The following is a 44,356-nucleotide window of genomic DNA, read 5'->3' on the forward strand; positions in this document are numbered from 1 at the left end:
AGCTGCGTTAGGGACTTGCACCCGTTAGACTATGCCCATGTCGGGCGAACACGAGAAAGCCCCCGCAGATATTCAATAATATTTGCGGGGGCTTCTTGATTTAAAGATAAAATTATTTTTTCTTTCTAAGTACTACAGCGGTACGGGCAGGAATATAGAGTTTCAGCCACTCTTTCTTTTCCTTCTTGTACAGCGGATCGGTAATAGTGAAGTGCACGACAGAATCGTCTGCCAAACCATTTCCTCCAAATGCTACATCGTCGGTGTTCAGTATCACTTCATAAGCTCCCGGAGTTACCAGGAATCCATAATCAGTGAATGACTGCTTCGGATTAAAGTTAAAGACAAATATAAGGTCTTTCCGTTCGTATGCCAATACCTGATCGCCATCATTATGCCATATTTCCTGAACAGGTGTTGCCTGGAAATCTTTCACACTCTTGAGAACTTTCAGCATTTCTTTATCAAAATCACCCATATAGTGATAGGTCAGATTTTTGTTGTCCACCAAATCCCATTGGCGGCGGGCATATTTGCACGACCATCCGTTACCTTCACGCGGGAAGTCAATCCATTCGGGATGCCCGAATTCATTTCCCATAAAGTTCAGATAACCTCCGTTGATAGTCGAAGAGGTCAGCAGGCGGATCATTTTATGCAAAGCAATACCACGGTTGACAACATAATTTTCGTCTCCCTTCTGCATGTGCCAGTACATATCGGCATCAATCAGGCGGAAGATAATCGTCTTATCTCCTACTAATGCCTGGTCATGACTTTCTGCATACGAAATGGTCTTTTCATCCTGGCGACGGTTGGTTACTTCCCAGAACATGCTGGAAGGTTTCCAGTCTTCATCGATCTTTTCTTTGATTGTCTTGATCCAATAGTCCGGAATATTCATGGCCATACGATAATCGAAGCCGTAACCGCCATCTTCTACTTTGGCAGCCAGTCCCGGCATACCGGAAACTTCTTCGGCAATGGTTATCGCCTTCGGATTTACCTGATGAATCACTTCATTAGCCAGTGTCAGGTAACAAATCGCATTATCATCCTGATGACCGTTGAAATAATCTCCGTAGTTACAGAAAGCTTCACCCAGTCCATGGCTGTAATATAACATAGAAGTCACTCCATCAAAACGGAATCCGTCAAATTTATATTCTTCCAGCCAGTACTTGCAGTTTGATAACAGGAAGTGGATCACTTCATTCTTGCCATAATCAAAGCAGAGAGAGTCCCAAGCCGGATGTTCGCGACGAGCGCCCGGATAAAAATACTGATTCGGATCACCGGCAAAGTTTCCTAGTCCTTCTACTTCATTCTTCACTGCATGTGAATGAACGATGTCCATAATCACAGCAATACCCATCTCATGAGCAGCATCAATCAATGCTTTTAGTTCATCGGGGGTACCAAAACGCGAAGAGGCAGCAAAGAAACTGGATACATGATAGCCGAAGCTTCCATAATATGGATGTTCCTGAATAGCCATAATCTGGATACAATTATATCCTTCTTCAGCAATACGAGGAAGTATTTTCTCGCGGAATTCGTTATATGTGCCCACTTTTTCCTCCTGCTGTGCCATTCCGATATGACATTCATAAATCAACAGCGGATTCGTGTCGGGCTTAAATGTTTTCTTCTTGAATTTATAGGGGTTCTCCGGAGCCCAGACTTGTGCACTGAATATTTTTGTCTGTTCATCCTGTACCACACGTGTAGCCCACGCAGGAATACGTTCGCCTTGTCCGCCTTCCCAATATACATTCAGTTTGTAGAGATCGCCATGATGAATGGCATCCGCCGGCAGGTTGATTTCCCAAATCCCATTCTTTTGTTTTTTCAGCTTGTAGGCAGCTTTTTCCTCCCAATTATTAAATGTACCCACCATATAAATATGAGTAGCATTAGGAGCCCATTCACGGAAAGTCCACCCCTTATCGGTGCGATGCAATCCAAAATAAAGATACCCCGATGCAAAATCTGAAAGGGTTTGTTTTCCCTTATTCGTCAATTCAGCTTCTTTGTCTAATACATGCTGATGGCGTCCGGTGATAGCACCGGCAAAAGGCTCCAGCCAGGGATCGTTTTTTACGAGATTAAGTGTCTTTTCCATATCAGAATTGAATTAGGATTATGCTTTTACTTTTACGATTACTTTCTTCACACCATCCGGAGTGATACCGGGAGCATGACCGTCTTGCGGGAAAAAGATAGCAAACATTCCCGGTTTTACGGCAACGTATGTTTCTGCTAATCCTTCGAAGAAAGTAATATCTTTTTCTGCGTTATAAGGTGCATCTGCCGGAACACAGTCTTTAGCAGCAGTATACCCCATTATTTCTGTTCCCGACAATGGGATTTGAATATCAATAAATTCGTTATGAGTTTCCAGTTTGGCTTCCTCTTTTGTTTTAGGTTTGGTTTGTGCAATATTCACCAACAGATCTTTTCCTTTCAGTTCTGTTTTACCAACTTCCATGGCTTGGAGGTCATGAGACTTCAAGAATTCAATAGCTTGTGCAAACAGAGGGTTTAAAGACGCATATTTCTCCAGATTTTCTAAAGTATCTACTACCATATAAGTTAAATTTTAAAGTTTATATTCTAGGCATTATTTATTCAAAATCATCAATCGTATAATTTATAAAATCGGCAAACCGTTTGAATTGCCGGAACACTTTGTCTATCTGTTCCAACATATCCGGTCGGGTAAAGAAGTCATCGGGAACATTATAAGAGCAAACATATTCTTTACATTTCAAATAATCAATGTACTTGAAATCTTTCGGAAAACCTTTCGGAGCTGTTTTCAGAAAATCCTCTCCTATCACCGGGAAGTATTTCTTAAACTCCGGATCTTCTACGATCGCAACAAACTCTTCTATATTATCATAGATAGATTGTCGCACTGCTTTCAGGATATTGGTAGGCAGACACAAGCTTCCTCCGGCAAGCATTGAACCATCCGGCTGCAAGTGTACATAATATCCACAATGATCGGACTTCTTTCCTTTGGCATTGATATAACCTCCGAAATGTATTTTATAAGGTGTTTTATCCGCAGAGAAGCGGGTATCCCGGTAAATACGATAAGTACAGTCTTTGGGCTGAATCCCCCGGATAGTTTCATCAAACAGGGAAATACGGGCGATCACTGTTGCCAAAAAGTTGTCGAACTCGGCACGAGCTGTTTCATATTCTGCCTTATGCTCATTAAACCACTCACGATTATTATTCGCGGAAAGATCTTTTAAAAACTGAAAGATAACGGGTATGTTCATCTTTATCATTTTCTATTATTACTCTACAAACGTACAAATTTTATTTCATATAAACTACAAAAGGGGGTAAAAGGACATAAAAAAAGCATCGGCCTGGTAAAACCGATGCTCTAACACATTTATCAAAAAAACAGACTCTTCTGTCTCTGACGTACTTTAGCTTTCACAAGTGAAGTACAATCTCTTTAATTAATCTTATATCTAATACTATGAAAAACACATAAATATAACAGTACAAAAGAGACTTTTGTTCAGCAGTTCTATGTATATTTCAGTTAATTATAGTTTATAGAATTAAATGTTTCTCATTTATAGGCAATATAATGCGTTTCCAGTCAATCATTGCGTTGAATAACATGATATGGGAATAATCTTTCAAACATATTTGCGGAATGTCTTTCTCAACAATGAGCTGTCTGTCCAGAAATTCGCTTCGTTTCGTCCCTCGGAGTAACGGATGAGCCGGTGTGAACCAGGTATCTCCGTCATAGAGAGCAACATTAGCTATAGAGGTATCTGTCAGATAGCCATTTCTCACAATTAAAATATCATCCGCCATTCCTCTTTGAGCATACAAGGCATTCAGTTCTTCCCGATGCGCACTTTTATAAGTATAATCAATGGTATCGGACACAACCAAATGCAAAGAAGATACCTGTCGCATCTGATAGGGCGCATACGTAACTTCTTCCACTTCTTTTCCATATACAATCCGGCATTTATGAATTCCATTTAAAGTTGGCGGAGATATAAATTCCCGTAAATCCAGCGGAGTGCTGTCTTTCCAAAAAGCTGCACGGGTTTCATTAAAGCGCTCTGTGTGATAATCAAGATTATAAATCTGTCCATCCTCTATCCGGATAGTCTCAATAAATGGGTACATATACTTTTTGTTTCATTTCATTATACTCGCTTTCCACATCACTCTGGCAGGTGATCCCACCTCCACTTTTAAAATACATCTTCTCTCCTTCCTGTTCTACAAAACGTATCATAACGGCACTATCTAAATCAATGCCATCAGAATATCCCATAACTCCTGTATAAAATCCTCTGTCATAGGTTTCAGCTTCCTGGATAATCTGCATCGTCTTTTTCTTTGGAGCACCGGTAATAGAACCGGCTGGCAGTAATCTGAAAATAATATCTCCCAAATGCTCCTGATAATTTTCGGGCAATATACCCTGAATTTCAGAACTCGTCTGAAAAATAGCTCCCCGATTAGTCTGTAACCTATCCATATACCGATACCGGGAAACTGACACTCGGTTGGCAACCATACTTAAATCATTACGAATCAGATCTACAATGGTAGCATGTTCGGCAGTCTCTTTTGGATCATTCATCAATAATTGAGCAGCAAAGGGAATTGAAGCATCAATGGTTCCCTTCATCGGATATGAGCTAATTTTTCCCTGATGAATTCTAACAAATATTTCAGGAGAGAAAACCGTAAAACGATCTTTAATCCATAGCTTATAAATCGCTTTTGAATGAAAATAAATATCATTCAGAGTGAGATTGGTTTCTACCGGAGTGCGACACGTCAAATTAGTAAGGAAACTATTTCCTGCCAGGATGTTCTGTCGCACGATATTAAACGAGCGTTGATAGGAAGAGAAAGATTCTGCGAAAGGTTGCCAATGTAGTGAAGGCATTGTTTTTGCAGAGTAAGTGGCTATATTATCTTCTGCTGATATAATCTGATTGGTAAATCCATTCAGATTATATAAAACTTCAGTAGAATCAACAGCAGCGACCTCCTCTATATAAGATACATCTTGTAGATAATTTATAATGAAAATGAAAGGACGATGGAGTTGTCCCAACTGATTCATTCGTTTGATAGCCTGTTCCTTATTATATAAGTGCATAAAATACTTCTACGTTTAGGGAAGGCAAATGTACGCAAAAAGTATAGATTAGAAAAAGATAGCAATAAAAAAAGGGTTGCCCGATGTGTCATATCGGCAACCCTTTATCATTTATAAGATTGGTCAAATTACTTCATTACAGCTTTTACTTGAGGAAGCATCTTCTTTACATTTTCATTTTCCGGAGAGATCTTAGCAGCTTCTTCCAGATAGTCTAATGCTTCTTTAAATCTACCATCGGCTTTTTCTTTTTCTGCAGCATATTTATCTGCATCAGAATTTGCCAAAGGAGCAGCTTTCTTCAGGATATTAGCACCATCATTATAGCACAGAACTCCTAAACTGTACAATGCATTTGTCTTATACTGCTTGTGATCCAAAGGAATTACTTTCTTGAAACAGTCTTCTGCTTCTTCTGCTTTTCCGGCTTTCTGTGCAGCAAGTCCTGCTTTCAGATAGTGAAGGCTATAATTCTTCACCATTGTTGTATTCTTAGGATCTACTTTCAATCCTTCTTCCAATGTAGCTACATATTCAGCAGTCTTCTTTTGCGCATCTAAAGCCAAAGCTTTGCGAGCATAGGCATTTCCGATATTGAACTTCTTTTGAATTGCTATATCAAAAAAAGTCACAGCTTCCGGATATTTCTTCACAGCATCGGCAGCTATACCACAATAATAAGCGGTTGCAGAATCTTGATTATTCGTTTGTTTCAAATATTCACTGAATTTCGCATACGCTACAGGATAATTTTTAGCATTAAATGCATCATTTCCTTCTTTTTTCAATTGCTCTGGGTCGGTTTGTGCAAAAACATTAGTCACTACAATACAAAATGCAAATAAAAAAATCAATTTCTTCATAACTTTATGTGTTTTTTAGTTGTTTATCGCTCAAAAGTAAAAGTTATAATAGAAAAACACAACCCTATTTTATTTTTTTGAGCTTTTTGAAACCTATATAACGTTCGTTATTCTTCGTAAAAATGGCGTTTTTCTATTCATTCTTCCCAAACCATATAAATAAACAAAATTCTATCTCTATTATAAACTACTGATTCATAGTCACAAAGAAATATATGAATAAAAAAATGCCAGAAAGTTTTTGAGTTTTCATAAAAAGCACTACCTTTGCATCCGCAAATAAGGCTGGTTCCGTAGCTCAGCTGGATAGAGCAACGCCCTTCTAAGGCGTGGGTCAAGCGTTCGAATCGCTTCGGAATCACTTAAATAAAACGCTGATTATCAACAGATAATTAGCGTTTTGCTTTTCTAAAAAAGTTCATTTCTGAATTAAAAAAACAATCTGCATAGACTCCCCATTCTAATCTGTATTTCACAAAAAAGATCGTTCTTACATCAAAACAGAACTATCTTATGACATAAGTATACTGCTGATTAATGTAAAATAGCCACTCAAAAAAAGAAGGGAGAGATTCTTTTTCACATAAAATTCATTTTAACTTGGTGCATTAAATTATAAAGTATATATGAAATATTCCTTTGATAATTTGGAGAAGGTTCTGAAAATGAAAAAGGAATAATTCCTGAAAATACAGTTCTAAGCTCAATTTGTTGGCGTAAAATTTGCTAATACGTGGTTTTGTGTGTTCCTTTGTACTATAATCAATAAATTAGACATGAAAAAACTTCTATTTTTAATTATGACTGCACTGATAGTAGTTGGATGTAGTAAAAGTGATGAAGAAAAAAGTGACATTCAGGAAATTTGGCTAAATGGATACAAAGCTCTTACTCCAGAGTCTGATTACGAAAATATTTCCACCACATTTTTATTATTTAAGGCTGACAACAATGAGGAATTTGATGTGAAAAAGCAAACTTTTTCAGGGAATATACTTGATTATCAAAAAATACAAGATGAAACTTGGAATTTGCTGTCAAAATCAAAAATTAAAAAGAAAGATGGTAGCATAGTTGATGCTACTTATTCTATATTTGCCTCGTCAATAAAAGAAACATATACTTCCGCTAAAGTAAAGATTGGTAAATATTTTATGGTAGCAATATATAGCGACTCTAAAACAGGATATCATTGGCTATATTCAAATAAATATGCTTGTCAATATGTTGACATACCATATCGATATAATCCATGGGACTATTCTGTAGTTTTCCCATGTGATTTGCATAATTATGGAAAGATAGAATGGGTTTCATGGAATCAAACTCCTTATCCATATGAGTTTGAATTTTCAAAATAGGTCCATCTGCCGAAAACATTTAAAATCAGCAATACTCATTTCAAATCGGACTCTCTATAAAATAGAGCAATTTCTCAAGCTCTGAAAATAAAATATAGATACCTCTAACACTTTACTGTATCTGTTTCAAATTGCTAATAATAAAGCGATGAATTCAAATTCATCGCTTTATTATTAGCCCTAGATGGAAATATTTCCTTTACTCTTTTGTATTCTCATCCCCCACTATACCTGATGAAGAATTATCAGGAGCCTGATCTATCAAATCCATAAACTGATCCAGTTTAGGAGTTATAATAATCTCGGTCCGGCGGTTACGAGCTTTTCCTTCTGCCGTATCATTACCGGCTACCGGATTAAATTCACCTCGACCGGCAGCAGTCAGGCGTTTGGGATTTATACCATAAATATTCTGTAATGCCTGAACAACAGATGAAGCACGCAACGCACTCAAATCCCAATTATTACGTATATTCGTACGAGATATCGGATCGGTATCTGTATTTCCTTCTACCAAAACATCATAATCTTTGTAGTCCTGAATGATTTTGGCTATTTTACTAAGCACAGCCTCTGCTTTATTGCTAATTTCATAACTTCCTGATTTATAAAGCATGTTATCTGCTAAGGAAATATATACAACACCTTTCAATACCTTAATATCCAAGTCACGCATCTCTTCACGGGTAAGCGAACGGGTAAGTTTATTGACCATTACGAGATTCAAAGAGTCTGATCTATTCTTTTCTTTAACCAAATGCTGGATGAAACGGTTTGAAGCATTGATCTCATCTATCAACTTACCCATATTCATATTCCCTTGAGAGCTCTGTGTAAGACTCTTATTCAAGATGCTTTGCATATCGGACAAGCTCTTGCGTAACTCACTATTATTCCGCTGCGCTTCGGCAAGTCTCTCCTCAAGACTTGTTGAACGTGCCTGATTTTCTCTTAGCTGCAATTGACTTTCCTGATATTCTGTTTGCAACTTTGTATAATCAGTTTTTAAACCTTTAAATTGCTTCTGACTTACACAACTCGCCAATACTATACATCCTGTCAGTACTAACAACGGTCGAAAAAGATTCTTCATAACTCTATTATTTTAATTACTAACTTTTTAAGTGACCAACTGCAGCCGTTTCCACAACAATTGCGTAAATCGGTTGGTTATGAACACATTTATCGAGATAAAGCTCGAACGACCTTATAACATTTCAAAAGAACGAAAGGTTTAGTATGTAAATAAAATCTGTTTTTATCAGAGTTTGATCCATCCTGCCAAGTTATCCAACTTAATTTTATAAATTTGCACCATACTAAAACATTACTGCGTGAAAAACAAACGTTGGATTTATTTTGCAATTACTTTCGCAATTATAGTGTTAGGATTGGCTTCCCGAAAACATGGTGATATATTGCCCGAATTTATCGCAAAGTATTCAGGCGATACGCTTTGGGCAGCCATGGTATATTGTGGAATACGCTTTCTTTTCCCGTCATTATCTATACTCAAGACCATTGTTATTTCCTTATTATTTTCTTATTGTATAGAAGTTAGCCAACTATACCAAGCAGACTGGGCAAATACTGTACGAAACACCACACTTGGAGCATTAATCTTTGGACATGGTTTTCTATGGTCAGATATGATCTGTTATACTGTTGGAGTATCATTATCCGCTGTTATAGATTTAGGAAGGATTATTATCTCTCAAAAGAGAAACCCCTAGAAAAAAAGCACTGCAAACCTACTTTGTTTACAGTGCTCTTTCCGATTATCATTTAAACTACCTATCACAATCTACAATGAAAACTATCGCTCAAAGGTAACTTCTTATTAGTGGAAACAACCTTTATTTCATTTTCACCAGGTTCTAGTTCCACATTTTTCCATTCCAGAATAGCATACGAATCCAGTATTGCTTTACCATAACTCTTACCGTTTACAAACAATTCGGCTCCTGACAGATTCGTGAAAGCAGTAATTGTTTGCAAACGTTGTGTACGCACTGTGTTACGTTTGCCTGTTAAATAAAGCATTGGTTCTTCCCTATTCCAGTTGGCCTTATAGAAGTAGAAAGCATCTTTACAAACTTTCCGGTCGAAGGTAACCAAACCTTTATCATTAATTCCGGGACGGTCTCCTTCAGTGCGATGTGCAGCGCCAAAATCAAACATATTCCAGACAAAGCTCCCCCATACATAAGGACGGGAAGAGATTGTTTTCCAGTTTTCAATGTGATAATACGTCTGCCAGTTTTCAGGATGCCACCAACTGGTTGGTACAGTTTTAACCAACGAATCTTGTTGATGGTAAATACTTGCACCGGCACCATATTCACTGATAGCGATACATATTTCCGGATGATCCTTATGCATTCGATCCAACCATTTCCCCAAATCAGCGGGAGTGCCACCATACCATCCATCATAACGGTTCCAAGCAATAGCATCCGTTATGAAATTCAAATCTCCCATTTGATTACTTGCGGAGGTCGTAGGCCGGGTAGGATCTTCCTGATGTGCCAACACATTTAATTCTTTGATGTACTCAACCGGATTATCTCCCAACTCCGTCAACTCATTAAACACTCCCCATACACAAATAGAAGGATGATTATAATGTTGACGAATCAGTTCTTTGAGCTGTTCCTTTCCGTTGGCACGGAAAGCTGGTAAATCCACAAAACCCTTATCATTATATCCACCAGGCCCCACAAAAGGTATTTCAGCCCATACAATAATACCATTCTTATCCATCAGATCATAGAAATAAGTAGCCTGCGGATAATGCGCCAGACGAACAGCATTCACTCCCATCTCCAACATCAATGCCGCATCTTCCTCATGGTGTTGCGGACGCAGCGCATTGCCCACCTCACTCCTATCCTGATGACGGCAAACGCCTTGAAGAGGCAAGTGTTTTCCATTCAGGAAAAAACCTTTATCAGGGTCAATCCGGTAAAAACGAAGTCCCAACGGTTGTATGACACGATCTACCATCTGACCATTCCGGGAAAGAATCACTTCCGCCTGATAAAGGAAAGGATCTTGGCGACCATTCCACAAATGAGGTTGATCGATTTCAAATGTAAATTCCTGCTGCATTGCTGCGTTTCCAGAAAGATTCACTTTCTTTGTTCCTTCTTTCACCACCCTTTGACCATCTAACAGGCGTACATTAAGCTCTACTTCCCGATTACCACTACCTCCGTTTGATAAATCAACAACAGCACGCACCTTAGCATACTTATGGCTCACACTATCCTGTATCAGACGTACTCCGGGAGAAGCATAATTCAAAGGAGAAATACACGTCTCATCAATAATCAGTAAATGTACATCCCGATAAATACCTCCATAAAAATTAAAGTCACCGACCAAAGGCATAATATCCAACTGTTCACCATTATTCACTCGTACCAATATAGAATTTTCTTTTCCATATTCCACCTTTCCAGTGATCTCAAAGATAAAAGCCCCATATCCCCCACGATGCTCACCTATATGACGACGATTGACAAACACATCCGCAATGTTATTCACTCCTTCGAAACGAATAAAAAGACGTTTTCCTTTCCATTCGGAACGAATAAATAAATTCTTCTCATAATTGCCAATTCCCCGTTTATAGTCTATCTTACCGGACAAAGCATCCTGCGCATTCCAAGTATGAGGCAAATCAACTCTTACCTCTGTTCCCTTCTGTACCTGATGCGAAAACCGGAAATTCCAATCATTATTTAGCAAGATATCCTGTCGCTGGGCAAACATCGACATACCGCAAAGCATGAATAAAACAACCGATACCAAACGGCTGGACTGTAAAAAAACTGTTCTCATATTATTTCTTTAATGATGACTTCTTTATTCTGATAAAAGAAGATAATGATTCGACCTTATTCTTATATTTTTTCTCATCTACCCGATTCTTGTTTTCCTTCTTATCAATCTGATGATCAAACAACATACTGGCTTTCTTCACGTCGCCTTTCATCCATTCCGCATAACTATAACGCCGGTCAACAGCATTATCTCCTCCTTCCCACTGAATATAGACTTCACCTTTCGTCTTAGCTTTCAAATTCTTGAAAACCCCGGCAAAGCTTTGCCCGCTTAACTGTTCAGCGGGAACAGGAAGTTTACAAAGTTCACATAAAGTCGGGTACAAATCAACAAATTCCACCATCGATTTTGTTTTTCCCTTTTTCATTCCCGGCACACGGACAATCAACGGTACATGAGTAGAAGTATCCATCAGATTATGTTTACCTATAAAATCATGTTCTCCCAGATTCCAGCCATGATCCCCCAACAAAACCACAATTGTATTATCCGATAATCCCAGTTCATCCAATGCATCCAATACCTTGCCGATCTGTGCATCCACATAACTCAAACAAGCATAATATCCATGTTTTACCTCCCGTTGGAAGTCAATATCACTCGTATCCGTAACCCGTGCATACGCATATATCTCGCTCGAATTACGAACCTGCTCCGGTAATCCTTCAGGCCGGAAACGATTGGTAGCCAAAGGTATTTCCTCCCGTTTATATAAATCCCAATATTTCTTTGGAGCATTGAACGGCAAATGAGGTTTCCAGAAACCACAAGCCAAGAAAAAAGGTTTGCCGGTTTCCTTCATCCTTTTCAAGTCACGAATAGCCCGGTTTGCAAGTTTCCCATCATCATAGGCAGTATCAGGAACATCAGCAGATTCACAGAAAGGTCCCCTCATCGTTTTCGGATTAATCGTTTTTCCCGATTCCGAATTCATCCAAAGTTCCCATTTATTATATTCCGCCCAATATACATCATATCCATCCGGATGATTCCGGTAAGGAGGCTCGCTCCACGAATCCGCATGATCGCTGATATGATGAAACACCTTACCGTCCGAAATTGTATGATAACCATTCCGGGTGAACCATCCCGAAATAGGTATTGCTTCGGGACAATCTTTGCTGGCATAGGCGGAAAAACTAATAAAGCGATCGGGATAATGAGGATATACCCCCGTCAATAAACTAGCCCGGGATGCCCCACTCACAGGAATATTACAATACGCATTCTGAAACAAGACACCACTTGCCGCCAAACGGTCCATATTAGGAGTTTTCACTACATCCACCCCGTAACACCCCAGTTCGGGACGCATATCATCAGCCATTATAAAAAGGACATTCATTTGGGATGCATCCTGTTGTGCACGTAGTATAGATGAGATGCAGCAAGCTGTTCCACAAAAAAACGCATATTTTATTGATATTCTATTTTTCATTTTCTACCTTAAATTTTCAAGACCTGCAATATACTAAAATATTACAGGTCTTATGCATCATTTCAATTTAAAATTACTTTGTCCATACCGGATTTTGTTCCAGATTCGTATTTAAAGCCAATTGCTTCAAAGGCAACGGATACAGATAATAATGTTCCTGCCATCCAAGCGGGGTATCAAAGAAATAAACATATCCTTCATCAGCACCTGCACCACCCGTTACTTTCAGATTCTTGGCCGAAGCCCCTGTCACATAAGCACCCAGCGGTTGTTTGTTAACATAGTCTCCTTTCTTCCATCTGCGCAAATCATCCAGACGGAAACCTTCACCCATCAACTCAACTCGTCTCTCCCTACGCACTTCCCACAAGAGAGCAGGAACGGAAGGATCACGCTTCGGATCAAAAGCATCATTAATATCATTCACCACCATTTTCGCCACATTAGCTCTTGCCCGAAGTTTGTTAATAGACTTATCCGCAGCAGCCTGGTCTAGCTTATTCAATTCGCACATCGCTTCGGCATAATTTACCATTACCTCACCTATACGGAACAGCGGGGCATCTGTTGTATTCACCCCATTCGCGTTGGTAGCTACAGTATGTGTATTATAATATTTCCATACCCAGAATCCCATTTGGGAAGCATTCCAGCCCTGTCCCCAGTTCATATTCTTAAAGTGAGGTTGTCCTTGCACAGTGAATCCTTTAAAGTTGGAAGACGGCAAACGATGATAAGTTTCACCGGAAATCGTAGCCATTAAATCTATAAATTCTCTGTCCTGCGCATTATCCGTATATTTCCAATCAGCCGTACTGGGTCCGTTTTCTTTCTTCACCATATATGGAGGACAGATCGTCAAATACAACCGGTAATCACGATCACGGAATTGTCCATACATATTCTTATCACCCCCATAATGACTAGTCGTCGTGCTAACCGGTCGTCCATCCGTACAAAGATAACTGTCTACCGCGTCTTTCGTTGCCTCAATATAAGATTCACCTGTACGCACCATACGAGTCAAACCATGCATTAACTGTCCGGTTTCATAAGCCTTATACAGAAGAACACCTGCCACCCCATCCAGTGTTTCCGAATTAAACAACTCATCATATTTAGGATGCACATTCGGATATTGCTTAATCACCTCTTCAGAAGCACGGGCACATTCTTCCAGATAAGTATCTGCCCCCGACAAACCATGATATTTTCTCCAAGTTCCTTCAAATAAAGCAAAACGGGAAATAAGAGCTTTCACCACATACATATTAATTGTATTTTTCCCATCCGCTTCGATATTACTGCCAATATGTGTTTCCGCATATTTCAAATTAGACAGAATATTGGAAGCCACCAAGTCACGACTATCACGTTTTCCATAAAGCTCGGGACTTTCCTCTGTCAAAGCATGTTCTACCCAGGGAATATCACCAAATTTGGAAAGCATCTGAAAGTATTTATAAGAACGGAAGAAATATCCCACACTTCTCCAATGCTCCCTCTCGGTCTCACTCATTTCCGAATGATCGATATTATCGAGCATCAGATTGACACGACGGATATAATCATAATCCCAATCTTTAGACTCATCTGTAGCCTTTGCTTTGCGATATGCCCACTGGCCTTCATATCCATCCAATCCTTTTATCATGTTATCCGATTCAAAATCACCACGGAAAATCTCATCCGTTTGCCCTGTATCATACGTATATCCGAAGAACACGTTATACAATCCCCATGTATACGTTTTAAAGTTGTCATAGGTAGTAAAGACCGATGCTTCTGTTTGCTGTCCTTTGGGATAAACCTCCAGAAATTCGTCATTCAGACAAGACGACATCAACAAACAAAGACTAACGCTTACACATAGTATATATTTATTCATAATAATTACTCTTTAAGTTGTGAAACAATCAGAATGAAAGGTTTATACCGAACGAATACTGTCTCATATACGGATAGGTAAAACCACGTTGTCCTAAATCATCCGTGACAGAACGTTCCGGATCAAGTCCCTTCGGCAAGTGGTCGAACGTATAAAGATTCTCACCACTGAAGAACACAGCCAGATTATTAACTCCAATCTTACTCATCCACTTAGACGGGAAATTATAAGAAAGCGTTATATTACGAATACTTAAATACGATCCATCCTGTAGATAACGAGTTTGTACACGTGTATTGGCATCTGTATTTCCGGCCGCTTTCTCATAAATACGGGGGAAATAACTATTCGTATTTTCCGGAGTCCAGTAATTCAACTGTGAATCATAAACGGTAGTCCAAGCATCATAATGCGGATAAAACAGATCGTTCATCACCCACAAATCCCGTTTACCAACTCCTTGCAGCAAGAATGACAGAGAAAAACCGTTCCAACTTGCACTACCATGAATACCATACTGATAACGCCGGGTATTATTACCGATGATTTTACGGTCTCCCGGATCTTTCGTTGTACTGGTACCGCTGTTGATTATATTATTACCATCCAAATCCTTATATAATATATCTCCCGGATTCGGATTATATCCTTCCACTTTAGCAATACCCGGTTTCAATTTACCGTCCGCATCAAAATCATCCACTGTATACAAACGATCGGTTACATATCCCCAGATTTCACCCAGCTCCATTCCTACACGATATGTTTCATTATTATTCTTATCCTTACCAAATAATCCCGTTTCATTATTGTATTTGGTAATCTTAGTTTTCGCATCGTAAAGATTGAAACCTATACTATATTTCACTTTTCCGATCTGATCGTTCCAGTCAACCGAGATTTCCCAACCTTTAGAACGAAGGTCAGCCGTATTCTGTAAAGGAGCACTTGCACCTAATACACCCGGAAGTTCAGAGCCCGGAGCAAGCATGCCCTTGGTATCTCTGCGATACCAGTCGAACACCATATTCAATCTGTTATCCAATAGTCCAAGATCGAATCCGACATCAATTGTCGTTACTTTTTCCCAAGTAAAGCTATTGCTAACCAAAGCAGCTGGTTTCAAAGTAGTAACTTTAATACCTGAAACAGTCCAATAAGCTTGCTCTGCATCCATGCCAGGGATATATGCATAAGGACTAATACTCTGATTCCCGATATTACCCCAAGAACCACGCAATTTCAAGTTAGAAAGAACAGAATTTAAAGGTTTCATAAATGCTTCCTCGCTGATACGCCATCCGGCGGAAACCGAAGGGAAGAAACCGAAACGGCTATTCTTCGGGAATTTGGAAGAACCGTCATAACGTCCGTTCGTTTCAAGCAAATACTTGCCGGCAAACGAATAGTTAATGCGATAGAACAACCCTCTTACCGTATAACGTTCAAATTTGTCTTTAGCAAAATAATCACCTGTCGACTGCGAAATAGACGGCAGATCTTCATTAATCATATTCATACGCGACATCTCAGCATAACGATAGTCACTACTCTCCTGATTGAAACCTCCCATCACTGTTACATCATGTTTGCCCCATGAATTGTTATAGTTAGCATAGAAGTTCAATGCATTATAATCCGTAATACCATTGGAATATTCATACTTGGAATTGGCAGTGGAAACCTCTTTCACAAAGTTACCTCCATGTGCATAATAGAACTTCTTCTCAAATTTCGTTTTCTCGTTACTTAGATGATTGAATGTATACTCACCAATCAACTTCACATTCTTCAAAGGACTGATTGTAACCTTTCCGAAAATACGAAGATTATTCTTTTGAATAGTTGTCGGATATGCCAGGTCAATCAAGTTACGAGGAGTATTGATCGGTAATTCTTCACCATCGATATTCATTGTTCCAGTAGGGAAATAAGAAGGGAATGCGACTGCTGCTCCCCATATACCATATCCTCCGGAAGTTTCCGGCAGAGAAGAGTTAGAGTTCGTATATTTAATATCCAATTCCGGAGTAATCCATGAAAACACATCTGAACGGAGATAAGAAGACACATTGTAACGCTTGTACGTATCTTTATCCGAAGCCAGTACCCCATTTTCATTCACCATACCGAAGGAGAAACGATAAGAAATATCTTTCGTACCGCCACCTACCGAGATATTATGAGTTTGCTGGAAACCAGTCTCCATCATATCATCGAAAAGATCAGTTTCTGCCAAGCTATAACGCAGCCCGTCCACCATTGCATAACCATCCGGATATGCAGACGGATTAGCATTATATTCCTTCAAAAGTCCCAACCAGGTATCTACGTTCTGACCACTTTGATAATTGATTGTCCCCATGTCCTTATAAGCCTGTACCGTTTGGAGCGGAGTAGCCTTATGAGGCATATTGGCAGGTCTGCTAAAAGAAAAGTTATTTGAATAATTAATAGAGAGTTTAGTTGCATCCGAGCCTTTCTTTGTAGTAATCAAAATCACACCGAAAGCTGCCCGTGCTCCGTAAATAGCAGAAGATGCCGCATCCTTCAAAACAGTCACCGATTCAATATCGTTCGGATCGAGCATATTAATATCCATCTCCACGTTATCCACCAGCACCAGCGGTTTCCCATTCTTATCCAGACTGTTGACACCACGAATGTTGAAACTCATTTCTTCACCGGGTCTTCCTGAATTACCTGTAATCTGCAAGCCGGGCATTGCCCCTTTCAAAGCGTCACTCACAGACACCACCGGACGGTCACCTAAAACATCATCCATCTTCACACTGCTCACCGCACCTGTCAGGTTCGCTTTCTTTTGTACGCCGTAACCAACAACTACTACTTCGTCTATTAACCGGGTATCTTCTTTCAAAGTTACATTGAGAGGACGTTGATCTTTCACCACCACTTCCTGTGTGGCATAGCCGATATACGATATGGATAAACGGGCATTCGGAGTAACCATCAAGGAGAAATTGCCATCCATATCCGTAATGGTACCTTCCGTAGAATCTACCACTTTCACATTTGCCCCAATCACCCCTTCACCTGTAGGATCAGTGATTCTGCCTTTTAAGACAAACGCTTTTTCCTGTTCTTTCTGCGGTGTCACTGCATGGAACATAATCACCCGGGGTCCGTTCACTTCATAACTGACGTCCGTACCGGCCAGCAATTGTCCCATCACATCATTAATAGTACCGTTATTTATATTCACAGAGACTTTCCTATTCAAATCAATGTCATTATTACGAATCAGGAAAGAGTAATTGCCTTGCTTCTTTATTACTTCAATGGCTTCTTTTAAAGTAATATTATCTACTTTCACACTGAATCGCTTACTTTGTTCCTGTGCCGATAGCTGGAAACCACCAGTCAAAACGTTTCCTACAGACAAAAGCAGAAGCATTAATAATATTCTTTTTACTATTAATCTCATATTTTTCACTATTAAAGGTTAACATAATATCTTTCTATACAACGCTGAACCGCCGATATATCTATCGACTAAGTTCCCAATCATACTTTACTTTTTCTTATTTTACCTCCTTTTTCTTGTCAGTTATAAAGATAGTGTCTCCACTAACTTTCCATGTATATTGCTTCTCAACGTTGATTTCTCCCAATATATCATTGATACTTTGATTACTATTAAAACATCCGGAAAAGCGTTCCGCCTTCAGACGTTCACTCTCTAAACTGATCTTCACCTGGAATTTGCGCTCCAGACGGTGTGCGATGTCGGCAAACGGAGCATCCTCAAATGTCAGGCCACCATCCAACCAGTCACAGGCAGAACTAGCATTTGATTTCATTTTCTCCATGCGGCCCGTATTCTTATCGTAAAAAGCCTGTTCGCTAGGGAATAGTTTCATTACCGAACCGGACAAAGTGGCTAAATTGACACGACCTTCCAACAAAGATACCATTACATAATTATCGTCATCATAAGCGCGTACATTAAAAACAGTCCCTACCACCTTTATCTGTACACCATTCGTATTTACAAAGAAAGGAATCTTCTCATTTTTCGCCACCTTGAAATATCCTTCACCATCAAGCGTAACATCACGTTCACGAATACCGAACCCACGGCAATAACGTAACACAGAACCCGCATTCAATGAAACCTCTGTTCCATCCGGAAGCACAATATTCGTCCGCGAACCAGCTGGCACTTTAATTTCATAAGGAGAATCCGCATTCGTATATACTTCCGTAAGATTTTCAGTATAAGTGTACCAGAAGTAATTACAGCCCAACAACAAAATAATTGCAGCAGCTACCTTCAGCCACACAGGAACTATCTTCCGCGAACGGACAGGTTTCATCTCAGCAGCGGCTATTTTTTCTTTTATCTGTGATAAATTAGCATCCTCTACTTTGGCAAATGCAGGCACAGAAGAAACAGCCCATACTGCGGACATCTCCCGGAAAATTTTAGCTGCATCTTCATTGGAAGCCAGATAAGCGAACAGAGCTTCTTTCTCCTCTTCGGTGCAGTTACCGGACAGATAGTTGCTTATCCGGATTTCCAATTCTTCTATATGATAAGAGTCATTCATAAACGTACTTTTTCTATGGGTGTATATAACTAGATACGCAATAAAAAAAGAAACGTTTAAAAGAAAAGCGATTTTTTTTAGAGAAACATCAAAATAGCTATCATATAAGGAGTACCCAGTGATTCGCGTAGCTTAGTCAATGCTATTTTCATCTGTACTCTTACAGTGGTCACATTAATATTCTGCTCCTCGGCAATTTCACTGTATGTCTTACCCTCATACAAACTTGCTTTAAATATGGCACGGCATTTGGCTGGCAATTCCTCCACCTTCTTCATGATGATGGTATTCATTTCGCTATGCTCCAATGCCTGCAAAGGATTATCGGAAGAAAGAATATGATTTTCGAGAAAAGCCCAGATTTCTTCCATCTGTTCCGTCATCTGTTTTTCGTTGAAGTAGGAAGAACGCAGATAACTAATACTTGCGTTTTGAATAGCACGCCGCAAGTACGGAAGAGCCGGGTGAGTGATATGGTGGCGATTCTGCCAAAAAGCGACAAAGACATCATTCACAATCTCCCCTGCCACCCTCTTGTCATGCACATAATAAACAGCTATCGCACACAAATAAAGGTAGTAGGTATGATAGATTTTATCAAATGCTTTTGTATTACCGTGATTTAACTGTTCAATTAGATTTTCAGAGATTTCTGGTAGATTCATTCGTTGTCTTTCTTTAAGGAACGGTGCAAATATAGCGATTAATTCAGAAAAACAAAATTCCAATCAGATAAACCGGAGCCCGGCAATCATTCCTTAACCCTACAATCCCATCGGTATTTTCAACAAATACCAAACGATAAACAGCAATGTCCAGACAACCAGGATGCCTAATGAATATCTCCAAGTATATTTCAGCAATGAACCATACGTAATCTGCTTATCATATTGCCGCATATAGGTAAGCACCAGAGGCATATAGAATAAGAAAGGAGTAATGGCATTCGTCGAACTATCTCCGATACGGAAAGCACATTGTGCTATATCCGGAGCAATTCCCATCTGTGCAAACATCGGGATAAAGATAAAAGACATAAAAGCCCATTTGGAGGTAGCAGATACCATAATCAGATTTATCAATGCCGTAAACAGAATAAACAGAACAAGAGCAGACAAAGGAGCCGGTTCAAACGAAGAAAGCAAGTCAGCCCCCATAATCGCCAGACATTTATCCAGATGGGAATATTCAAAACAGGCAAACATCTGCGCAGCGAAGAAAGCGATAACGAAATACACTCCAAGAAGTTTCATTGGCTGCGTAAGTCCTTCAATCACGTCATTGTCAGTGCGATACCGTCCGGAACTGAATCCATAAGCCATTCCCGTAATACCTGCTCCCAAAGAAAGCAAAAACAAAATACCGGCAATAAAAGGCGAATGCATCAAACCACCATTCACACCCCGCAAAATTCCATAAGAAGAAAAAGTAAGCCACAAGATAAGAGCCACATAGATAGCTGCCACAACAATGGAAATCATAATGGCACGCCGCTCTTTACGAGACAGAGGATGGTAAGCCACCACCTTCATACTGCCTTCATACTTACCTAACGTAGGAAGAAGCCATTTTTGAGTAATCCAATACACAATAGCCGTAATGGGCACCGTTGAAGCACTCATAAAAAAGTAATTGCAAAGAGGTTCTGTATTCCCCTGATAACCCGTTTGTGCCAGTGCAGCCTCTTGCGTGGTATGCGCCAACAACGGGTCCATCGTACTCAATACAATATTAGCACTATACCCGCACGCAACGGAAACATAAGCCGTAACAATCCCTGCAATCGGATGAAGCCCCACCCATTGAAACAGCATAGCAGCAATAGGCAATAAAATGATATATCCACCATCACCAATGGCATTCGACAACAAGCCAAGCACAATCACCCACAAGATGATCTTCCTCTTTTCCTGCCGGTTTCCCACCCCCATGCGGATACAAGCATCAATAAAACCGGAATGTTGTGCCACTCCCAATCCGAACATAGCAATAATCACCATGCCCAATGGAGCAAAACCTGTAAAGTTCTTAATAGCATTCCGCAACCACCAGCGGATTCCTTCCGGACTCAACAGGCTTTGTACACGGATATCCTCACCTGTCTGCGGCAATGTCACTTTCAATCCATAGATATCGCATATCCATGAAAGAAAGACCACTGCCATTGTCAGCAGAAGGAACATCGTAGCGGGATGGGGCATGCGCCATTTATTCTTCATCATTTTCCGACTAAGCAAGAAGCTACCGTTAATACTTAATTTACTCTTCGTCAGGCTCCAGATTATCCAGATCAATAATACGCAATTCCAATGCACGTACTGCCAACCGGGTAGCATTCACTCCCACCCGTTCTCCATTCGGGAAAAGGCGTCCAATAAGATCATTCTGCCGTTTCTCCAATGATTTCACACCAAAAGGCATTCCTTTCAGATTGGCAATCATCTCTTTCGTATAACCCAAAGCCAGATGACGGAGAAAACGTTCATCGTATTCATCAATATCATAGCTGATGACAGCCTCCTGACGCTTAGCATCATTGGCTACAGATTTCTTGAAACGATCTACAATCTTTTCCAGAATCGGATAGTTAAATACCAATTTCTTTCCATCCATCACAGCCTGTACATCTGTTTTCGTCAGTAGCTCACCCGTTTTGAGGATAATTCCATCGGCACCGGCATTCAATACGTCCACCCACAACTTTTCGTTCAGAATCTCACCCGTGAAGATCAATACCCGAACTCCTTTGTAACGTTTGAATATATTCTTGCAAATATCAACGCCAATGGTCGTAGAACCTCCTAGTCCTAAGTCCAACAATACCAGATCGGGAAGCTGGGCCTCCATCAACGGCCAAAACTCACTTTCCGTCATTGCCGTGCCGATTACTTCTGCATTCGGTATTTCATGACGGAATATTTCTTCTGTCCCTTTCAACTCCAGTTTTACATCCTCTACAATAATAACTTTAAACTTCTGTTCTTCCATGTTCCTTATCTAATAACTTTTATGTGTTTTCCTTTTATCGGCGCGGAATAGTGAAATAAACCGTAAACCCGCCGCCTTCAGCCGGCTCGGCATTGATACGGCATCCCCTACGTCCCGCAAATTCGTCGTGGTCGCGAATAATTTGTTTGCATACCAGATATTCCGTTCCCCTCAACTCCCCTTTTTCACCGGAAGTCATACGTGCCAAATTCGGATAAAATAGTTGATTCAACTCTTCCACACTCTTCTCACGTCTCGTATCCGTAAAGAGGAAACGAATATATTCATTATCCTTGCGCGCTTGCAGACGTATCACTCCATCTTCACGTACAGTCAATGCTTCATCAATCAAATTTTCCAATAGAAAACGCAACTGATTCACGTCTCCTATCACCTTCGCCTCCATCGGCTCTATTTCCAATTCTATCCTCTCCGGCCGATTCTTCATCAACTTCTTGAAATATTTTCCAGCAGCATCCAAAAGTTCCTGTACCGGAATCACCGTACGCCGGAAAGTGACCTCCTCCAATTGACGGGAAGCACACGAACTCAAAATCGTAAAGATTCCCTTATAGTATTCAATCAATTCCGTCATAGTCTCCACCGCTTCACGCTCCTCCGTTTCCGAAAGATTCTGCGCATTCAACCGCCCTACAATCTGTTTGATCTTATTCGGATAATAAATCGTCTCATGTTTAATCGTCGACAGACAGTTGTCAAGCACCATATTCTGGACATGCAACATGCTGTCTTCCCAGGAAGCCCGGCGTGTTTCTTCGTGTGCCGACTCGATATCCCGGTATTTTGTAGCCAATTTCACCACTGCGTTAAACACAACAATAGCCACATAACGAGCCACCAGTTCAAAAAGCAGTCGATCCGTCTCCTGTTCCGTTCCTTCTCTGCGCTCCAGATAAAGCACACCGACACATTGATGCTCGCCCCCTGCTTCCACCATCAGCGGAATTGCCTGAAGATGCTGTTCGGAAAGATATTTCCCGGAACTAAAACACTGCTCTACCATTTCCGGCATTTCCTGTCCGGGACGAGAAGCATATTCCAGCCGGTGTGTCGTTTCATTATAAACGGCAATTCCCATCCGGTCAATTGTCAGTAATTCATTTACCGCCCCGAATGCTTCATCCACAATCCGCTGCGGAATTTCTTTAAGCGTACTCTCTTCCCGTTGAAGTGCCTCTGCATTTTCCTGTTCCTGCGGTCTCACCAAAGATGCAGCAAACACCTTCTGGTTAATCTCAAGTACCTGTTCGAGATTCAAACGATTCTGCAAACGTTTTCTCATGTACAGAAAATAATATCCGACCAACGAAATAATCAATAAAACAAAGCATAAAATAATTCCTACCGTCTTATTGGTATTCGAACGCTCCAACTGCCGGCAATATGCTTCGAGAGTTTGATCCTCTCCCTGCAACTTATACAAATCCGTAAATGCCGAATTATTATAACTATATGCATCCAACTGTTTCAAAGCCAAAAAAGCAACTGACGCCTCATTCCTTATATCCAAAATTACATGATAATCCGAATCAAACAGTTCGTTCCACCAACTGATTTCAGCAGGCGTTCCCTCACCTACCAGCTTCATATACCGATGTGGGCGATCCGGACGCGCATATTTTTCATAATGCTCATTCAGAAAAAGCATCGCAGAATCTATATATTGCAAAGCCAACTCATAATTTTCATCCACATTAGCAAAATAGGCAGCATTTGCATAATCCGACGCTACATCCAGCAAATCCTCATACGCAGAATCCGTAACTACTACAATCGAATCTCCATCCTGCAACATGGGAGGAATCGGATCATGCAGACAAGAAACCATCCCCAACGGAAGCAACAAGCAAAGCAACAATACCCCCATCGCTTTACGCACTCCCGAAGGCAAACGAAAATAGAAACGGCTTCCTTTCCCTAGTTCACTCTCCACATCAAAGACACATCCCCGGAATAAATCATTCGTCTTCTTATACTTCTCAATGATTCCCTTACAATTCATCAATCCGAAACCACTACCTTTGTTTTCTTTCAACACTTCCGGATCGGCTGCATTCTTCATTCCGATCACACGGGAATCATACACCTTCTCACCAATGATATGCGCCACATCCTCTTCAGAAATACCTCTTCCGTTATCCTCCACAGAGATCTCGACATACGCATCCTCCGTAGTACGGGCATACACTTTAATTGTTCCTCCTTCCGGAGTATATTTACGGGCATTTTCCGCCAGCGTATTAATCATAAACAAAGTTAGTGCCCGGTCGGCCTTCACCATAACCGTAGTCGGTTCAATTTCCAACTTCTGATTTTTCATTTCAAAAGCGCGTCTTCCCTTGCCTAGCAGCTCAAACAGTTCATTGAGACTGAAAGTTTCAATATTCAGGCTAAGCGTTCCTTGCTTCATCTTAATCCAAAGAGCCAGAATATCGTTGTACTCATTAATCGTAGTTACCAGCTCATCAATGTATTGATACTTCTCTTTCTTAATCTTCGCATTATCAATATACCCCCGCTCCGTCAACTTATGCACCTCGTTCAATATACGGTCGATATAAGGATTAATACCATTGACAATGGCCAGACAAGCCTTCTTTATAAGATTCTGACGTTTATTTCCCGCAATATGTTGTTCGTAAACATACCGTTGCTTTTCCAACTGCATCCGCTCGTCACTCAACGCTTCCACCATCTGCTCATTGTCCGCAGCCCAAACAATATACGGTTCAAGCACATGCACCAATGCTTTTTCATCACGGTTCAACCGATGCAGAGGAACCAGTGCCGCTTTTCCTTCCTCCGGAATTTCCAGTTGAAGACGTCCTTTCCCGAACAATTGATCGATACCTTGCTGAATTAATGGAATATTCATCGGAATGGACGAAGTTATGTCCCGGCAAAGAGTCAGAATCCGTTGCAGACGCTCCACGTCTACCTGATTCCTTATTTTAGACCGTTTATTGAAAAACCACCAAAGAATAACCACCAGTACAAGCCCGACAATAACCAAAGAAAGTACAAGCGTCATTTGTCGTGAATCGGCTTCCAATGAAAGATAGCGGCTCTCCAACTCCTTATCCTGACGGGTATAATTCAAAATATCCAAATATATATTCCGGTTGTAATCAGAAGCATACTTCATCCCGAGCCCCGCATACGACACACTCAATTGCTCCCGAATTCTTGAGATCCATTCAGGTACCGTCCTTACATCTTCCTGCATGATCCATGGAACCCCGGTATAAGTTGTATCTCCTTCTACAAAAACATGTAGTTTATCCAATGTATCCGCCGCATGGTGATAATAGAGCATGTGATGTTGATTCACACAATCTAACGCTTTTGCAAGCGTATCCAATGCTTCCGTATAACGTCCGTGCTCATTCATATATTTACCGATAGACACATACGCACCGGCAATCTGATACAAATCATTGTACTCACGGAACTTTTCAAGCGCACGCTGTGCCATTCGCAAAGGCAAAAGCGAATCTACAGGAAACCCAAACTGATCCAGCGCATATCCCCTTCTCGTCCGGAAAAGTTCGAAATTATTGGGTGAAACCATCAGATTAGCCAATCCTTGCAGACCATTTCCTTCGAAATAAGGATGATTAGTCTGAACAGCTGTCCGCCAGGTAATATAAAGTTGGTCGAACTCACGCATTTTCCGGTCTTCCGGCTTGGTTGCCTCCACCAACGAAGCCGAACCTTTAATATAATGATAATAAAGCAACTGATTAGTATCTGTCAAAGCTTCATCTTCCGGAATCCGGTTGAGAGCTGTGATAGCCTCCTGCCGTTGCTGCAGATAGTAGTAATAAATGGAAGAAACGATGAAAAATTCGGTGAATGCATAATCCAGCCGTAGCGCCTCGTGACGGTCGGCAAACAAATCACTCTCTTCACGAATACGTTTCATGCGCTTGAGCGCACTATTACGATAATCATAAAATTCTTTATTCATAGCCGTTCGCTGACAGATTTTCATCAGTCCGATGTCAGCAATCAACAGTTCGAGTTCATTTTTAGTCAGTTTATATACTTCCTTATGCAATGCTTCCGCCCGATCAAAGTCCATAGCCATAAAAGCACAGAATCCCAGATTGTTGGATGCTTCCGCTTTCCCCGACTTGTAGAAATTCACCTGCCGATAGGCTTCATTGGCATATTTATAAGAAGAATCCAGGCTTCGATAACGATAAGCATACGCTTTCCCGTTTAATGAATCAATCAGGCGCACCTCTTTAGTCGGCACCATATCAGTGCACGAAAAAAAAGAGGCAAACAACACTATACCTATTATATATAAAGGAAAGCGTGAACTCATTTTTGACTATTAACTGTTTTCAGAAAGCAAATCTACAAATATTTCCGATAAGTTGGAGAGAAAAATATTTTTTATACAATAAGTCCTTCTAAATAATAAGAGAAATTCCTACCTTTGCAGGCAAATTAACAAATAGGTAACATCTATTACAAAATGAGCGAAAAAGCACCCTTTATGGTATTCTCGGGAACGAACTCGAGATATCTGGCAGAAAAAATCTGCGCAAGCCTGGATTGTCCTCTGGGAAATATGAACATTACCCATTTTGCCGATGGCGAATTTGCAGTTTCATATGAGGAGTCAATTCGTGGCGCACACGTATTCCTGGTTCAATCCACTTTCCCTAACTCAGACAACTTGATGGAACTTCTCCTGATGATCGATGCTGCAAAACGTGCGTCTGCAAAGAGTATTGTAGCTGTAGTCCCCTATTTCGGATGGGCACGTCAGGATAGAAAAGACAAACCTCGTGTATCTATCGGCGCCAAGTTGGTAGCTGACCTGCTGTCTGTTGCAGGTATCGACCGTCTGATTACGATGGACTTGCATGCAGACCAGATTCAGGGATTCTTCAATATCCCGGTAGATCACCTGTACGCATCAGCAGTATTCCTCCCTTACATCCAGTCATTGCAACTGGAAAATCTGGTTATTGCTACACCGGACGTAGGAGGTTCAAAACGTGCCAGCACTTTCTCCAAATACCTCGGTGTACCATTGGTACTCTGTAACAAATCACGTGAAAAGGCCAATGAAGTAGCATCTATGCAAATCATCGGTGACGTAGAAGGTAAAAACGTAGTATTGATTGACGATATCGTTGACACAGCAGGGACAATTACCAAAGCAGCCAACATCATGTTGGATGCCGGTGCCAAATCTGTACGCGCCATCGCCAGCCACTGCGTAATGTCTGATCCGGCTTCTTTCCGCGTGCAAGAGTCTGCCCTGACAGAAATGGTATTTACCGACAGCATCCCTTACGCAAAGAAATGTCCGAAAGTGAAACAGTTGAGTATCGCCGATATGTTTGCTGAAACAATCAAACGAGTGATGAATAACGAATCTATCAGTTCACAATACATCATTTAATAGATGATAGGTGACAAATGATAATTGATAGTTGAAGTTACTTTCAACAGGAAATTATAAAATGGATAATGACCGCTTTGGGTTATTATCCATTTTTTTGTACCATACCATTTATCATTATTCCATCACCTGGCACATACATGCAAAAAAAATAGGCCACGCAATGCGCAGCCCACTACCATTTATCACCTATCCTCTATTGAAGTCTTCCGAATTTATAGGTTCCTTTTTTGATTACTTTTCCATCTTTATCTGTTTCTACAAAAGGACCATTCTTCTTTCCTTGTTTGAAAAACCCGTCGAAGCGATTACCATCTTTATCGATTTGTACGCCCTGTCCGTCTTCCAATCCGTCAACAAAGCCACCTTTATATTGCATCCCAGCAACGGTTTTCAGAGTACCCTGTCCATTGGGACGGTTGTCTTTCCAGTCACCGTCATAAACATCGCCATTGCTCCATTTATAGATTCCTTTGCCATCACGTTTATTGCTTTTCCAGCTTCCTTCGTACACGGCACCATTCGCCCAGGTAAAAGTACCTTTTCCGTCTTGCATGCCATTTTTGAAATTACCTACATACTTGTCACCGTTAGCATGATAATAAACTCCTTCACCGGTGCGTTCACCTAAGATATAAGAACCTTCATAACGATCGCCCGTGTGAAAGTAGTAAGTACCTCTTCCATGTTGAATATCATCCGCCCAGTCACCATCGTATTTATCTCCATTGGTATATTCAAATACCCCTTTTCCGTGACGGACATCATCTTTCCAGTCTCCTTCATACTTACAGCCGTCGTCCCAGTTCATGGTACCTTTGCCGTTCTTCTTATCATTTTTCCAGTGACCGGTATATTTAGCACCGTTTGCCCAAGTGTATGTACCTTCGCCTTCACGTTTATCATTCACCCAGTTACCTACATACAAATCACCGTTATGATAATACATTGTTCCTTCACCATGCTGATAATCCTGAAACCACATACCGTCGTAACGGTTATTATTCATAAAATAATAGATACCTTTTCCATGCTGTTGGTCCTGAAACCACTGTCCTTCGTACTTTTCTCCATCGGGAAACATATAAATTCCATATCCTTCACGTTTTCCCTTCACATATTCTCCTTCAAAGACATCACCGTTTTTAAAGACTGTTTTTCCTTTTCCATTCGGTTTTCGTCCTTTCATTTCTCCCGTATAGACACTGCCATCCTTAAAAGTATAGTTGCCAATCTTTATTTCAGTGGAGAATGTATCTTTAATTTTTCCGAAAAATCCGCCTTTTTTTCCTTCATTTTCTTGTGCCATCACTCCCTCTTGTGCAAGAAGAGCCAGCAAAAGTGTAGTATATAGATATTTCCTCATTGGTTTTAGTCGTTACTAATTTTAGAATTACAATTTGGACAAAGATACAATTTCTATCCCAAACAGCCCACTTTCGGAAAGCAATTTATGACAACTTTTTACCTGCAATGACCTCTTTTAATGTCTCTTTGCACAAATAGCGCTGTGCCAAATCTTGTATTTCCATCGGAGTAACCTCATTCACAGCCAGCAGAGAACGTGAAAAGTAATCATCATCCAGACCAGAAGTAGCAATGAAGATCCACGCATCCGAAAGTGAGAAAGGCGACTCATAACTACGGCACATTTCTCCCAACATATAATTGCGTACAATAGTCAATTCTTCGGCTGACACAGGTTCCTGATGCAGGCGGTCTATTTCATGATACACTTCCTGTATCAACGATTCCACATATTCATTATCCGTTTCTGTCGAGATAGCCAATAGTCCGCTATCCGGATAAAACATGATTCCTGCCGAAATACCATAAGTATATCCCTTCTCTTCACGAATATTAGACATCAGCCGACTGCCGAAATAACCTCCGAATAAAGTCATCAATACCCGAAGTTTCAAATAATCAGGATGATTACGAGTAATGGTCGTATATCCCATCTTCACAGCACTCTGCATGGCGTCTTCACGCTCTGTAAAAATTCTCTTTTCAGGAACAGCAGTAAAAGGAAAACTTAATCTCGACACCTGCTGCTGATACTGACCGAAAGAAGTGCCGAATGTATCTGTCACCCGGCTGATAATATCCTCCGTCACCTTACCGGACAAAAAGATAGAGCAATTACCCGAATGATAATACCGTTCATAAAATTCACGGAGCACTTCCGGAGTGATGGCATGATAATCTTCCTCCACCACTATTTTACCACATGGATGCTGTTCACCGTAAAGCGACTGCAACAGACTGCGGTGTGCCAGAAAATCAACTTTGGAAGTATTGACCTGGTATTGTTGGATATTGGTATCGAGAATGGTATGCAATTCCTTTTCCGGGAAAAGCGGTTCTTTAATCATGGATTCCACCACCTCCAATGTTTTCGCCAAATATTTATTCAACGAATAAACAGTGATATATGCATATTCCGACGAGCTGGACAATTCGAGCCATGAGCCGTAGTAATCCAGTTTCTCGGCAATGGTGGCAGCCGTATATTTTTTCGTGCCTTCGCGCAGCATCCGGTTCGTAAACAGAGCTTGCAGTTTCTGCGACTGTTGCCAGCGTCCCCCGGCAAAAAGCACATCTATGCGTACCACTTCCTGTTCACCCGCATTAATAATAGTCAACGGAATACCGTTTGGCAACGTCATTCGAACGGGAGGAAGTATACGAAAATTTTTCAGGGTTTGTATTTCAGGTTGTATCGTACGATCCATAAGATTAGATTCTATTCTTCAAAAATTCTTCTGCCCGTTCCAAGTCTTGCGGGGTATCAATTCCAATAGTTTCCACCTCACTGATGCCGACCTTTATTTTGTATCCGTTCTCCAGCCAGCGAAGCTGCTCCAAAGATTCGGCCAACTCCAAAGAAGACTGTGGAAGCATGGTAATCTCTTTCAGCACCTCTGTACGATAAGCATACAATCCGATGTGCTTGTAGTAGGTATGTCCCTTCAACCAGTCCTGTTTCTCGGCATTACGCTGATAAGGAATGATAGAACGGCTGAAATAAAGTGCGTTCCAGTTCTTGTTGACTACCACTTTCGGTGAATTCACGTTTTCCAGTACGGCAAACGGTTCATCGGCAGTAAAAGGCTTCACCAACGTAGCAATCTGCGTGGTTACATCTTCAAAACAAGCCTTTACCGCATCCAGTTGTGAAGGCTGAATAAAAGGCTCATCTCCTTGTATATTCACTACGACGTCAAACTCACCTCCAATCTTGGTACAGGCTTCATAACAACGATCCGTACCACTTTTGTGATGAACGGAAGTCATCACAACCTTTCCCCCGAACGCCTTAACAGCAGCTTCAATGCGTTCATCATCCGTAGCTACATAAGCGTCATCCAAAACACCTGCCACTTGTTCGTATACGCGTTGTATGACTGTTTTTCCGCCCAACATAGCCAACGGTTTCGCAGGAAAACGAGTGGATGCATAGCGGGCAGGTATAATTCCAAGAAATTTCATCTACTTAATAAATAATGAAGAATGGAAAGCAGATAATGACTGTTGTATATATCCCCTTTGCCAATCCTCCGGTTTTAATATTTTGTTATCATATAAAAGCATGTCAATATCCAGACAAACCTTCTCCTCTTTCTTATCCTCCGGACGACGTCCGGACCTCCGTTCTATATCTTTCAGCGTTTTCCTCACCGCCTCTTCATCCTTATCGGAAAAGAACAGAACCACTTGGTTGGAAAATAGAGCCGGATTCTTAAAAAACAAAGGTTTAGTTTCCAGTTCGGGAGCAAAACATATAGAAGAGAACGATTCTGTCAGCTTCTGCCTGGCAAAAGTCAAGTTCTCTTTCCTGTTGTAATTACTCCCTATGCAAACAATATACTTGTGCACTTCTTTAATTGAAAAGATCGTCCAATCCCCCTTCTTCTATCACTTCGCCATCAGGAGTTTCCGAACCGGCACACGGGTCAAACCCTTCAGGGAGTTTGAATCTCTCCTGCTGGTCATATCCCAAGGTCGGATCGTCATACACTTTCTTCATATACATTGCCCAGATAGGCAAAGCTGCAGCAGCACCCTGTCCATAGGTCATTCTACCGAAGTGAATATCACGTTCGTCCCCTCCTACCCAACAACCGGATACCAGTGAAGGAGTGAATCCCATAAACCAGGCATCGGAGTTATCATTGGTCGTTCCTGTTTTTCCACCCATATCGGCGGTAATTCCATATCTACGAACACGTCCACCCGTTCCTTCATTAATAACGGCACGCAGCATAACCAGCATTTTGTAAGTGCTCGACGCGCTTATTACTTCTTCCATTTGCGGTGCAAAAGTAGAAATGACATTGCCATCACTATCCTCAATACGGGTAACGAACAATGGAGCCACCCGGATTCCTTTATTGGCAAAAGCTGTGTATGCGCTGACCATTTCACCGACAGAAATTTCACAAGGTCCCAGACAAAGTGAAACCACCGGATCAATTGCTTTATTACGTACACCAAAACTATGGATCAAGCGTACCAAATCATACGGATTCAGCTTACCCATCAGATATGCAGAAATCCAGTTATCGGAATTTGCCAATCCCCATTTCAGAGTTACCATTTCTCCATAACGCTTATCATTTGCATTACGTGGTGTCCAGGGAGTTCCATTCTCATCAATCAAAGTTTGCTCTACGTGGCGTGCCTGATCGCAAGGAGAAAATCCGTTCTCCATTGCCAATGTATATAAATACGGCTTAATAGTAGAACCTACCTGACGACGTCCCACCATCGCCATATCATACTGGAAATATACATAATTCGGTCCGCCCACATAAGCCTTCACGTGTCCGTTTGCCGGATCCATTGACATAAATCCCGTCCGCAAGAAAGATTTGTAGTAGCGGATGGAATCCATCGGTGTCATAATCGTATCTTTATCACCCTTCCAGGAAAAGACAGTCATTTCTTCCGGTGTATCGAACGCCTTACGAATCTGTTGTTCCGAAGCTCCCGCCTCTTTCATGAGGCGATAACGTTCCGTTTGTTTCATTGCTTTCGTCAACAACTCTTCCACTCGTTTTTCCGGTAGTGATCGTGCATACGGAGCATTCTTACTTCCCTCTTTTTCTTTGAAGAATATAGGTTGCAGATAATCACCCAAATGCTCTTTTACAGCATCTTCGGCATACTGCTGCATACGTGAATTGATAGTTGTATAAATCTTCAATCCATCTGTATAGATATTATAATTTGTACCGTCTTTCTTCTTGTTTTTCGCACACCAGCCATATAACGGGTTAGTTTCCCAAGCGATGGAATCTTCGTAGAATTTCTGCATTTGCCAACCACGATAATCACTTCTTACCGGTTTCGGTGCTGTCATGACGCCACGGAGATATTCACGGAAATAAGTAGCCAGCCCCTCTTTATGGTCAACACGATTGTAAGTCAGTTTCAACGGAAGAGCCTGCAAAGAATCACATTCTGCATCTGTGATATATCCGGCTTTACGCATCTGCTCGAGCACCACATTACGACGGCCACGGGAACGTTCGTTGAAACGAACCGGATTGTAAAGTGACGGATTCTTACACATACCCACCAATGTAGCTGCTTCTTCAATCTTCAAGTCCTTCGGTTCACAGCCAAAATAGGTATATGCAGCAGTTTTGATACCAACAGCATTATTCAGAAAATCAAATTTATTGAGATACATACTCAATATTTCCTCTTTGGTGTAGTAACGTTCAAGTTTCACCGCAATCACCCATTCAATCGGTTTTTGGAAAAGACGTTGAAGTGTATTTCTCGCCACATTTTCTGTAAACAACTGTTTAGCTAGCTGTTGTGACAAGGTACTACCCCCACCTGCATTTTTCTGAAACATCAAACCACGTTTCACAAACGCACGGAACAATGCTTTGGCATCAATCCCCGAATGCTTGACAAAACGAACATCTTCCGTTGCAATAAGAGCATTGATAATACTGGGTGACAAATCCTTGTAAGCCGTGTACACCCGGTTTTCCTTGCTGTAAGACCATGTACCAAGCACTTTCTCATCTTCAGAAAAAATCTCCGTTGCAAATTTATAGCTCGGGTTCTCGAGTTCCTCTACAGGAGGCATATAGCCAATCCAACCCTTTGAAATGGAGACAAAGACTATAACAATAGCCAATACTATGACTGCCAAGAATATCCAAAGAGCTTTTATTATTTTTCGAATCATGTTTTTTCTCGCTTAAAATGACGCATTTAATTAAGATGCAAAGGTAGATAAAATCCGCTATTCAGCCAACGAGTTTGATTATAATTTCTATTTTGTTAAAATATAGAGCGATACTCCTAACAAATAGCATGAAACAAAACAAAAAAGAGCATTTTTCAAGAAAGCAACCCTCTTATTATATCTAAACACAAACAGGCGGGAAAAATCCCGCCTGTTATTCATTCATAAATATACCTATTTATAAGATAATCAATTACAAGGTTGCTGCCTGCACACCTACCACTCCGGCAATCGCACCGGCAACAGCAATAATCACTTTCAAAATAATACTCCACGTTTTTTTCATAGACATTTCTCTTTTTAAATTAAACACTAAATGAACACTCTAACCGTCAGCTATTAATCAACAAGACATTAAGCTGCGGGATCCGGTGCCTCTCCGCTACCGCCACCTTCATCTCCGCCACCTTCGCCTTCATCCGGTTTCTCGGGATCTTCCGGAGATACAGTAACGCTAATTTTCTTCAGATATTCATCCAGACTGATCAGATCTAACTTCTCATCTGCACGGGTAGCAGTTTTGGTGACACGCAACTCTTTATTGGCTTGGAAAAAGATACGAACACTATCTACACTCTTAGCATTAATATCCTTCGCCAACTCCGCACCTTTCGAACGGGCAGTCAACATAAACACACCCAAACCTTCGATATTCACAGACTTACCTTCCAACAACTGCTCCTTCATTTTTTCCACAAAATTCTGGATTACACTCTTGATGTCACCGATAGACAGCGAAGAACGATCCTGCATTTTCTGTGCAATATATTTCAGGTTGACGGACTGACCTAAAGTGATCAGATGCGGATAATATCTCTTAGGAGAATTGGGAACACGCGGATCTGTTGGTCGCGTAATGACTTTGTAAATTACACTCATACTACGTTTTTTTAAGATTTAAATTCAAGTTATTTATTCACGTTTTGTTGATCAACAATGCAAAGGTGAAGCTTTTATTCCGGATAGAAAAGAAAAAAGCCCCTTGCGGAGCTCTTTATATTTAATCAAGTATATAGCGACTTATAAATCAATGATATAATCAAGCATTTATAATCCTCCAGTCCCCAATCGTACACCGTTCGCTATCAAAACTGACAGCCACCTTTACGACAGGCAATCCACATAAAGCAAAGCGTTCCGGATAATTCTTCAAATCAATTTGATTCATCGCTTCATCCGCACTTTTGTCCAGCTTCAATTCCATCACATACAACGTAGTCTTTGTACGAAGCACCATATCTACCCGTCCACGAGGAGTACGAACTTCCACATCCACGTAATACCCCAATAAACTGAATATAATATAAAATAGTTGCTGATAATGACCTTCATATTTCGTATTATCGCATTGCGGTATAGTGGACAAGAATGCTTGCAAACGGCATAATGCAGCATCCATATCCCCATTACGGATATCACGGGAAAGATAAGCCACCATCGTATTGGCTTCCGGTGCTTTACCGGCCACATAATGTGGAAGAAGACTTTTCATCAGGCCTATCCGTACCTCCTTATTAGGGATATCCAATGTATATAAATCAAGTTCCTTATCATAATCCTTAATCGTGATATAACCACTTTGATATAACAACGGGGTAATGCTTGCCATCCTTTCTGTTGGTGCATCAAAATCCTCTACAGTAGCCTTATTATTTCCGATTTCAGAAGGTTCTATTCCGAATTTCTCCAGCATCTTTATCAAATATGTAGGTGTACCGCTACCAAACCAATAAGAATTAAATTTACCATCCGCAAAGGCATTAAGTAAACTAAACGGATTATACATATCGGGCGAAGGAGATGTAAAATGATAACCATCATAATTTTCTTTCAGTCTCATCAAAGCTTCTTCCGGTGTTATTTCCAATTTCTTTGCCAATCCTCCCAAATCCTCTTTCATTTGCGAACGTATCTCATCCCCACTAATTCCACATAAAGCAGCATAATGCTCATCCATACTGATATTCTTTATATTATTCAGTTCACTAAAAATACTAAGTTGAGAAAATTTAGTGATACCAGTCAGAAATACATAGCGTAGATAAGGGTCGCAAGCCTTTAACGGACTATAAAAATTACACATGATATTGCGCAATATACCCAAATTGTCATGTTCATGTACCACATCCAGCAAAGGGGCATCGTATTCATCAATAAGAATGACTACTTTCCTACCAGTTTTTTCATAAGCACGTTTTATCAATCCCATTAAACGTTGATTAGGGTTGACCTCCTCTTCCATTCTTCCATAGATTTCTTCATAATTAAATAATTTCAAATTCAATTCCTGAAGTAATTGTTCCTTATCTACATGCTTGGCAGTACTCATATCGAAGTGAAGTACCGGATATTCCACCCAGTCCTTCTCCAGTTTCTCCATAGCCAATCCATGAAACAGGTCCTTGCGTCCGGAAAAATAGCTATGCAGCGTAGAAGTAAGTAATGATTTCCCAAAACGTCGTGGACGGCTCAAAAACATATAGCTGGAAGCCGAATGAGTCATCCGGTAAACATATGCTGTTTTATCAATATAGAGGTAATTCCCCTCCCGTATCTTCGAGAATGTCTGTATCCCGATAGGATATAGTCTTTGCAAATCTTCCATATCAATCATATTTTTCACAAAGCTACTAAAAATTATCCATCAGTCATTGCTTTACAAAAAAAATATCAACTATCTTCACAGACGGTTGATATAATAGAAATCACATCGGATTTACACCGACATGAGGGCGTTGATCAAAAATACACCGCTGTGTATTTCCTGACCACAAAATGTAGGGGTCTTCATGTGTGTAGCATGAAGTTAGGGACCTACACATTCTTCATCTCACTTTTTTTAAAAGTACTTTGAAGCACTTTATTTCTCTTTATTATCGCTAGTTTCTCCATATCCGTAACCATAGCCATATCGCTTACCATAACCATAGTATTTGCCATATTTACCATAACCGTAATAATAGCCGTACTTTCTTTTCTTCAAATCCAAACCATTTATTACTGTACATAGGTTAGGTAACTTATTTCCATCAATAAGTTCATTAATCAAAGTATACTCATTCTTACGGGTATAATCCGCACGACATACATAAACAGATAAATCAGCCACACGTCCTATTAATAAGGTATCAGTTACCATACCGACAGGAGCGGTATCGAGAATCACATAATCAAAATTCTTTTTGAGAGTCTCAATCGCTTTATCCAATCCATCACGTGCTAACAATTCTGTCGGGTTAGGAGGAACTGTTCCACCAGGAAGAATATAGAGATTCTTACTGACATCAGAGAGCTGTACCAAATCCATCAAATTCTTTTCCGGATTAGCCAAATATTGAGTTATACCTTGTTCTCTTTTTGATATATTGAATACCTTATTCAAACCTGGCTTGCGGATATCAAGACCAACTATTACTACCTTCTTCCCTAATAAAGAAAGACTGATAGCAAGATTACCAGAGATAAAAGATTTACCTTCACCACTGACTGTAGAAGTAACTAAAATCACCTTCTTGCCATTTCCAAGCATAAACTGAAGATTCGTTCGGACATTGCGGAAGGTTTCACTCATCAGGTTGTTTTGATTCTCAAATACAGCAATAGCTCCCTGCTTTTCATCTGTCAACGGGATATCACCGACAATAGGTGCACTAGTAAGTTTTTCTACATCTGCACGACCTTCAATCTTGAATTTGGTTAATTCAAGCAAATATATAACCCCTACCGGAATTCCGACTCCTAGTATCAAAGCGATCAAATAAGTAATTTTACTTCTAGGAGCCACAGGAGCATCATCTGCTATAGCTTCATCTATAATCTTCGCATTATTGGCTGTAGCAGCCAGAGTTATAGCATTTTCCTCACGTTTCTGAAGAAGCATCAAATAGAGTCCGGCCTTAATTTCCTGCTGACGCGCAATACTCACAAACTCACGCTCCTGCCCAGGTGCCTCACTAATGCGACGGGAATAACGGCTCGCTTCACGATCCAGATCTGCCTTTGTGATAAACAATCCACGCAACACCCTGTCTAAAGAAACTTGCACATTCTCTTTCATTGCACTAATGCTGGTATCCAGGTTTATAATGGTAGGATTATTCTCCGTTGACGTACGCAGCAAACGTTTTCTCTCAACAAGCACATCATTATAACGATTAATGGCAGCCGCAAGATTCAAATCCTGCAATCCGATATTACTGGGCAGAACCTCATAACCTTCATTCTGCATATATTTCTGAAGATCCTGCAGCAAATTAATCTGGGTTTGATTCTCTACACGCTTCTTTTCATATTCAGCACTACCAGTTAAAGCGATCTGAGCATCACTGGTCAAATCCGTAATACCTGCCCCACGTTTGAAACTTTCCAGATCCTTTTCCGTACTACCGAGTTCTTTTGAAATTATTCCAATACGTTCATTAATAAATTCTGCAGTTTTCTGTGCCACTTCATTCTTATCATTATTCGTATTGATATTATACATCTCCAATAATTTATTGATAAAATCCTTGCCTCGCTGTACATTTGAGTTTTTCAATGATATGACAGCTACAGAAGTAGTTTTGGAAGTGGGTTCGATAGTCATATCCTTAGAATACCATTTCGCTACCGTCAAAGGCTTATTAATTGTTGCTGTAATATTACGTGTAGTCTTTTCCAAATTTGTAGTTTCTTCCAATGTTCTTTTAGAAGATAATACCGAGTCCGGCGTCAGGAAAAAAGCCAATGTCCCTTTATCAGTAGAAAAAACCGCCGGCAATTTCTCAAAATGTTTCTGATATTCATCATCGTCAATCTTCACAGTCACATCCATACTTCCTTGTGGTTGTAATGCCATCTTCACTATCATCGGCTCCTCCAACAAATCAGCCTCCTGCGGAGTCAGACTCACTTGTACAGGTGAAGTCTTATACATGTTCCTGGAAGGGAACTCATCCTCATCTGCATAAGAAATATAGAGTCCCAAATCTTCAACCACCTCTTTGACGATAGTCTTTGAACGGAGAACTTCAATCTCGTTATCAATATTCTGCGAAGAAGAGATCATACCATCCAATCCCAGACTCTCCAACCCGGAAAGCATTCCGGCACTCCCCCCCTTCTTATCATCCTTTATTAAAACCGTAGCGGAAATATTATATACGGGAGTGGACGTATAAAGATAGACCCATGCCGCAATCAAACACGCTACAACCGCCCCCACAAACCAAGGCCAGTGGATCAAATATTTAAACAATAGTTCCTTAACGTCTATATTTTCTTCCTTAGATTCTTTTGCTTCGTTGAAATCTGTTTCTTTCATTGCAAATCATTATTTTAAAATATTTACTAATAGGCTGACGATGGATACCAAGATAGAGGTGGCAGAGAACCAAAGACTGGTACTGTTACCTACATCTGAATTTCGAGCCTTTGCTTTATTGGGAGTTACATAAACAATATCATTCTGTTGCAACCAATAGTAAGGTGAAAGAATGGTTTCGGCCTTGTTCAAATCCAAGGTTACAATTTGCTGTTTGCCGTTTGCGTCTTCACGAATCAACTTTACATTATCACGAAGACCATATACCGTCATATCACCAGCCATAGCCAATGCCTCCAACAAATTTACCTTCTCATTGGAAATAGTAAAAGTTCCGGGACGGGTAACCTCACCGATAACAGATATTTTATAATTTACCATACGCACCGTTACAATGGGAGTCTCCTTCATGTAAGGCTTCAATTTATCTATAATCAGCTGCTCTGCTTCCCTTTTCGTTAAGCCTCCTAACTTCAATTCTCCTAACACCGGAAAATTTATGTTTCCTTCATTATCTACCAAATAAGGCTGTAATACAGGTTGAGTAGTCACATAAGACGAAGTACTCACAGCTATTCCGGCATTGCTGGCAACCGTCAGATTAAAAGGTATCGCAAGTTCAGGATTAGTACACGATACCACAATAGTCAACAAATCCTTGGGCATGATCTTGGCATCATACAATTTTTCCTGTTGTTCTACCTCGTTCACAACTTCCACATTCTGGAAATAGGGAACCTTTTTATAAGACTGACAGCCAGCCAATAGGAATGGCAACAATAGTAGCCACAAATTTCTTTTGTTTAGTCTTCTCATCATAATTCTTAAATTCATAATTAAACGCCCTTTAATTCCTAAGTTTTATTTTTTTAATATGCTTCTTTTTCTCCATGTATAGCATTATACACCGTCTTATACATAATATATAAGTCCAATAAAAAAGTCCAATGCTCTATATACCAGATATCACGTTGCACACGTCCCTCCATCTGCCAGAGCTCTTTCGTCTCACCGCGAAAGCCCGTCACCTGAGCCCAGCCAGTTATTCCAGGTTTAACGAAGTGACGAACCATAAACTTGTTTATCAGATTAGAATATTCCTCCGTATGCTTCAACATGTGAGGACGGGGACCTACAATAGACATATCCCCTTTCAATACATTGATAAATTGAGGCAATTCGTCCACACTAGTCTTTCTCATTATCTCTCCGATACGTGTTTTACGAGGATCATTTTCCGTAGCCTGAAGAGTATCACATTGCGCATTAACCTTCATTGAACGAAACTTGTAACACCAGAATTCACGACCATCCTCACCACTGCGTTTTTGTTTGAAAAAAACAGGACCGGGAGAACTTAATTTTATTGCAATTCCGAAGAATATATAAACGAATGGAAAAACCGTAATAAGAAATAACCCTGAACAAACAACATCAAAAGCACGCTTGATAATACGGTTCTCCAGTGATTCCAATGGCTCACAACGAATGGAAAGTACAGGAACATTCCCCAATAATTCAAAATGCATCCTACGTTTCAAATAATTACGGACATTTGGAACACTAAAGAAACGGACCAAATGGTTTTCACAGTAATTAATGATAGGAACAATCTCCGCACTGCGCGCAGAAGGAAGGCTACAATAAAGCTGATTGATCTCTCCCGCATGTTTTTCTAAAAAAACACTTACTTCATTGGGTTGTCCCAAGTATGGAACATCCTGCGGATACCGGTCCGAAGGAAAATCCTCGAAATACCCCAGTACACGATAACCGGATGTAGGATCATCCGTCATCGCATGATAAAGTTCCTGCATATTCTCATGGCTCCCAACCAATACTACCTTGCGCACATTTCCTCCCTTTTTTCGATAAAGCTCCAGAAAGTGACGGGAAATTAAGCGGTAGCTAATAATGACAATTATCAGTGCAACATAAAACAGTCCGAAATATCGGGAATGAGAAAAATGAAAATGAAAAACAAGCAATGTGCAAACCGAAAAAAAGACAAAAGGAACCATGTTACGTAAGACACGGATCATGATCTGTTCAGGACGCACCACAGGACGATGAAGAATAACCCCTGAATGCATGTTACAAAGTAAATAGCACAGAGTGATAAGGGTCATTCCCTGAAAGATAGAGCCGCAATGGATACACCAGAAACGGGTACCCAGAAACAAATTAAATCCCCATAAAAGCAGGTTCAGCAAAATAAGGTCTCCCAAGAGAACCAAAGATTTTAGGACTTTGTTGAAACGTTGGACTTCCTGCATAAACTATATTTATAATTCTTATCTAGATAATTACCTATTTCTTCAGTAATGCGAGTACAAACTGCGGTACTTTCCAAGCCATCTTTTCCAACTTAGTCAAAGTAGGCCATAATCCGTGCGAGACATACACCCTAATATCCTCTTCCCACATCTTCTTACGTTTAGCACTATCGGTAGAAAGTCCACCCATACGCATACGCACGACGTATTCATTGAGGTATGTCACCGTGAGTCCACCGGTCAACAGATAACGTACCAATAAGTCACTATCAGCTGCAATTTTATAACTCTCGTTATAAAGCCCCAGTCTCATCATTACATCGCGTCGGATGTAGCAAGTGGGATGAAGAGGAAGCCATCCATGACGCACTTTCCAAAGACGATACCCTCCCCCAATCCAGTTGCGTACCACTTTATTCGTATTATCAGGATTCACAAAGAGACCGTCACCATACAAGAAATCGGCATGTGTCCGTTTCATTCGTTCTACAATGCGCCCAATTACCCCATTATCGTAGAAAAAATCATCCGAATGCAGCAATCCAATTATCTCTCCTGTAGCCACACGAATACCCTTATTGATAGCCTCATACATACCATGGTCAGGTTCCGATATAATAATCGAAATACGATCTGCATATTCTCGAATAATATCCAACGAACCATCCGTACTGGAGCCATCCACCACAATAAACTCTATGTCATTATAGTCCTGTGCTAAGACGCTCTCGATAGCACTCCGAATCGTTGCTGCACGATTGTAGCACGAAGTTATAATTGAAACTCTCATAAAAATCCGCTTTATCTATTTATTGAAACACATACTGCCTCTTTTACTCATATTTATGAATCCAATCCAAAGTAACCTTAGTACCCTCTACCCTAGATACTGGCAAATGAGGAGCTATTGATTTTATAGGCTCCAAATTATGAACATTGTCCGTTGTCATGTTATGCAGGCGGAAGCTAGTCATAGGGAAGGCAATCCCTATTTTTTTTAAGCAATCTCCCACATATCCCATCCATTGGAAGCAAAAATAAGGGATATGAGGAATTTTAATGCCTTCGATGTTTGCTATTTCATTAGCCCAATCTGTGATAGGATAAGCTTCGTAGTCTCCTAGATAATACACATTTCTGTGCACTTTTTCAGACTCCGCCTTCAAAATAGATTCTATTTGATAAATAGCATTGTCAACATATCCATACGTCTTTTTACAAGCTTTCTTGCCCATGTGAAAATACATACGATTCATCACAATGTGGAAGAATTTATCGTAAGGTTCTCCAAACCATGGTCCCCAGATTGATGTGGGTCTTATAATGCTCCATGTATAAGACGGATTTGCCTCCTTTATTCTTCTTTCTGTTTCAACTTTACTTTCTCCATAAAGTGTATGAGGTGCATAGTCTTCAAAATCTTTAGGCATGTATCCGGGTTCACACACATACATTGATGAAGCAAACACAGCTCTTTGGACTGTACCAGCTTCATCAATTGCCTTCAATAGGTTACTTACTCCAGTCATATTGGCATCGTAATCTTTCAAAGTCAAGCCTCTTAAATCTGTTCGAGCTGCCAGATGAATCACTATATCCGGTTTGTATTCCACTATTTTCTCCCTCAACTCTTCATACTCTCTAATATCCACGCGTTTCCAAAATCTATTGTGAGAATTGATTTTAGGCTCATTAATATCAAGAGTAAGAAGTTCGGCATCTGTTTTTTTTAACAGATGCTCTATCAGATTAGTACCAATAAATCCGCTTCCACCTGTAATTAGTATCTTTTTCATTAATGAGGTATATGATTAATTTTCTTAGACTTTTTACTCATTATAAAAGGTTTATATATTCTTCCTGATAGCGCTTTGACATTACTTCAGAGGTAAACTCTTTAGTGTAAATGTATTGAATGTTTTCTGAAGCCTTTAAACTATCAAATTCCAATATTCTTGTTATACCTTCAAGCAACTCTTTCTGATTGTGTTGATTGTAGAGAATACCTGTATCATCTCCCAACATATTCATTACTGCTCTATGCGATGGAATATCAGACAAAAGCATAGGAAGTCCAACACTCATACTTTCCAACAAGGTATTCGCCAATCCTTCTGTATTGGAAGCCGATATATAAAAATCAGATGCAATTATATAATCATAAACCCTGTTTGAAAAACCGGGCATTATGATATTTGCACTTTCGTGTTTTTTAAGCTCATCCCACATAGGTCCCTTACCAAGCATCACAAGCCCAATGTCTGTTCTGTCGAGTAAACGAAACGCATTGATGATAATATCAGGATTCTTTTCTTGTGAGAATCGACTAATAAAAATGAAATATTTCATCCCCTCTTTCAATCCAAATTCTTTTCGATATTTTGATTTTTCATCGTCATTATACTTCCAAACAGGCATAGAGGAACCATTAGGAATACATTTAAAATCCCAACCTTTATTAGTTAAATAATCTTCTCTAATATTGGGAGCACAACAAATCCCGTTTTTTATCCAACGAGTGAAAATATGATCAAGTAAAATAACAATCTTACCTTTAATTTTACCATATAATACAATCTGAAACTCATTTGGATAATTGTGAATAGTAAATACCTTAATAAATTTCTTTGGAAGAAATGCCATAAGATATAAAGATCGCGGACAATGAGCATGTAACACATTCGGTTCAATCTCATTAACAGTGTCTTTTAGCTTTAAATATAATGAAATTGGATTCAGAAATTTATTTTTCGAAAGTTGATATATACTTATAGGTAATTTTGAGAAATCATCCATTCTTGTCGTTTCTTTCTCTGGAACAAATGTAATAATAGAGACTTCAAATTTTAAGAAATAAATATTTTTAATGATTTTATACATTACATTGACTGGCCCTTCGTTGCATAGCGAGGAAACTACGTAGCAAATTCGTT

At 40.2% G+C, this 44,356-nt stretch carries 33 protein-coding genes and 1 tRNA gene; 4 read left to right on the forward strand and 30 right to left on the reverse strand.

Going from position 1 to position 44,356, the window contains the following annotated elements; all coding sequences use genetic code 11:
- Nucleotides 1-112 precede the first annotated feature (112 nt).
- The 6 genes from ACT8YW_RS08175 to ACT8YW_RS08200 all read right to left on the reverse strand — a co-directional run bounded on the left by ACT8YW_RS08175 (nt 113) and on the right by ACT8YW_RS08200 (nt 6,030).
- Nucleotides 113-2,125 (reverse strand): alpha amylase C-terminal domain-containing protein, encoded by a 2,013-nt coding sequence (locus tag ACT8YW_RS08175; RefSeq protein WP_004303341.1) that lies wholly within the window; start codon nt 2,123-2,125, stop codon nt 113-115.
- An 18-nt stretch (nt 2,126-2,143) separates the two neighbouring features.
- The gene (locus ACT8YW_RS08180; RefSeq protein ID WP_004295843.1) at nt 2,144-2,590 is read right to left on the reverse strand and encodes a YhcH/YjgK/YiaL family protein; all 447 of its coding nucleotides are present in this window, start codon (nt 2,588-2,590) and stop codon (nt 2,144-2,146) included.
- Nucleotides 2,591-2,627: 37 nt separating this feature from the next.
- Nucleotides 2,628-3,302 (reverse strand): DUF2461 domain-containing protein, encoded by a 675-nt coding sequence (locus tag ACT8YW_RS08185; protein WP_004303345.1) that lies wholly within the window; start codon nt 3,300-3,302, stop codon nt 2,628-2,630.
- 277 nt (nt 3,303-3,579) lie between these two features.
- The gene (locus ACT8YW_RS08190) at nt 3,580-4,176 is read right to left on the reverse strand and encodes an aminotransferase class IV family protein (protein ID WP_008998284.1); all 597 of its coding nucleotides are present in this window, start codon (nt 4,174-4,176) and stop codon (nt 3,580-3,582) included.
- Entirely contained in the window at nt 4,160-5,167 is a 1,008-nt protein-coding gene (locus ACT8YW_RS08195; RefSeq protein ID WP_008998285.1) for an aminodeoxychorismate synthase component I, read from the reverse strand. The genes ACT8YW_RS08190 and ACT8YW_RS08195 overlap by 17 nt, the downstream gene beginning before the upstream one ends.
- A gap of 128 nt (nt 5,168-5,295) precedes the next feature.
- Entirely contained in the window at nt 5,296-6,030 is a 735-nt protein-coding gene (locus tag ACT8YW_RS08200; RefSeq protein ID WP_008998286.1) for a tetratricopeptide repeat protein, read from the reverse strand.
- 287 nt (nt 6,031-6,317) lie between these two features.
- Between ACT8YW_RS08200 and ACT8YW_RS08205 the strand changes: the two genes are divergently transcribed.
- Together ACT8YW_RS08205 and ACT8YW_RS08210 are read left to right on the forward strand one after the other, a co-directional pair.
- Nucleotides 6,318-6,391: transfer RNA gene (locus ACT8YW_RS08205), tRNA-Arg, on the forward strand.
- Nucleotides 6,392-6,806: 415 nt separating this feature from the next.
- Nucleotides 6,807-7,391 carry a hypothetical protein gene (locus ACT8YW_RS08210; RefSeq protein ID WP_008998379.1) on the forward strand — a complete coding sequence of 195 codons (585 nt, stop codon included), beginning with the start codon at nt 6,807-6,809 and terminating at the stop codon, nt 7,389-7,391.
- 199 nt (nt 7,392-7,590) lie between these two features.
- Here ACT8YW_RS08210 and ACT8YW_RS08215 read toward each other — a convergent pair whose 3' ends face one another.
- Nucleotides 7,591-8,484, reverse strand: a complete 894-nt coding sequence (locus ACT8YW_RS08215; RefSeq protein ID WP_004325852.1) for an OmpA/MotB family protein — start codon at nt 8,482-8,484, stop codon at nt 7,591-7,593.
- A 241-nt stretch (nt 8,485-8,725) separates the two neighbouring features.
- Between ACT8YW_RS08215 and ACT8YW_RS08220 the strand changes: the two genes are divergently transcribed.
- Complete coding sequence (locus ACT8YW_RS08220; protein WP_074638622.1) at nt 8,726-9,124, forward strand: ribosomal maturation YjgA family protein; 399 nt, start codon at nt 8,726-8,728, stop codon at nt 9,122-9,124.
- Nucleotides 9,125-9,188: 64 nt separating this feature from the next.
- Here ACT8YW_RS08220 and lacZ4 read toward each other — a convergent pair whose 3' ends face one another.
- From lacZ4 to ACT8YW_RS08265, 9 genes are all read right to left on the reverse strand, one after another.
- Complete coding sequence (lacZ4, locus tag ACT8YW_RS08225; RefSeq protein ID WP_444104608.1) at nt 9,189-11,237, reverse strand: beta-glucuronidase LacZ4; 2,049 nt, start codon at nt 11,235-11,237, stop codon at nt 9,189-9,191.
- A 1-nt stretch (nt 11,238) separates the two neighbouring features.
- Nucleotides 11,239-12,678, reverse strand: coding sequence for a sulfatase (locus ACT8YW_RS08230; RefSeq protein WP_171037393.1), 1,440 nt, complete (start codon nt 12,676-12,678; stop codon nt 11,239-11,241).
- 73 nt (nt 12,679-12,751) lie between these two features.
- Nucleotides 12,752-14,566 (reverse strand): RagB/SusD family nutrient uptake outer membrane protein, encoded by a 1,815-nt coding sequence (locus ACT8YW_RS08235; RefSeq protein ID WP_444104609.1) that lies wholly within the window; start codon nt 14,564-14,566, stop codon nt 12,752-12,754.
- A gap of 28 nt (nt 14,567-14,594) precedes the next feature.
- Entirely contained in the window at nt 14,595-17,984 is a 3,390-nt protein-coding gene (locus ACT8YW_RS08240) for a TonB-dependent receptor (RefSeq protein WP_444104620.1), read from the reverse strand.
- A gap of 127 nt (nt 17,985-18,111) precedes the next feature.
- Complete coding sequence (locus ACT8YW_RS08245) at nt 18,112-19,140, reverse strand: FecR domain-containing protein (protein ID WP_444104610.1); 1,029 nt, start codon at nt 19,138-19,140, stop codon at nt 18,112-18,114.
- 77 nt (nt 19,141-19,217) lie between these two features.
- Nucleotides 19,218-19,805, reverse strand: a complete 588-nt coding sequence (locus ACT8YW_RS08250; protein ID WP_004308903.1) for an RNA polymerase sigma-70 factor — start codon at nt 19,803-19,805, stop codon at nt 19,218-19,220.
- Between the two features lie 99 nt (nt 19,806-19,904).
- Nucleotides 19,905-21,359: an AbgT family transporter gene (locus ACT8YW_RS08255; protein WP_120078814.1), complete on the reverse strand. Its 1,455-nt coding sequence runs from the start codon at nt 21,357-21,359 to the stop codon at nt 19,905-19,907.
- 40 nt (nt 21,360-21,399) lie between these two features.
- Nucleotides 21,400-22,128: a DUF5932 domain-containing protein gene (locus ACT8YW_RS08260; protein WP_004295828.1), complete on the reverse strand. Its 729-nt coding sequence runs from the start codon at nt 22,126-22,128 to the stop codon at nt 21,400-21,402.
- A 34-nt stretch (nt 22,129-22,162) separates the two neighbouring features.
- Nucleotides 22,163-26,482, reverse strand: a complete 4,320-nt coding sequence (locus tag ACT8YW_RS08265; RefSeq protein WP_444104611.1) for a DUF5113 domain-containing protein — start codon at nt 26,480-26,482, stop codon at nt 22,163-22,165.
- A gap of 153 nt (nt 26,483-26,635) precedes the next feature.
- Between ACT8YW_RS08265 and ACT8YW_RS08270 the strand changes: the two genes are divergently transcribed.
- Entirely contained in the window at nt 26,636-27,574 is a 939-nt protein-coding gene (locus tag ACT8YW_RS08270; RefSeq protein WP_008777022.1) for a ribose-phosphate pyrophosphokinase, read from the forward strand.
- Between the two features lie 196 nt (nt 27,575-27,770).
- Here the strand turns inward: ACT8YW_RS08270 and ACT8YW_RS08275 are convergent, their stop codons facing one another.
- The 14 genes from ACT8YW_RS08275 to ACT8YW_RS08340 all read right to left on the reverse strand — a co-directional run.
- Nucleotides 27,771-28,940, reverse strand: a complete 1,170-nt coding sequence (locus ACT8YW_RS08275; protein ID WP_444104612.1) for a phosphatidylinositol-4-phosphate 5-kinase — start codon at nt 28,938-28,940, stop codon at nt 27,771-27,773.
- An 85-nt stretch (nt 28,941-29,025) separates the two neighbouring features.
- Complete coding sequence (locus ACT8YW_RS08280) at nt 29,026-30,309, reverse strand: M16 family metallopeptidase (RefSeq protein WP_444104613.1); 1,284 nt, start codon at nt 30,307-30,309, stop codon at nt 29,026-29,028.
- Nucleotides 30,310-30,313: 4 nt separating this feature from the next.
- Nucleotides 30,314-31,066: a 3-deoxy-manno-octulosonate cytidylyltransferase gene (kdsB, locus tag ACT8YW_RS08285; protein ID WP_117937620.1), complete on the reverse strand. Its 753-nt coding sequence runs from the start codon at nt 31,064-31,066 to the stop codon at nt 30,314-30,316.
- Nucleotides 31,067-31,453: a 2-amino-4-hydroxy-6-hydroxymethyldihydropteridine diphosphokinase gene (locus tag ACT8YW_RS08290; protein ID WP_444104614.1), complete on the reverse strand. Its 387-nt coding sequence runs from the start codon at nt 31,451-31,453 to the stop codon at nt 31,067-31,069.
- A 4-nt stretch (nt 31,454-31,457) separates the two neighbouring features.
- Nucleotides 31,458-33,785, reverse strand: a complete 2,328-nt coding sequence (locus ACT8YW_RS08295; protein WP_444104615.1) for a transglycosylase domain-containing protein — start codon at nt 33,783-33,785, stop codon at nt 31,458-31,460.
- Between the two features lie 253 nt (nt 33,786-34,038).
- The gene (locus tag ACT8YW_RS08300; protein WP_004295819.1) at nt 34,039-34,131 is read right to left on the reverse strand and encodes a smalltalk protein; all 93 of its coding nucleotides are present in this window, start codon (nt 34,129-34,131) and stop codon (nt 34,039-34,041) included.
- Between the two features lie 68 nt (nt 34,132-34,199).
- Nucleotides 34,200-34,724: an HU family DNA-binding protein gene (locus ACT8YW_RS08305; RefSeq protein WP_004295818.1), complete on the reverse strand. Its 525-nt coding sequence runs from the start codon at nt 34,722-34,724 to the stop codon at nt 34,200-34,202.
- Nucleotides 34,725-34,884: 160 nt separating this feature from the next.
- Nucleotides 34,885-36,459: an ATP-binding protein gene (locus tag ACT8YW_RS08310; RefSeq protein ID WP_444104616.1), complete on the reverse strand. Its 1,575-nt coding sequence runs from the start codon at nt 36,457-36,459 to the stop codon at nt 34,885-34,887.
- A gap of 246 nt (nt 36,460-36,705) precedes the next feature.
- Nucleotides 36,706-39,147 carry a GumC family protein gene (locus tag ACT8YW_RS08315; RefSeq protein ID WP_444104617.1) on the reverse strand — a complete coding sequence of 814 codons (2,442 nt, stop codon included), beginning with the start codon at nt 39,145-39,147 and terminating at the stop codon, nt 36,706-36,708.
- 9 nt (nt 39,148-39,156) lie between these two features.
- Nucleotides 39,157-39,981, reverse strand: a complete 825-nt coding sequence (locus ACT8YW_RS08320) for a polysaccharide biosynthesis/export family protein (protein WP_049702721.1) — start codon at nt 39,979-39,981, stop codon at nt 39,157-39,159.
- 35 nt (nt 39,982-40,016) lie between these two features.
- Complete coding sequence (locus tag ACT8YW_RS08325; protein WP_444104618.1) at nt 40,017-41,423, reverse strand: undecaprenyl-phosphate glucose phosphotransferase; 1,407 nt, start codon at nt 41,421-41,423, stop codon at nt 40,017-40,019.
- A gap of 34 nt (nt 41,424-41,457) precedes the next feature.
- Nucleotides 41,458-42,213 (reverse strand): glycosyltransferase family 2 protein, encoded by a 756-nt coding sequence (locus tag ACT8YW_RS08330; RefSeq protein WP_394901243.1) that lies wholly within the window; start codon nt 42,211-42,213, stop codon nt 41,458-41,460.
- A gap of 43 nt (nt 42,214-42,256) precedes the next feature.
- The gene (locus ACT8YW_RS08335; RefSeq protein WP_394901244.1) at nt 42,257-43,219 is read right to left on the reverse strand and encodes an NAD-dependent epimerase/dehydratase family protein; all 963 of its coding nucleotides are present in this window, start codon (nt 43,217-43,219) and stop codon (nt 42,257-42,259) included.
- 40 nt (nt 43,220-43,259) lie between these two features.
- A partial coding sequence (locus ACT8YW_RS08340) for a glycosyltransferase family 4 protein (protein ID WP_444104619.1) occupies nt 43,260-44,356 on the reverse strand: 1,097 nt, incomplete at its 5' end.

This window comes from Bacteroides sp., from assembly GCF_052357945.1.
GTDB lineage: Bacteria > Bacteroidota > Bacteroidia > Bacteroidales > Bacteroidaceae > Bacteroides.

Coding starts and splice junctions, on each gene's coding strand:
- ACT8YW_RS08175 (WP_004303341.1), bottom strand. CDS start 2,125: ATGGAAAAGACACTTAATCTCGTAAAAAACGATCCCTGGCTGGAGCCT.
- ACT8YW_RS08180 (WP_004295843.1), bottom strand. CDS start 2,590: ATGGTAGTAGATACTTTAGAAAATCTGGAGAAATATGCGTCTTTAAAC.
- ACT8YW_RS08185 (WP_004303345.1), bottom strand. CDS start 3,302: ATGATAAAGATGAACATACCCGTTATCTTTCAGTTTTTAAAAGATCTT.
- ACT8YW_RS08190 (WP_008998284.1), bottom strand. CDS start 4,176: ATGTACCCATTTATTGAGACTATCCGGATAGAGGATGGACAGATTTAT.
- ACT8YW_RS08195 (WP_008998285.1), bottom strand. CDS start 5,167: ATGCACTTATATAATAAGGAACAGGCTATCAAACGAATGAATCAGTTG.
- ACT8YW_RS08200 (WP_008998286.1), bottom strand. CDS start 6,030: ATGAAGAAATTGATTTTTTTATTTGCATTTTGTATTGTAGTGACTAAT.
- ACT8YW_RS08210 (WP_008998379.1), top strand. CDS start 6,807: ATGAAAAAACTTCTATTTTTAATTATGACTGCACTGATAGTAGTTGGA.
- ACT8YW_RS08215 (WP_004325852.1), bottom strand. CDS start 8,484: ATGAAGAATCTTTTTCGACCGTTGTTAGTACTGACAGGATGTATAGTA.
- lacZ4 (WP_444104608.1), bottom strand. CDS start 11,237: ATGAGAACAGTTTTTTTACAGTCCAGCCGTTTGGTATCGGTTGTTTTA.
- ACT8YW_RS08230 (WP_171037393.1), bottom strand. CDS start 12,678: ATGAAAAATAGAATATCAATAAAATATGCGTTTTTTTGTGGAACAGCT.
- ACT8YW_RS08235 (WP_444104609.1), bottom strand. CDS start 14,566: ATGAATAAATATATACTATGTGTAAGCGTTAGTCTTTGTTTGTTGATG.
- ACT8YW_RS08240 (WP_444104620.1), bottom strand. CDS start 17,984: ATGCTTCTGCTTTTGTCTGTAGGAAACGTTTTGACTGGTGGTTTCCAG.
- ACT8YW_RS08245 (WP_444104610.1), bottom strand. CDS start 19,140: ATGAATGACTCTTATCATATAGAAGAATTGGAAATCCGGATAAGCAAC.
- ACT8YW_RS08250 (WP_004308903.1), bottom strand. CDS start 19,805: ATGAATCTACCAGAAATCTCTGAAAATCTAATTGAACAGTTAAATCAC.
- ACT8YW_RS08255 (WP_120078814.1), bottom strand. CDS start 21,359: ATGAAGAATAAATGGCGCATGCCCCATCCCGCTACGATGTTCCTTCTG.
- ACT8YW_RS08260 (WP_004295828.1), bottom strand. CDS start 22,128: ATGGAAGAACAGAAGTTTAAAGTTATTATTGTAGAGGATGTAAAACTG.
- ACT8YW_RS08265 (WP_444104611.1), bottom strand. CDS start 26,482: ATGAGTTCACGCTTTCCTTTATATATAATAGGTATAGTGTTGTTTGCC.
- ACT8YW_RS08270 (WP_008777022.1), top strand. CDS start 26,636: ATGAGCGAAAAAGCACCCTTTATGGTATTCTCGGGAACGAACTCGAGA.
- ACT8YW_RS08275 (WP_444104612.1), bottom strand. CDS start 28,940: ATGAGGAAATATCTATATACTACACTTTTGCTGGCTCTTCTTGCACAA.
- ACT8YW_RS08280 (WP_444104613.1), bottom strand. CDS start 30,309: ATGGATCGTACGATACAACCTGAAATACAAACCCTGAAAAATTTTCGT.
- kdsB (WP_117937620.1), bottom strand. CDS start 31,066: ATGAAATTTCTTGGAATTATACCTGCCCGCTATGCATCCACTCGTTTT.
- ACT8YW_RS08295 (WP_444104615.1), bottom strand. CDS start 33,785: ATGATTCGAAAAATAATAAAAGCTCTTTGGATATTCTTGGCAGTCATA.
- ACT8YW_RS08300 (WP_004295819.1), bottom strand. CDS start 34,131: ATGAAAAAAACGTGGAGTATTATTTTGAAAGTGATTATTGCTGTTGCC.
- ACT8YW_RS08305 (WP_004295818.1), bottom strand. CDS start 34,724: ATGAGTGTAATTTACAAAGTCATTACGCGACCAACAGATCCGCGTGTT.
- ACT8YW_RS08310 (WP_444104616.1), bottom strand. CDS start 36,459: ATGATTGATATGGAAGATTTGCAAAGACTATATCCTATCGGGATACAG.
- ACT8YW_RS08315 (WP_444104617.1), bottom strand. CDS start 39,147: ATGAAAGAAACAGATTTCAACGAAGCAAAAGAATCTAAGGAAGAAAAT.
- ACT8YW_RS08320 (WP_049702721.1), bottom strand. CDS start 39,981: ATGAATTTAAGAATTATGATGAGAAGACTAAACAAAAGAAATTTGTGG.
- ACT8YW_RS08325 (WP_444104618.1), bottom strand. CDS start 41,423: ATGCAGGAAGTCCAACGTTTCAACAAAGTCCTAAAATCTTTGGTTCTC.
- ACT8YW_RS08330 (WP_394901243.1), bottom strand. CDS start 42,213: ATGAGAGTTTCAATTATAACTTCGTGCTACAATCGTGCAGCAACGATT.
- ACT8YW_RS08335 (WP_394901244.1), bottom strand. CDS start 43,219: ATGAAAAAGATACTAATTACAGGTGGAAGCGGATTTATTGGTACTAAT.